The 56,969-nt window shown below is 60.2% G+C and carries 52 protein-coding genes (1 of these 52 running past the window's edge); 10 read left to right on the top strand and 42 right to left on the bottom strand.

The genetic code is table 11. The features are described 5' to 3' along the window. Together flhF and flhA are read right to left on the bottom strand one after the other, a co-directional pair. Positions 1-166, bottom strand: partial view of a flagellar biosynthesis GTPase FlhF gene (gene flhF / locus ACOZK9_RS23885; protein ID WP_058413176.1) — the 5' end (the start) only. Its footprint begins 1,151 nt before the window's first position; only the first 166 of its 1,317 coding nucleotides appear in the window; its start codon is at positions 164-166; the stop codon falls past the left edge of the window. Between the two features lie 11 nt (positions 167-177). Further along, the gene (flhA, locus tag ACOZK9_RS23880; protein WP_058413177.1) at positions 178-2,292 is read right to left on the bottom strand and encodes a flagellar biosynthesis protein FlhA; all 2,115 of its coding nucleotides are present in this window, start codon (positions 2,290-2,292) and stop codon (positions 178-180) included. 924 nt (positions 2,293-3,216) lie between these two features. Here flhA and ACOZK9_RS23875 point away from each other — a divergent pair. Beyond that, positions 3,217-3,480, top strand: a complete 264-nt coding sequence (locus ACOZK9_RS23875; RefSeq protein WP_152748122.1) for a DUF6124 family protein — start codon at positions 3,217-3,219, stop codon at positions 3,478-3,480. A 581-nt stretch (positions 3,481-4,061) separates the two neighbouring features. On the opposite strand, the gene ACOZK9_RS23870 is transcribed toward ACOZK9_RS23875, so the two are convergent. The 36 genes from ACOZK9_RS23870 to ACOZK9_RS23695 form a co-directional block, all read right to left on the bottom strand. Continuing rightward, positions 4,062-4,262 (bottom strand): cold-shock protein, encoded by a 201-nt coding sequence (locus ACOZK9_RS23870; protein WP_058413179.1) that lies wholly within the window; start codon positions 4,260-4,262, stop codon positions 4,062-4,064. A gap of 130 nt (positions 4,263-4,392) precedes the next feature. Then, positions 4,393-5,529 (bottom strand): flagellar biosynthesis protein FlhB, encoded by a 1,137-nt coding sequence (gene flhB, locus ACOZK9_RS23865; RefSeq protein WP_058413180.1) that lies wholly within the window; start codon positions 5,527-5,529, stop codon positions 4,393-4,395. 3 nt (positions 5,530-5,532) lie between these two features. Next, positions 5,533-6,318 carry a flagellar biosynthetic protein FliR gene (gene fliR / locus ACOZK9_RS23860; protein ID WP_421556693.1) on the bottom strand — a complete coding sequence of 262 codons (786 nt, stop codon included), beginning with the start codon at positions 6,316-6,318 and terminating at the stop codon, positions 5,533-5,535. 4 nt (positions 6,319-6,322) lie between these two features. After that, a complete protein-coding gene (locus ACOZK9_RS23855) occupies positions 6,323-6,592 on the bottom strand; it encodes a flagellar biosynthetic protein FliQ (protein ID WP_058413182.1) in 270 nt (89 codons plus the stop codon). A gap of 4 nt (positions 6,593-6,596) precedes the next feature. Then, complete coding sequence (gene fliP, locus ACOZK9_RS23850; protein ID WP_058413183.1) at positions 6,597-7,340, bottom strand: flagellar type III secretion system pore protein FliP; 744 nt, start codon at positions 7,338-7,340, stop codon at positions 6,597-6,599. After that, a complete protein-coding gene (gene fliO / locus ACOZK9_RS23845) occupies positions 7,340-7,780 on the bottom strand; it encodes a flagellar biosynthetic protein FliO (protein WP_099239234.1) in 441 nt (146 codons plus the stop codon). Before fliO ends, fliP begins: the two co-directional genes overlap by 1 nt. Position 7,781: 1 nt before the next feature. Further along, positions 7,782-8,249, bottom strand: a complete 468-nt coding sequence (gene fliN / locus ACOZK9_RS23840; protein ID WP_058413185.1) for a flagellar motor switch protein FliN — start codon at positions 8,247-8,249, stop codon at positions 7,782-7,784. Between the two features lie 56 nt (positions 8,250-8,305). Further along, positions 8,306-9,274, bottom strand: coding sequence for a flagellar motor switch protein FliM (fliM, locus tag ACOZK9_RS23835; protein WP_058413186.1), 969 nt, complete (start codon positions 9,272-9,274; stop codon positions 8,306-8,308). A 9-nt stretch (positions 9,275-9,283) separates the two neighbouring features. After that, positions 9,284-9,784, bottom strand: coding sequence for a flagellar basal body-associated protein FliL (gene fliL, locus ACOZK9_RS23830; RefSeq protein WP_152748062.1), 501 nt, complete (start codon positions 9,782-9,784; stop codon positions 9,284-9,286). Positions 9,785-9,997: 213 nt separating this feature from the next. Further along, the gene (locus ACOZK9_RS23825) at positions 9,998-11,344 is read right to left on the bottom strand and encodes a flagellar hook-length control protein FliK (protein ID WP_421556692.1); all 1,347 of its coding nucleotides are present in this window, start codon (positions 11,342-11,344) and stop codon (positions 9,998-10,000) included. Positions 11,345-11,446: 102 nt separating this feature from the next. After that, positions 11,447-11,794 carry an Hpt domain-containing protein gene (locus tag ACOZK9_RS23820; protein ID WP_058413189.1) on the bottom strand — a complete coding sequence of 116 codons (348 nt, stop codon included), beginning with the start codon at positions 11,792-11,794 and terminating at the stop codon, positions 11,447-11,449. 30 nt (positions 11,795-11,824) lie between these two features. After that, positions 11,825-13,543 (bottom strand): ATP-binding SpoIIE family protein phosphatase, encoded by a 1,719-nt coding sequence (locus tag ACOZK9_RS23815; RefSeq protein WP_421556691.1) that lies wholly within the window; start codon positions 13,541-13,543, stop codon positions 11,825-11,827. After that, positions 13,540-13,845 carry an STAS domain-containing protein gene (locus ACOZK9_RS23810; RefSeq protein WP_058413191.1) on the bottom strand — a complete coding sequence of 102 codons (306 nt, stop codon included), beginning with the start codon at positions 13,843-13,845 and terminating at the stop codon, positions 13,540-13,542. The genes ACOZK9_RS23815 and ACOZK9_RS23810 overlap by 4 nt, the downstream gene beginning before the upstream one ends. 560 nt (positions 13,846-14,405) lie before the next feature. Beyond that, positions 14,406-14,855, bottom strand: a complete 450-nt coding sequence (gene fliJ / locus ACOZK9_RS23805) for a flagellar export protein FliJ (RefSeq protein ID WP_058413192.1) — start codon at positions 14,853-14,855, stop codon at positions 14,406-14,408. A 3-nt stretch (positions 14,856-14,858) separates the two neighbouring features. Then, complete coding sequence (gene fliI / locus ACOZK9_RS23800) at positions 14,859-16,217, bottom strand: flagellar protein export ATPase FliI (protein ID WP_058413193.1); 1,359 nt, start codon at positions 16,215-16,217, stop codon at positions 14,859-14,861. Next, positions 16,207-16,977 carry a flagellar assembly protein FliH gene (gene fliH, locus ACOZK9_RS23795; protein ID WP_152746823.1) on the bottom strand — a complete coding sequence of 257 codons (771 nt, stop codon included), beginning with the start codon at positions 16,975-16,977 and terminating at the stop codon, positions 16,207-16,209. The genes fliI and fliH overlap by 11 nt, the downstream gene beginning before the upstream one ends. 10 nt (positions 16,978-16,987) lie before the next feature. Beyond that, positions 16,988-18,007, bottom strand: a complete 1,020-nt coding sequence (fliG, locus tag ACOZK9_RS23790) for a flagellar motor switch protein FliG (protein ID WP_048720872.1) — start codon at positions 18,005-18,007, stop codon at positions 16,988-16,990. Beyond that, a complete protein-coding gene (fliF, locus tag ACOZK9_RS23785; RefSeq protein WP_058413195.1) occupies positions 18,000-19,775 on the bottom strand; it encodes a flagellar basal-body MS-ring/collar protein FliF in 1,776 nt (591 codons plus the stop codon). The genes fliG and fliF overlap by 8 nt, the downstream gene beginning before the upstream one ends. Before the next feature lie 16 nt (positions 19,776-19,791). Continuing rightward, complete coding sequence (gene fliE, locus ACOZK9_RS23780; RefSeq protein ID WP_058413196.1) at positions 19,792-20,121, bottom strand: flagellar hook-basal body complex protein FliE; 330 nt, start codon at positions 20,119-20,121, stop codon at positions 19,792-19,794. Between the two features lie 131 nt (positions 20,122-20,252). After that, the gene (locus ACOZK9_RS23775; RefSeq protein WP_122250252.1) at positions 20,253-21,632 is read right to left on the bottom strand and encodes a sigma-54-dependent transcriptional regulator; all 1,380 of its coding nucleotides are present in this window, start codon (positions 21,630-21,632) and stop codon (positions 20,253-20,255) included. Positions 21,633-21,639: 7 nt separating this feature from the next. After that, a complete protein-coding gene (locus tag ACOZK9_RS23770; protein ID WP_421556697.1) occupies positions 21,640-22,851 on the bottom strand; it encodes a sensor histidine kinase in 1,212 nt (403 codons plus the stop codon). Positions 22,852-22,960: 109 nt separating this feature from the next. After that, a complete protein-coding gene (locus tag ACOZK9_RS23765; protein ID WP_058413198.1) occupies positions 22,961-24,436 on the bottom strand; it encodes a sigma-54 dependent transcriptional regulator in 1,476 nt (491 codons plus the stop codon). 168 nt (positions 24,437-24,604) lie between these two features. Continuing rightward, the gene (gene fliT / locus ACOZK9_RS23760; protein ID WP_058413199.1) at positions 24,605-24,901 is read right to left on the bottom strand and encodes a flagellar protein FliT; all 297 of its coding nucleotides are present in this window, start codon (positions 24,899-24,901) and stop codon (positions 24,605-24,607) included. A 29-nt stretch (positions 24,902-24,930) separates the two neighbouring features. Beyond that, positions 24,931-25,335: a flagellar export chaperone FliS gene (gene fliS, locus ACOZK9_RS23755; RefSeq protein ID WP_058413200.1), complete on the bottom strand. Its 405-nt coding sequence runs from the start codon at positions 25,333-25,335 to the stop codon at positions 24,931-24,933. A 136-nt stretch (positions 25,336-25,471) separates the two neighbouring features. After that, on the bottom strand, positions 25,472-26,872 hold the full coding sequence (fliD, locus tag ACOZK9_RS23750) for a flagellar filament capping protein FliD (protein WP_152749455.1): 1,401 nt from the start codon (positions 26,870-26,872) through the stop codon (positions 25,472-25,474). 80 nt (positions 26,873-26,952) lie between these two features. Further along, positions 26,953-27,303 (bottom strand): flagellar protein FlaG, encoded by a 351-nt coding sequence (locus ACOZK9_RS23745; RefSeq protein ID WP_058413202.1) that lies wholly within the window; start codon positions 27,301-27,303, stop codon positions 26,953-26,955. 76 nt (positions 27,304-27,379) lie between these two features. Further along, positions 27,380-28,804, bottom strand: a complete 1,425-nt coding sequence (locus ACOZK9_RS23740; RefSeq protein WP_058413203.1) for a flagellin N-terminal helical domain-containing protein — start codon at positions 28,802-28,804, stop codon at positions 27,380-27,382. A 266-nt stretch (positions 28,805-29,070) separates the two neighbouring features. Next, the gene (locus ACOZK9_RS23735) at positions 29,071-30,000 is read right to left on the bottom strand and encodes a ketoacyl-ACP synthase III (protein ID WP_058413204.1); all 930 of its coding nucleotides are present in this window, start codon (positions 29,998-30,000) and stop codon (positions 29,071-29,073) included. A 301-nt stretch (positions 30,001-30,301) separates the two neighbouring features. Further along, positions 30,302-31,879, bottom strand: a complete 1,578-nt coding sequence (locus ACOZK9_RS23730; RefSeq protein WP_058413205.1) for a flagellar hook-associated protein 3 — start codon at positions 31,877-31,879, stop codon at positions 30,302-30,304. A gap of 14 nt (positions 31,880-31,893) precedes the next feature. Further along, positions 31,894-33,939: a flagellar hook-associated protein FlgK gene (flgK, locus tag ACOZK9_RS23725; RefSeq protein ID WP_421556690.1), complete on the bottom strand. Its 2,046-nt coding sequence runs from the start codon at positions 33,937-33,939 to the stop codon at positions 31,894-31,896. 10 nt (positions 33,940-33,949) lie between these two features. Next, complete coding sequence (gene flgJ, locus ACOZK9_RS23720) at positions 33,950-35,215, bottom strand: flagellar assembly peptidoglycan hydrolase FlgJ (RefSeq protein WP_058413207.1); 1,266 nt, start codon at positions 35,213-35,215, stop codon at positions 33,950-33,952. Between the two features lie 4 nt (positions 35,216-35,219). After that, the gene (locus tag ACOZK9_RS23715; protein ID WP_058413221.1) at positions 35,220-36,308 is read right to left on the bottom strand and encodes a flagellar basal body P-ring protein FlgI; all 1,089 of its coding nucleotides are present in this window, start codon (positions 36,306-36,308) and stop codon (positions 35,220-35,222) included. Positions 36,309-36,335: 27 nt separating this feature from the next. After that, positions 36,336-37,031 carry a flagellar basal body L-ring protein FlgH gene (flgH, locus tag ACOZK9_RS23710; RefSeq protein WP_058413208.1) on the bottom strand — a complete coding sequence of 232 codons (696 nt, stop codon included), beginning with the start codon at positions 37,029-37,031 and terminating at the stop codon, positions 36,336-36,338. 53 nt (positions 37,032-37,084) lie between these two features. After that, complete coding sequence (gene flgG, locus ACOZK9_RS23705) at positions 37,085-37,870, bottom strand: flagellar basal-body rod protein FlgG (protein ID WP_058413209.1); 786 nt, start codon at positions 37,868-37,870, stop codon at positions 37,085-37,087. An 80-nt stretch (positions 37,871-37,950) separates the two neighbouring features. Beyond that, complete coding sequence (locus ACOZK9_RS23700) at positions 37,951-38,691, bottom strand: flagellar basal body rod protein FlgF (RefSeq protein WP_172979739.1); 741 nt, start codon at positions 38,689-38,691, stop codon at positions 37,951-37,953. A gap of 324 nt (positions 38,692-39,015) precedes the next feature. Beyond that, complete coding sequence (locus ACOZK9_RS23695; protein WP_152747030.1) at positions 39,016-40,581, bottom strand: sigma-54-dependent transcriptional regulator; 1,566 nt, start codon at positions 40,579-40,581, stop codon at positions 39,016-39,018. Positions 40,582-40,840: 259 nt separating this feature from the next. Here ACOZK9_RS23695 and phhA point away from each other — a divergent pair, with 259 nt between their 5' ends. The 3 genes from phhA to ACOZK9_RS23680 all read left to right on the top strand — a co-directional run bounded on the left by phhA (position 40,841) and on the right by ACOZK9_RS23680 (position 43,290). Further along, positions 40,841-41,632 (top strand): phenylalanine 4-monooxygenase, encoded by a 792-nt coding sequence (gene phhA, locus ACOZK9_RS23690; RefSeq protein ID WP_122250246.1) that lies wholly within the window; start codon positions 40,841-40,843, stop codon positions 41,630-41,632. A 108-nt stretch (positions 41,633-41,740) separates the two neighbouring features. Continuing rightward, the gene (locus tag ACOZK9_RS23685; protein WP_122250245.1) at positions 41,741-42,097 is read left to right on the top strand and encodes a 4a-hydroxytetrahydrobiopterin dehydratase; all 357 of its coding nucleotides are present in this window, start codon (positions 41,741-41,743) and stop codon (positions 42,095-42,097) included. Then, a complete protein-coding gene (locus ACOZK9_RS23680) occupies positions 42,097-43,290 on the top strand; it encodes an amino acid aminotransferase (protein ID WP_421556689.1) in 1,194 nt (397 codons plus the stop codon). The genes ACOZK9_RS23685 and ACOZK9_RS23680 overlap by 1 nt, the downstream gene beginning before the upstream one ends. Positions 43,291-43,388: 98 nt before the next feature. Here ACOZK9_RS23680 and ACOZK9_RS23675 read toward each other — a convergent pair whose 3' ends face one another. After that, entirely contained in the window at positions 43,389-44,198 is an 810-nt protein-coding gene (locus ACOZK9_RS23675) for a UDP-2,3-diacylglucosamine diphosphatase (protein ID WP_058413215.1), read from the bottom strand. A gap of 151 nt (positions 44,199-44,349) precedes the next feature. On the opposite strand from ACOZK9_RS23675, the gene ACOZK9_RS23670 reads away from it, so the two are divergent. Beyond that, positions 44,350-45,129, top strand: coding sequence for a helix-turn-helix transcriptional regulator (locus ACOZK9_RS23670; RefSeq protein ID WP_058413216.1), 780 nt, complete (start codon positions 44,350-44,352; stop codon positions 45,127-45,129). An 82-nt stretch (positions 45,130-45,211) separates the two neighbouring features. Further along, positions 45,212-46,096 carry a DMT family transporter gene (locus ACOZK9_RS23665; protein WP_058413217.1) on the top strand — a complete coding sequence of 295 codons (885 nt, stop codon included), beginning with the start codon at positions 45,212-45,214 and terminating at the stop codon, positions 46,094-46,096. 3 nt (positions 46,097-46,099) lie between these two features. Here ACOZK9_RS23665 and ACOZK9_RS23660 read toward each other — a convergent pair whose 3' ends face one another. Next, the gene (locus tag ACOZK9_RS23660; protein ID WP_058413218.1) at positions 46,100-46,387 is read right to left on the bottom strand and encodes an Rdx family protein; all 288 of its coding nucleotides are present in this window, start codon (positions 46,385-46,387) and stop codon (positions 46,100-46,102) included. An 85-nt stretch (positions 46,388-46,472) separates the two neighbouring features. On the opposite strand from ACOZK9_RS23660, the gene ACOZK9_RS23655 reads away from it, so the two are divergent. After that, positions 46,473-48,662 carry a patatin-like phospholipase family protein gene (locus ACOZK9_RS23655; protein WP_058413219.1) on the top strand — a complete coding sequence of 730 codons (2,190 nt, stop codon included), beginning with the start codon at positions 46,473-46,475 and terminating at the stop codon, positions 48,660-48,662. A gap of 135 nt (positions 48,663-48,797) precedes the next feature. Here the strand turns inward: ACOZK9_RS23655 and ACOZK9_RS23650 are convergent, their stop codons facing one another. Together ACOZK9_RS23650 and recQ are read right to left on the bottom strand one after the other, a co-directional pair. Continuing rightward, on the bottom strand, positions 48,798-49,232 hold the full coding sequence (locus tag ACOZK9_RS23650) for a MarR family transcriptional regulator (protein WP_058415066.1): 435 nt from the start codon (positions 49,230-49,232) through the stop codon (positions 48,798-48,800). 121 nt (positions 49,233-49,353) lie between these two features. Further along, the gene (recQ, locus tag ACOZK9_RS23645; RefSeq protein ID WP_058415067.1) at positions 49,354-51,480 is read right to left on the bottom strand and encodes a DNA helicase RecQ; all 2,127 of its coding nucleotides are present in this window, start codon (positions 51,478-51,480) and stop codon (positions 49,354-49,356) included. Positions 51,481-51,808: 328 nt separating this feature from the next. On the opposite strand from recQ, the gene ACOZK9_RS23640 reads away from it, so the two are divergent. From ACOZK9_RS23640 to ACOZK9_RS23630, 3 genes are all read left to right on the top strand, one after another. After that, a complete protein-coding gene (locus tag ACOZK9_RS23640; RefSeq protein ID WP_058415068.1) occupies positions 51,809-52,396 on the top strand; it encodes a UPF0149 family protein in 588 nt (195 codons plus the stop codon). A gap of 20 nt (positions 52,397-52,416) precedes the next feature. After that, positions 52,417-52,803, top strand: a complete 387-nt coding sequence (locus ACOZK9_RS23635) for a YbaN family protein (protein ID WP_099240444.1) — start codon at positions 52,417-52,419, stop codon at positions 52,801-52,803. A gap of 265 nt (positions 52,804-53,068) precedes the next feature. Then, positions 53,069-56,539 (top strand): hybrid sensor histidine kinase/response regulator, encoded by a 3,471-nt coding sequence (locus tag ACOZK9_RS23630; protein WP_421556688.1) that lies wholly within the window; start codon positions 53,069-53,071, stop codon positions 56,537-56,539. The last annotated feature ends 430 nt before the right edge of the window (positions 56,540-56,969 follow it).

Genomic DNA, 56,969 nt, shown 5'->3' with positions numbered 1-56,969 from the left:
GCACGCGCGGCGCCAGCGCCTGAGGTGTGTAATCCAGGGCAGCCGTCAGCTCGACACCGCCGGCAATACGGCGGTTACCAATAATCGCGGCATCGGCGCCCAGCTCATCACGAACCAGTTTCATGGCCTGACGCATATCGGCGGCGAAAAAACGCTTAACTTGCATAACCCACTACCTCAGCCATTGGGCCCTACTGTCGCGACGATAGTCACTTGCTTATTGTCAGGAATTTCCTGATAAGCCAAAACGTGCAAATTCGGTACTGCCAAACGTCCAAACCGCGACAACATCGCCCGAACCGGGCCGGCCACCAGCAGTATCACCGGTTGGCCCTGCATTTCCTGGCGCTGTGCGGCTTCGATCAACGAACGCTGCAGCTTTTCAGCCATGCTTGGCTCCAGCAGGACGCCCTCTTCCTGGCCTTGTCCTGCCTTCTGAATACTATTGAGCAATATCTGTTCCAACCTTGGCTCCAAGGTGATAACAGGCAGCTCAGACTCAACCCCCACAATGCTTTGCACGATTGCGCGGGACAAACCGACGCGCACCGAGGCTACCAGCGCGGCGGTATCTTGACTCTTGGCAGCATTGTTGGCGATAGCCTCGGCAATGCTGCGAATGTCGCGTACTGGCACCTGTTCGGCAAGCAAGGCCTGCAGCACCTTAAGCAACTGCGACAGCGACAGCACGCCCGGCACCAGTTCTTCGGCGAGTTTTGGCGACGCTTTGGCCAGCAAGCCCATTAATTGCTGGACTTCCTCGTGGCCGATCAGCTCGTGCGAGTGCTTGTACAGAATCTGGTTGAGGTGGGTAGCGACCACGGTGCTGGCGTCCACCACCGTGTAACCGAGCGACTGCGCCTGGCTGCGCTGGCTGATTTCGATCCACACCGCTTCCAAACCAAAAGCCGGATCTTTGGCGGTTATCCCGTTGAGCGTGCCGAACACTTGGCCGGGGTTGATCGCCAACTCGCGGTCGGGGTAAATCTCGGCTTCAGCGAGGATCACGCCCATCAGGGTCAGGCGGTAGGCACTCGGGGCCAGGTCGAGGTTGTCGCGAATATGCACCGTGGGCATCAAGAAGCCCAAATCCTGCGACAGCTTCTTGCGCACACCCTTGATCCGCGCGAGCAACTGGCCACCCTGGTTGCGGTCCACCATTGGAATCAGGCGGTAGCCGACTTCCAGGCCGATCATGTCGATCGGGGTCACGTCATCCCAGCCAAGCTCCTTGGTTTCCTGGGCGCGGGCCGGCGATGGCAGCAAGTCCTGCTGGCGGGCAACTTCTTGCTGGGCCTGAACCTTGACCTGGTTTTGCTTGCGCCAGAACAGGTAAGCACCGCCGGCCGCCATGGCCGCCATGCTCAGGAACGAGATATGCGGCATGCCCGGTACGATGCCCATGACCGCCATGATGCCCGCTGCCACGGCCAGCGCCTTGGGCGATGCGAACATCTGCCGGCTGATCTGTTTGCCCATGTCTTCGGAGCCCGAAGCACGCGTCACCATGATCGCCGCAGCTGTGGATAACAACAGTGATGGCAATTGCGCCACTAAACCGTCACCGATGGTCAGCAGGGCATACACCTTGCCTGCATCGCCGAAAGTCATGCCGTGCTGGAAGATACCGACCGCCATACCGCCGATCAGGTTGATAAACAGAATCAGCAAGCCTGCGATGGCGTCGCCGCGCACAAACTTGCTGGCACCGTCCATGGAACCGTAAAACTCGGCCTCCTGAGCCACTTCCAGGCGGCGGGCCTTGGCTTGGTTCTGGTCGATCAGGCCGGCGTTGAGGTCGGCGTCGATGGCCATCTGTTTGCCGGGCATCGCGTCGAGGGTGAACCGCGCGCTCACCTCGGAAATCCGCCCGGCGCCCTTGGTGACCACCACAAAGTTGATGATCATCAGGATCGCGAACACCACGATACCGACCACGTAGTTACCGCCGATCACCACCTCACCGAAGGCCTGGATCACCTTACCGGCGGCGGCGTGGCCGTCTTGCCCGTGGAGCATCACCACCCGCGTGGAGGCCACGTTCAGCGCCAGACGCAGCAAGGTCGCGATCAGCAGAATGGTCGGGAATACCGCGAAATCCAGCGGCCGCAACGCGTACACACAGACCAGCAGCACAACGACCGACAGGGCAATGTTGAAAGTAAAAAACACATCGAGCAGGAACGGCGGCATCGGCAACATCATCATTGCCAGCATCACCAGCAACAACAACGGCACACCCAAATTGCCCCGCGACAGGTCAGTCAGGGTGCCACGGGCCGTGTTGAGCATTTGAGAGCGATCTACCACCGGTATTCCTCGTGTTCCTTGAAGCAAAGTTTTGACGCCAGTTGGCGTCCTGAAGGCGGTATTGCAAGAAGCCTTCCAACTTTTACTTTGGGGCGTTGATCACCTCATAAGCGACCGAGTCTACCGGGTGTAAATCGAGTCAAAAATGTGGGAGGGGGCTTGCTCCCGATGGCGGTGGTTCAGTTGGAACATTGCTGAATGACACACCGCTATCGGGAGCAAGCCCCCTCCCACATTTGGAGCTGTGCGCGGGTTACCCCAGGGTATGCCGGGGCGGGCACCGCCTGGACTGAAAAGCTGACGCCGAGCGTTCCCACGCGCAGCAAAGGAAGGCCGCCTGCGCCGTGTATGTGGGAGGGGGCTTGCTCCCTCCCACATTTGGAGCTGTGCGCGGGTTACCCCAGGGTATGCCGGGGCGGGCAACGCCTGGACTGAAAACCCGACGCCGAGCGTTCCCACGCGCAGCAAAGGAATGCCGCCTGCGTCGTGTATGTGGGAGGGGGCTTGCTCCCGATGGCGGTGTGTCAGTCGGTTATTCCGGGCCTGACACACTGCTATCGGGAGCAAGCCCCCTCCCACATTTGGATGTGTGTGCAGCCGCTGCTATCGAGGAAATTTCCGACAGGGTTTTAAGGTTGTCCCTAGGAAACCCGCGCTCTAGTCTGCGCACACCGCTGAACAATCAGCGGGCGGGCTTCGCGGCCCATTGAATTCAGACGCAAAGCGCTATTGTCCGCTTTCAGTTGATGATTTTTTATCGTCTACTGTGCGGCGCTATGGTGGCTGTGCGCGGGATACCTTCGGGTATGCCGGTTTCCTGATTCCGGTCCGCGAACCTGCGTACAGCTGCCACCCCATCGCGTCGCGGCGATAAGTGGCAACTCCATTTAAATCAGGAGTTTCACAATGATTAAACCCACCCCAAATCCCCCGCCCAGCGTGCTCTTCACCCTCATCGACGGCATCAGCACCGAAGACCTGCTGGTCAACCTCACCGAAACCCTGGCTTCCGCCCACGCGCTGACCTGCGACTTTGCATTTGATATGGAAGCGACGCAGCGAGAAGTCGCGCTGGGCATTGCGCAGTTGATTGAGGTAGCGCGGTTGCTGGCTGAGCGGCTGCTGGATGATGTTCAGCCATCATTCGCAACAGAGTCGGGCGCCGCCTAGACTCAAAACCCGACGCCGAGCGTTCCCACGCGCAGCAAAGGAATGCCGCCTGCGCCGCGTATGTGGGAGGGGGCTTGCTCCCGATAGCAGTGTGTCAGTCGGTTATTCCGGGCCTGACACACCGCTATCGGGAGCAAGCCCCCTCCCACATTTGGTGCTGTGTGCTGGATGCCCCAGGGTATGCCGGGTCGGGCACCGCCCGGACTAAAAAGCTGACGCTGATCGTTCCCACGCGCAACAAAGGAATGCCGTTTGCGTCGTGTATGTGGGAGGGGGCTTGCTCCCTCCCACATTTGGTGCTGTGTGCTGGATGCCCCAGGGTATGCCGGGTCGGGCACCGCCTTGATTGAAAAGCTGACGCCGAGCGTTCCCACGCGCAGCAAAGGTATGCCGCCTGCGCGTGTATGTGGGAGGGGGCTTGCTCCCGATGGCGGTGTGTCAGTCGGGTATTCCGGGCCTGACACACCGCTATCGGGAGCAAGCCCCCTCCCACATTTGGAGCTGTGTGCGGGATACCCCAGGGTATGCCGGAGCGGGTACCGCCTGGACTGAAAAGCTGACGCCGAGCGTTCCGGCGGGGGTTAGATGACGGTGATGTTGGACGCGAAAACGCCCTTGGGCCGATGAATCCGGGCAAATCGCACGCGCAGGCCATCTTTCAGCCGAACCCCGGCCGAGCCTTCAAGATCCACACAGACGGCATCCTCACCGCAATCCAGAGCAATCAAGCCTTGCCCGGTTTTTTCGCTGTAAAACTTGATCGTGCCCGTCACCGCTTCCATCACTACGTCCTCTGCATCTCTTAACAACGCGGGTGCAGTGTCTGGCGCAATGGAACCGCGATTTGCCTTCGCTGGCTACTGTGATAGTTGACAGGTAACGCGCACTTTCAGATGAATGGCACGCTGGCAATCAGGAGTCGCGACGCAGATCCGGCGGAATCGGCAGGTCTTTGAGCGGATCAGGCCGCTTGCCCTTACCCGCCCGGTACTGGCGAATTTGATAGACGTAGGCCAACACCTGCGCCACCGCCAAATACAGCCCTGCAGGAATCTCCTGGTCCAGGTCCGTGGAGTAGAAAATCGAGCGCGCCAACTCCGGCGACTCCAGCAACAGAATGTCGTTGGCCACCGCGATTTCGCGAATTTTCAGTGCGGTAAAGTCGCTGCCCTTGGCCAGCAACATCGGTGCGCCGCCCTTCTCCGGGTCGTACTTGAGGGCTACGGCGTAGTGGGTCGGGTTGGTGATGACCACGTCCGCGTCGGGCACTGAAGCCATCATTTTGCGCTGGGACATTTCGCGCTGCAGTTGGCGAATGCGCTGTTTGACCTCAGGCCGACCTTCCTGGTCTTTGTGCTCGTCGCGCACTTCCTGCTTGGTCATCAGCAGTTTTTTGTGGCTCTCCCACAACTGGATCGGCGCATCCACCGCCGCGATCAGGATCAGCCCGGCAGACATCCACAAGGTGCTCCAGCCCACCACTTGCACGCTGTGGATGATCGCCGACTCCAGCGGTTCATGGGCAATGCGCAATAAATCGTCAATATCCGAAGACAGCACCGCCAGCGCGACGAACAGAATCAGGATGAACTTGGCCAAGGCCTTGAGCAGCTCGACCAATGCCTTGGTCGAAAACATTCGCTTAAGCCCGGCCGCCGGGTTCATGCGGCTGAACTTGGGCGCCATGCTGCTGGCAGCAAACAGCCAGCCGCCCAAGGCGACAGGGCCGATCAAGGCGGCCAGCAGCAAGGTGATGAGGATCGGCTGCACCGACAGAATCGCGATTTTGCCTGAATGCATCAGGTAGCGGCCCATGGCGTCGGGGTTCAGCAGCACCTCGCGCGGCAGGGCAAAGTTGAGCTTCATCAGCTCCATCAAGTCCAGCGCCAGGCCGCCGCCGTAGATCAGCACGGCGCCGGCACCGGCCATCATGGTCGCAACGGTATTGAGTTCTTTAGAGCGCGCAATTTCGCCCTTTTCCCTGGAGTCCTTTTTACGTTTCTCCGTGGGGTCTTCTGTTTTGTCTTGGCCACTCTCGCTCTCGGCCATGGCTCAACGCGCCCGTGCCAAGTCACGTAAAAACTGCAAGGCGTCGGTCGCCAGCGGTTGATACTGATTGAGAATGTCGGCCATGCCGATCCAGAAAATCCCCATGCCCAACACCAGGGTCAGGGGGAAACCAATCGAGAAAATGTTCAGTTGCGGCGCCGCGCGGGTCATCACGCCAAACGCGATGTTAACCACCAGCAGCGCGGTGATTGCCGGCAGCACCAGCAACAACGACGCACCCAGCACCCAACTCATGCGCCCGACCAGCTCCCAAAAATGATTGACCACCAAGCCCGACCCCACCGGCAAGGTGGTGAAGCTTTCGGTCAACACCTCGAACACCACCAAGTGGCCGTTCATGGCCAAAAACAGCAACGTCACCAGCATGGTCAGGAACTGCCCGATCACCGCCACCGACACGCCGTTGGTGGGGTCGACCATCGAGGCGAAGCCCATGCCCATCTGGATCGAAATGATTTGCCCGGCAATCACAAACGCCTGAAAGAACAGCGTGAGCGAGAAGCCCAGCAGCGAACCGATCAGGATTTGCTCGGCGATCAACAGCAACGCGCTGAGGTCCAGCGCATTCACCGGCGGCATCGGCGGCAGCCCGGGCACGATCACCACGGTGATGGCGACGGCGAAATACAGGCGAATGCGCCGTGGCACCAAGGTGGTACCAAACACCGGCATGGTCATCAGCACGGCCATGATGCGAAACATCGGCAGGATGAAAGAAGCCACCCAGGTACTGATCTGGGTGTCGGTCAGTGCCAGCACAGATTGCATGCGGTCAGCCGATCAACAGCGGAATACTGCCGTACAACTGCAGGATGTATTCCATGAAGGTTTGCACCAGCCATGGGCCGGCGACGATCAGGGTGATCAGCATTACCAGCAAACGCGGGAGGAAACTCAAGGTTTGTTCGTTGATCTGTGTTGCGGCCTGAAACATCGCCACCAGCAGGCCAATCAACAGGCTCGGCACCACCAGCACGGCAACCATCATGGTGGTCAGCCACAGCGCTTCACGGAACAGGTCGACAGCGACTTCTGGGGTCATGGCTCTACACTCCGCCGAAACTACTGGCCAACGTGCCGATAATCAGCGCCCAGCCGTCCACCAGCACAAACAGCATGATCTTGAACGGCAGCGAAATAATCAGCGGCGAGAGCATCATCATACCCATCGCCATCAGCACGCTCGCCACCACCAGGTCGATGATCAGGAACGGGATAAAGATCATGAAGCCGATCTGAAACGCCGTCTTCAATTCAGAGGTCACAAACGCTGGCACCAGAATGGTCAACGGCGCCTGGTCCGGGGTGGCAATGTCGGTGCGCTTGGACAAGCGCACAAACAACTCAAGGTCGCTGGAACGGGTTTGCGACAGCATGAAGTCCTTGATCGGGCCTTGGGCCTTGTCAATCGCGTCTTGCGCGGTGAGTTTTTCCGCGAGGTAAGGCTGCAGCGCTTGCTGGTTCACCTTGTCGAACACCGGCGCCATGATGAACATCGTCAAAAACAGCGCCATGCCGGTGAGGATCTGGTTCGACGGTGTCTGTTGCAGGCCCAGGGCCTGACGCAGAATCGAGAACACGATGATGATCCGCGTAAAGCTGGTCATCAGCATCACGAACGCCGGGATGAAACTCAGCGCGGTCATGATCAGCAAAATCTGCAAGCTGACCGAATATTCCTGCGCGCCGGCGGCGTTGGTGCCCAGCGTAATCGCCGGGATCGATAACGGGTCGGCGGCAAACGCCAGCGGCGCGGCCAGCAACAGCATGAGCGTCAATAAAACGCGCATTACTTCTTATCCTTCTGATCCTTGCCCAGCAACTCCATCAGGCGCTGAGCGAATTCTGGCGTGGCGGCTTCGGCCTTGGCCACTTCAACCGGCGACTTGAGCACGTGCAACGGGGTGATGCGACCGGGCGTGATGCCGAGCAGAATCTGCTCCTCGCCCACCTGTACCAGCACCAGACGATCACGCGGGCCGAGGGCACGCGAACCGATCATCTCGATCACCTGGCCGTTGCCCGGGCCAATGTTCTGTACGCGGCGCATCAACCAGGCCAGCACGAAGATCAAGCCGACCACCAGCAACAGCCCCAACACCAGTTGGGTCAGTTGCCCGCCGATGCCGCTGGTCACCACGGGCGCTGCAACTGCAGCTTGCGCGATCGGCTCAGCCGCGAGGGCGCTCAATGGCAGCGCCAGAAACAGTCCCGCCATCGAATACTTCATGTCAGCGCAACTTCTTGATGCGTTCGCTCGGGCTGATCACGTCCGTCAGGCGGATGCCGAACTTTTCGTTGACCACCACCACCTCGCCATGCGCGATCAGCGTGCCATTAACCAGCACGTCCAGCGGCTCACCGGCCAGCCGATCAAGCTCGATCACCGAACCCTGGTTGAGCTGCAACAGGTTGCGGATGTTGATTTCGGTGCTGCCCACTTCCATCGAGATGGACACCGGGATGTCGAGGATCACATCCAGGTTCGGGCCGTCGAGGGTCACCGGGTCGTTGTTCTTCGGCACACTGCCGAATTCTTCCATTTGCAGGCGGTTGCCGGCAGGCGCACTGGCGGCGTCGGCAGCCAGCAGCGCGTCAATATCGTCTTGGCCAACATCGCCGGTTTCTTCCAGGGCCGCAGCCCATTCGTCAGCCAGGGCCTGGTCTTCGGCGGAAGTGTTCTCGTGTTCGGTAGCCATTACATGTCCTCGGCGAAGCAAACATTCATAAATAGGGGTGCAGCAACAGGGGCGGCTCAGCGACGGTTAATCGGCTCCACCACTTGCAGCGCCAGGTTGCCCTTGTGGGAACCGAGCTTGACCTTGAACGACGGCACGCCGCTGGCGCGCATGATCATTTCTTGCGGTAACTCGACGGGAATAATATCCCCCGGCTGCATGTGCAAAATGTCGCGCAAACGCAGCTGGCGACGCGCCACGGTGGCGCTCAGCGGTACGGCGACGTCGAGCAAATCTTCGCGCAGGGCCTTGACCCAACGTTCGTCCTGGTCGTCCAGGTCGGACTGGAAACCGGCGTCGAGCATCTCGCGCACAGGCTCGATCATCGAGTACGGCATGGTCACGTGCAGGTCGCCGCCGCCGCCATCGAGTTCGATGTGAAAGGTCGAAACCACAATCGCTTCGCTGGGGCCGACGATGTTGGCCATGGCCGGGTTAACTTCCGAGTTGATGTACTCGAAATTGACTTCCATGACCGCCTGCCAGGCTTCCTTCAAGTCGACGAAGGCTTGTTCCAGCACCATGCGCACCACGCGCAATTCGGTCGGGGTGAATTCGCGGCCTTCGATCTTGGCGTGACGACCGTCACCACCAAAGAAGTTGTCCACCAGTTTGAACACCAGTTTGGCGTCCAGAATGAACAACGCGGTACCACGCAGCGGCTTGATCTTGACCAGGTTGAGGCTGGTGGGCACGTACAGCGAGTGCACATATTCGCCGAACTTCATCACCTGCACGCCGCCCACCGCCACGTCCGCCGAACGGCGCAACATGTTGAACATGCTGATACGGGTGTAGCGGGCGAAACGCTCGTTGATCATTTCCAGGGTCGGCATGCGTCCACGGACGATGCGATCCTGGCTGGTGAGGTCGTAACTTTTGACGCTGCCGGGCTCGGCAGCCAGTTCGGTCTGTACCAGACCATCGTCGACGCCATGCAACAGCGCGTCGATTTCATCCTGGGACAGCAGGTCTTGCACGGCCATGTCGTGATCCTACTGCAATACGAAGTTAGTGAAGAGCGCCTGCTCGACCACGACTTTGCCAAGCTCTTTCTGAGCCACTTCCTGCACGCTGGCAGTGACCTTCTGGCGCAGCATTTCCTGGCCTACAGGGGAGGCAAGGCTGTCGAAGCTCTGCCCGGAGAACAGCATCACGAGGTTATTGCGGATCACCGGCATGTGCACCTTGAGGGCATCCAGGTCCGCCTGGTTACGCGCCAGCAAGGTGATGCTCACCTGCAAATAGCGTGTACGACCATTTTGATTGAAGTTGGCGACAAAGGCCGGAAGCATCGGCTCGAAGATTGCCGGTTGCTTGACGTTACCGGTGGTTTCGGCAACAGGCGCTGGTTTGCTGGCATTGTTGTGCATGATGTACCAGGTACCGCCCACCGACGCGCCGATGGCCAGGAGCAGGCCCAGCACAATCAACAGGATAAGCTTGAGCTTGCCCTTGCCTGCGGGGGGTGTTGCTGCGTCGTCGCTCTTCGCCATGCCAATAATCCGTCACTATTCTGGGATTCATAGATCTACGGAAAGGCAAGAGCAAGTGTTATGCCAGAGTTGTCGGGCAGAGCGGGCAGCACACACCAAATGTGCGAGGGGGCTTGCTGCCGATGGCGGTGCATCAGTCAATTAATAAGTCGACTGACCCACTGCTATCGGCAGCAAACCCCCTCTCACATTCAAAGCCTTGCAAAGCTGGAATCAGGCGTAGTAGTCGACGGCACTGGAGCCGATCAGCGTAGACGTCACCGGCGCAACGGCTGCCGCCACTTCAGCCACATCGCCTGCATCGCCGCCGTCACCCCGCCCGCCACTGCCAGTGACGCCGCGGGCCTGGTTCTGCTGTTGTTGCTCCTGGCCCTGCCAACCACGCGACTGGTCGGACACGTTAACGTCGACCTGCCCCATGCCCTGCTGGGCAAACATCTCGCGCAGGCGGCCCGACTGGCTTTCCAGCGCTTCACGTACCACCGCGTGGCCGCTCATGAAGGTGACCTGCGCTTGCTGGTCTGCCGTCATGTTGACCTTGATGTCCAGGCGGCCCAGCTCTGCCGGCTGCAACTGGATCTCTGCCGACTTGAGGTTGGCACTGGACAAGTACATCACGCGGTTGACCACTTCTTCAGACCAGCCGCTCTGGTGCATGGCCAATGGCGCGTTGGCCACGGGCGGCAGGGCATTCGCGGTTTTCGGCGTGGCGGCCTGTGTCAGCGCGGCCAGGCGGTTGGCGAAATCATCGATGCGCGTGTCGCTGCTGGCGTCTTTGAGGTCCTTGAGGCCACCTTCGATCAAACCACTGAAGGCTTTATCGCCGCCCTGGTCAGTGCTGTCTTTGGCTTGCTGGTCGACCAGCATATTCGCCAGGCCGGTGGCAAAATTCTGCGCGGCGGTCGGCTGATCCAGCGTCGTCGGCGGCGCGGTTTTCTGCGCAGTTTGGCTGCTGGCCGAGACGTGGCCGCCCTGCTCCATCGCCAGGCGCACGGCAGGCATCGCATCCAGCGGGTCGGCTGCCGGGTCGAACGTCGGCACCTTGGCTTGATCGGTCGCCGCAACCGACGCAGTGGCGGCCGGTTGGGCCTTGTCGTCAGCAGTGGCCGCGGCCGGTGCTGGCGGTGGCGCGGCAACAGGCACGGCCACCGGTGTGACCGTGGCGATTAAAGCCGGGTCCACCACCGGGTCAACCGCAGGTTGTTGCGCCAGGGACGGATCGGCAGGTGCGTCCTCGTCACTGCTGGCGCTGTCGTCGGGGTCGGCCGGCGGCTTGGCAGGCAAGGGATTGCCGCTATCGGCAACCGCTGGCGTGCTGGCGGCAGGTGTGTTGCTGCCCGCCGCCGGCTTGGCGCTCGCGTCGGAGGGTTTATCGCGCGTCGGTTTGGCGGCGCTGTCGTCGGCCTTTACCGTGGGCTTCGAGCCTTGGTTGGCAAACACTTGGGCGAAGCCTGAGGCCTTGTCGCGCGGGTCTGCCGTCGCTACCGCGGGGGTGGCTGCGGGCGCTTGAGGCTTGGCCGCGGGGGCAGCCTGAAGAAGCGAATTCGGGGCGACTGGCATAGGTAAAGGTCTCCACTGCATGGGGATCGGGGATGCAGTCACTGGAGCTATAGCAAGAGTTGGGCCAGGTGACTGGCGTTGTGCGCGCGGAGCTGCTTAGCGTCAAAGCTGAAAGCGCTGCCGCTCGTGCTCGTACAGCGGCCGGACGAGCGCAAATTCCTGGTCGATTTCGTCCACCAGTTCACCCAGGTCGACGCGGGCAGGTTCCGCAGAGCCGTCTTCCAGCCGTCGGCAAAGCTCCGCCAGGCGCACCGCACCGAGGTTGCCGCTACTGCCTTTAAAGCTGTGCGCAATCCGCCCCAACGCCTTGGCATCATCGCGCGCCCGGCGCAACGCCTCGACACGTTTTGCGGAGTCGTCAAGGAAGGTATCGAGCAACTTCGGATACTCGCTCTCCATCACTTCCTGCAAACCTGACAACACATCAGGGTCCAGATGAATCTCAGCCACTTGCTCGCTCCTTGATCAAGAATCAGCGGATTATGCCAGAGCCCCCCAGCAAAACTCCACGCACACACAACGCCCACCGTGCGACCAGCGTACATCGCTGCTCAATTGACGCACCAGGCTCAAGCCTCGACCAGACAAACGGTCGACATCCAGCGGCCGTGCCAGCACGTGTTCCACGTCAAAGCCGGCGCCGCTGTCTTCGATGCTCAGCGTCATTTTGCCGCCCATGTCGGTCGGCACCACGTGCACGTGCACACGAATATAACCGCTGCTCAAGTGCGCGAGCCGCTCATTGCGCTGGCGGTAATAGTCGGCAAACCCATGGGCATCACGCTTGAGCTGCGAATCCAAGCCCAGCACGCCGTGCTCCAGCGCGTTGGAATACAGCTCGGCCATCACACTGTAAAGCGCCCCGCTCTGCTCACGCAGGCCGTGGATTTCGAGCAACAGTTGCAGCAAATACGGCAACGGGTTGTACGTTTGAAGCGTGTGCGCGCGAAATTCAAAACTCACCGACCAGTCCAGCGGGCACGACTGGCCACTGTCGGCATACACAGGCTCGGCCGCACGCAACGGCGGGTCGGGCTGCAAAGTGATCTCGACCATGCTGACGTCATCACGCGCTTCACCGCGAAACGCGGCCAGGGCCAGTTCGATGTCTTCGAACAGGTGCCCGGGATCGCGGTTGGCGGCAAATACCTGCTGCAAACGCTCGGCGCCAAACAACTGGTCATTCGCGTCGGCGGTGTCCAGCACACCATCAGAGAGCAAAAATACCCGGTCGCCGAGGGCCATCGGCCAGACTTCAGTGCTGTCATTAAACGCGTCCGCCGACAGCACGCCCAGCGGCAGATGCCGCGACATCAACGGCGTGCGTTTGCCCGTCGCGACGTCGTGCACATAGCCTTCGGGCATGCCGCCGTTCCACACTTCCAGCGCCCTGCGCTGGGTACTCAGGCACAACAGCGTGGCGCAGCAGAACATGTCCACCGGCAGGATGCGCTTGAGCTTGGCGTTCATCTCCCGAAGAATCTGCGCCAGGCCGTAGCCCTTGGCCGTCATGCCGTAGAACACTTCGGCCAGCGGCATGGCACCCACCGCCGCCGGCAGGCCATGCCCGGTGAAATCGCCGAGCAGTACGTGCATGTCACCCGACGGTGTGTACGCCGCCAAAAGCAGGTCGCCGTTGAACAGCGCGTAAGGCGATTGCAGGTAACGAATATTCGGCGCCGCGTTGATGCAACCCGAATGCGCGACCTTGTCGAACACGGCCTTGGCCACCCGCTGCTCATGCAACAGATAATCGTGGTGTTTGGCGATCAGGTCACGCTGCTGCAATACCGTCGCTTGCAGACGGCGCAGGCGGTCCATGGCGTTGATCTTCGCCGCCAAAATCAGCGGGTTATACGGTTTGGGCAAAAAATCATCGCCACCGGCATCCAGGCACTGCGCCAGGGCCGCGCTCTCGCGCAGCGAGGTCAGAAAGATGATCGGCACCAGCGTCTCACCCGCCAGGTGTTTGATTCGACGCGCAGCTTCAAAGCCGTCCATCACCGGCATCAGCGCGTCCATCAACACCAATTGCGGACGCTCGCGGGCAAACAGCTCTACAGCTTGCGCGCCGTGGGTGGCGGTGAGCACCTGATGGCCCTGACGCCGGATGATCGTCGACAGCAACAGCAAATCAGCGGCGCTGTCTTCGGCGATCAGGATCGTCAGTGGTTCAAAAACGGGGGCCAGGGTGCTCAACTGATGTCGAACAATTTATCGAAATTGGAGATGCCGAGGATCTTGCGCACGTCGGGGTTGCTGTTGACCACCATGACTTCGGCTTTGTCGCCGCCGGCGTAATCACGTAACAGCAGGAGCATGCCCAATGCCGAGCTGTCCATGTAGGTGGTTTCTTTCAAGTCGACCACATACAGCTCGGGCGCCTTGTAGAAACGCTCGTAGGCATCACGAAACGTATGGTGGCTGCCAAAATCGAACCTCCCCTTGACCACTATCGTCAACTTCTTCCCATCCGGGGATACTTCTGACTCAACTGACATACGACTGCTTCCTTGTCATTGGCAACGTGCAACAAGGTTTAGCAGGTGATGCGTAAGTGAGCAACATTCAGCATCAAATGTGGGAGGCTTAACTGCGTCTTTGATGTAGCGCTGTGGCCATCGTGGTTTAACGGGGCGCTTCTCAGATCAAAAGCAAGAGCACGGCGGCCTGAAAGCCGACCTGAGTGGTTGAAGCAGATCAAGGGCGGGCTTTGCATACACAGCAGATCTGCTTTTTTTGCTTTCTGTGGGAGGGGGCTTGCTCCCGATAGCAGTTTTACAGTTGATACATGAATTGACTGACCCACCGCCATCGGGAGCAAGCCCCCTCCCACAGTTTGACCACATTCTGCTTGGGGGATTGGGCCGGCTTCGGGTCCTTTCAAAAGTGACCCGCTGTAAGAGCGGAACCGATACAAGCCATAAACTCAATAACGGATATGCACTCAACACCAAAAGCCAAGAACCTGAATAAAATCCAATAAAAACAATAAGTCATTTGTAGTTTGATAGGAGCTGGTTTGCTCCTAAAAAAAGCAAAAGAAGATCCGCGGTGCTGGCTAAAACTGTTCTTGGCGAGGCAGTCGTTGCGATAGCTCATCCAGCAACTTTTGCTCGCGTTTGTCTTCAATCGCCCGCGCTTCGTCGATATAGCGCTGCACCAGTTTGCGCAAACCCTCGACCCGGGCGAACGCCTGCTGCCAGCCCTCACGCGCTTTATCAAGGTTGTTCTGGTGCCAGGCCAGGCTCTGGCGCTGTTGGCCGACGGCGGTTTCCAGCTGGTTGAGAAAGCCCTGGTAACCCATCAGCCATTGGCCCGACACGCCCTTGCTGCCACGGTCGATCCACTGCTGCTGGTACTCACCGCGAAAGCGCTCCAGGTCGCCGAGCTTGCTTTCCGCCAACCGTACCTGGCCCTGAAAGTAACCCAGCCGCTGAACCGCAGCTTTCTCGGCCTTTTCGGCCATGTCCACCACCGGAGCCAAGCGCGACGCACGCGTACTGGCCATACCTTAACCGCCTGGCGCCGGGGCGAAGATCGAGCCCAAGTGCGCTTCGCTTTCGCCCATGCTGATTTTGTCGTTGAGCCCTTGGCGCAGATAGGTCACCAATTGCGGCTGCAAGGCAATCGCCAGGTCAGTCTCACGGTCGCCACCCGCCACGTAGGCGCCAACACTGATCAGGTCGCGGCTCTGCTGATAACGCGACCACAACTGCTTGAATTGCTGCGCCCGGGCCATGTGTTCCGGCGTGACCACCGCGGGCATCACCCGGCTGATCGACGCTTCGATGTCGATGGCCGGGTAGTGCCCCTCCTCCGCCAGGCGCCGCGACAGCACGATGTGCCCGTCGAGTACACCGCGCGCCGAGTCGGCAATCGGGTCTTGCTGGTCGTCGCCTTCGGACAGCACCGTATAAAACGCGGTGATCGAACCACCGCCCGCCTCGGCGTTACCGGCGCGCTCGACCAGCTTGGGCAGCTTGGCAAACACCGACGGCGGATAGCCTTTGGTGGCGGGTGGCTCGCCGATAGCCAGGGCGATTTCCCGCTGGGCCTGGGCGAAACGTGTGAGCGAATCCATCAGCAACAGAACATTCTTGCCCTTGTCGCGAAAATATTCGGCGATACGCGTGCAGTACATGGCGGCGCGCAACCGCATCAGCGGCGCATCGTCGGCTGGCGAGGCCACCACTACCGAGCGTTTGAGGCCTTCTTCGCCGAGGCTGTGCTCAATGAACTCCTTGACCTCGCGGCCCCGTTCACCAATCAGCCCGACCACGATGATGTCGGCTTCGGTAAAGCGCGTCATCATGCCAAGCAATACCGATTTACCCACGCCGGTACCGGCGAACAGGCCCAGACGCTGGCCGCGGCCGACCGTCAATAATCCGTTGATGCTGCGAATACCCACGTCCAGCGGCTGGCTGATGGGGTTACGTTTAAGCGGGTTGATGGTCGGGCCGTCCATCGGCACCCAATCTTCGGCTTTCATGCTGCCCTTGCCGTCCAACGCGCGCCCGGCACCGTCCAACACGCGGCCCAGCATGCTCATGCCCATGGGCAGGCGGCCAGTGTCGGCCAACGGCACCACGCGCGCGCCGGGGGCAATGCCCGCCAGGCTGCCGACCGGCATCAGGAAAATCTTGCTGCCGGAAAAGCCCATCACTTCAGCTTCGACCTGCATCGGGTGGTAGCTGTCGTCGTTGATTACCATGCAACGGCTGCCCATCGCGGCGCGCAGCCCTTCGGCTTCGAGGGTCAGGCCAACCATGCGCAACAGGCGCCCTTCGAGGATCGGCTGGCCGGGCAACACGGTGGCCTCGGCGTAGCTGCTCAGGCGCTTGGCGAAGCTGGTGCGGTCAAGGCGCATCGGTGGCGTCCAGGTCAACGCTCAGGTCGGGTTCGGTCGGGTTAAGGGCCTGCTCGTGCTGTTGGTCGAGCAGCTTGGCCATGATCTGGGTGATGCGCGTTTCAACGGTCGCATCGATGCGGCTGTGTTCGGTCTCGACGCGGCAACCGCCGGGCTGCAGCGACGCGTCTTCGACAATCCGCCAGGTTTCTTCATGGCGCTCACGCAGGGCTTTGACCTGTTCGAAGTCCTGCGGGTTGATGTACAACCGCACATTGCCGACGCCCAGCGGCAATAGCTTGAGGGCTTCGCGCATCACGCTTTCGATTTGGCTGGAATCAAGCACCAGTTCGCGCTGGATGACCTGGCGCGTAATATGCTCGACCAGGCCGACCATGGCTTTTTCGATGGTCGAATCCTGCTCGGCAATCGGCTCGAACAAACTGCCCATCAGGCGCTCCAGGCTGGCCAGCTTGACGCTCAACGCAACCTCGGCTTCCTGGCGGACCTTGAGCGTGGTGCTGCGAAAACCGTCTTTTTCACCCGCCGTAAAGCCTTCGTTGTAGGCCTCCTGGCGGATGCTTTCCAACTCTTCCAGGGTCAGTGGCTGGACTTCGTCCAGCGGCACTTCTTCCATTTCCGCAGGCGGCACTTCAACCGGTTCAGGCTCGGGTTCGGGTTCGGGTTGGTGCGGATCAAAACTGGGCAACGACCAAACGTCGAACCCGCCGACATCCCGCGCACGAATCAGGTCGCTGGGTGCCTCATCTTTGCTCGACATGTGCAGCGCCTTAAATCATTTCTTCGCCGCCCTTCCCGCCGAGAACGATTTCTCCGGCTTCGGCCATACGGCGGGCAATCGTGAGGATTTCCTTCTGGGCGGTTTCCACATCGCTGACGCGCACCGGGCCTTTGGCCTCCAGGTCGTCGCGCAACAGTTCGGAAGCACGCTTGGACATGTTCTTGAAGATCTTCTCTTTGACGCCTTCGTCGGAGCCCTTGAGTGCGAGTACCAGCACATCGGAGGAGACCTCGCGCAGCAACGCCTGAATGCCACGGTCGTCGACATCGGAGAGGTTGTTGAACACGAACATGAGGTCTTCGATCTGGCCGGACAGCGTGTCGTCGATCTCGCGGATCGAGTCCATCAGTTGGCCTTCGACCGAGCTGTCGAGGAAGTTCATGATGTCGGCCGCGCGCTTGATACCACCCAAGGTAGTACGCGAGGCATTCGAATTGCCCGAGAACTGCTTCTCGAGAATCGTATTGAGTTCTTTCAGCGCCGCTGGCTGCACAGTGTTCAGCGACGACACGCGCAGAATGATGTCGAGGCGCACTTTATGGTCGAAATGGCCAAGCACTTCGCCCGCCTGGTCAGGGTCGAGGTAGGCCACCACGATGGCCTGGATCTGCGGGTGCTCGTAGCGGATCACGTCCGCCACGGCGCGCGGCTCCATCCATTTAAGGCTGTCGAGGCCGCTGGTGTTGCCACCCAGCAGGATACGGTCGATCAGGCCATTGGCTTTGTCTTCGCCCAACGCAGACGTCAGCATTTTGCGGATATAGCTGTCGGAGCCGACACCCAGGCTGGTCTGGTCGCCGACGATCTCGACGAACTCGCTCATCACCTGTTCGACTTGCTCGCGGTGCACATTGCGCATTTGCGCCATGGCCACGCCCACTCGCTGAACCTCTTTGGGGCCCATGTGGCGCAGCACTTGTGCGGCGTCGGTTTCACCCAGGGACAGCAGCAATACTGCGGCTTTATCGACCTTGGTGAGTTTGGCAACAGCGGCTCGACTATCACTCATCTGCGTTAATCCACTCTTTCACGACCTGAGCCACACGGCCCGGGTCTTCTGCCACCAGACTTTTGATTGCGTTCAACTGAGCGTCGTAACCTTCGCTCGGGCTAGGCAACAAAATGCTTTGCGGGCCACCGAGGCTGACACGGTCGTTGGCCAATTCGCCATCCAGGCCGCCCATGCCACCCAACTCCACGTCGCTGCCTGCCAGTGCAAGCTGCTTTTTGCCGTTGCCGGTGATGTTGTTCAGCACCGGGCGCAGCACGCCGAACACCAGCACCAAAATAAACAATACACCCAAAACTTGCTTGACGATGTCCCAGAACCACGGCTGCGTGTAGAACGCCGCTTCGGCGATCACTTCACCACGCTCGGCGGAGAACGGCATGTTGATCACACTGACGCTGTCGCCACGGCTGGCGTCAAAACCGACCGCGTCCTGCACCAGACGCGTGAAGCGCGCCAATTCATCGGCGGTCCACGGCGCACGGGTGACAGCCCCGTCAGCAGCGTTGACCTTGACCTGGTCATCGACCACCACCGACACCGACAGGCGATTGATACGGCCCTGTTGTTGCTTGGTGTGGCTGATGGAACGGTCGAGTTCGAAGTTCTTGGTCGACTGGTTACGCTTGTCTGCCGGGTACGGCGCAAGCATCGGCTGGCCGGTGGCCGGGTCCATAATCTGCTGGCCGTTGGCGTCGAGCAATGGCTGGCCAGCGGCAATAGCACCTGCGGTCGCGGCGGCGCCACCGGTGGTTTGCGGGGCGGTGGCCGGCGCTGGCGGCTGGTTGCTCAACGCACCCGGTACGCCTTGCGGGCCACTGCTGGCAGTGCGTTGTTCGCTGGTCGACTGTTCGCTGCGCAGGGCTGGCTGGTCCGGGTTGAACTGCTCGGACGTTGACTCGACGGCGCTGAAATCCACGTCGGCAGACACTTCAGCTTTGTAGCGGTCGTTGCCCAATACCGGCTGCAGAATGTTGTGCACGCGTTGGGTGAGCATGCTTTCCATGCGGCGGCTGTAGTCGAACTGCTTGCCGGCTTGGGTCAGTGCCGAATTTTCGGCCATGTCCGAGAGCAGGTTGCCCTTCTGGTCGACCACGGTGATTTGCGACTTGCTCAACTCGGGGACGCTGGTCGCCACCAGGTTGATGATAGCCAACACCTGACCAGGCTCCAACGAGCGGCCGGAGAACAATTCGACCAACACCGAGGCACTTGGCTTGCGTTCATCACGCACGAACACCGAGCTTTTCGGAATCGCCAAGTGCACGCGGGCGCCCTTGACGTTGTTCAGGCTCGAAATAGTGCGCGCCAGTTCGCCTTCCAGGCCACGACGATAGCGCGTGGCTTCCATGAACTGGCTGGTACCGAGCCCCTGGTCCTTGTCGAGAATTTCAAAACCGATATTGCTGTCGGACGGTGTCACGCCAGCGGCGGCGAGTTTCATCCGCGCACGCGCCACGTCATCGGCCTTGACCAGCAACGCACCGGAGTTAGGCTCCACGGTGTAGGCGATGTCGGCGGCGGCGAGGGTTTCCATGATCTGCTTGGAATCCATGCCCGCCAGGCTGCCATACAGTGGGCGGTAATCAGGTTGCTGCGACCACAGCACCACGGCAAAACCAATCGCCACGCTGGCAGCCAGGCCGACCATAAGGCCGACCTGACGCAACATGGTCATTTCGGAAAGGTTTTCCAGGAACGACAGCCCAAACAGCGGCGGCTTGCCGTCTGCTTTGGCGGGAGGGTTATCCACGACTGCTTCTGCCATGACTTAAATCTCGTCCTTAAACCGGCATCTGCATGATGTCTTGATACGCCTGAACCAGCTTGTTACGCACTTGGGTCAGGGCTTGAAAAGAAACGCTGGCCTTTTGCGACGCGACCATCACGTCGGTGAGGTCCACGCCGCTTTTACCAATTTCAAAGGCGGTCGACAGCTGATTCGAGGCTTGCTGGGTATCACTGACCTTATTGACGGCCTGACCGAGCATGTCGGCAAAACTGCTTTGGCCCAACGCTGGCGCTGGGGCGACGGATTTCGGTTGAGCCATGGCATCCATTTGCATGGAGCGCATATCCAACATTAACCGATTGAACTCAATACCTTGGCTCATGACCTTTTCTCTCCGACGACCTGCAATTTTTTGACACTACGCAGCGATTACTAAGGGAGGTAGCAACAAGGGTGCCAGCTCTGTAGCAACTCGTAAGAAAAGGCGACAAACCTTATCGGCGTTGTTACTGGTCAGGTTGCGAAAAGGTACGCTTCCACGTCCATTCCAGCGTCGCGCATCTGCGCCAGCTTGTAGCGCAGGGTGCGCGGGCTGATGCCCAGGCGCTCGGCGGCTTCTTTGCGGCGGCCGCGCTCGGCACGCAGGGTGTCGATGATCATCTGGAATTCGCGGCGGCGCAGATCGTCGCCCAAGGCACCGCCGGACTCGGCTTCAGTGGCCACCACCGGCGCCGGCGCCAGGCTCGGCAACGGCGCAGCGCCATTGCCCATGGCCAGGCAGAAGTCTTGAGGCTGAATCAGCCCACCCTGTTGCAGTATGAGCGCACGCTGGATGGCGTTATCCAGCTCGCGCACATTGCCAGGCCACGGGTAGCTGATCAGGCACGCCTGAGCCTCGGCCGACAGCCGCGCCTGGGCGTGCTTCATTTTTTTGACGTGGTTGTTCAGCAGGCGCTCGGCCAGCGGAATAATGTCTGCCGGGCGCTCGCGCAACGGCCGCCACGCCAGCGGAAACACCGAGAGCCGGTAGAACAAGTCCTCTCGAAAGCGCCCCGCCGCCACTTCGCCCGCCAAGTCGCGGTTGGTGGTGGCGACCACGCGAATGTCCAGCTGGATCGGCTTGCGCGCACCCACGCGCTCGACTTCGCGCTCCTGCAACACCCGCAGCAACTTGGCTTGCAGGCCCAGCGGCATTTCAGAGATTTCGTCGAGCAGGATAGTCCCGCCGTCCGCCTGTTCGAACTTGCCCGCCTGGGCCGCGATGGCGCCGGTGAACGAGCCCTTTTCATGGCCGAACAAGGTGGCTTCCAGCATGTTGTCGGGGATCGCCGCGCAGTTGATCGCGATAAACGGTTGTTTGGCGCGGTTCGATTGCTGATGGATATACCGCGCCAGCACTTCTTTACCGGTGCCCGACTCGCCGGAAATCAGCACAGTGGAATCGCTGCGCGCCACGCGGGCCGCCAGTTCGAGCAATTGTGCGCTGGCCTTTTCGAAGGCAATCGGGCCTTCGCCATCGGCCGCCGAAACCACGCCGAGGGCGTGCCGGGCAACCAGTTCAATCAAGGCTTTGGGTTCGAACGGTTTAACCAGGTAATCCGCTGCCCCCTGGCGCATGGCGTCCACCGCCCGCTCCACGGCGCCATGCGCGGTCATCAGCAACACCGGCAGTTGCGGCTGACGCGCACGCAGCAGGCCGAGTAACTGGTGGCCGTCCATGCCGGGCATGTTCACGTCGCTGACGACCAGGCTGAAAGGCTCTTGCTCAACCGCTTCCAGGGCCTCCTCGGCAGAACCGACCGCGCGGTAGTCATGGCCCGCCAACAGCAGCGTGTCAGCCAATGCTTCACGCAGGGCGCGATCGTCTTCCACCAACAAAACCTTGATAGCCATGTATCTTTTACTCCGCGCTCGCCGCGCCAGAAAACAGCGGCAAGGTCATCAATGCACAGGTGCCACGCCCCAACCGGGAATGCAGTTGCAATTCTCCCTGATGCGCACGCGCCACCGCCTTGACCACGGTCAGGCCGAGGCCAGTACCGTTGGTTTTGGTGGTGAAAAACGGTTCGCCCAAGCGCCGCAGCACCGCAGGCTCGATGCCGCTGCCGCTGTCGCTGATGCACAGGCGCAGGGTCTGCTCGCGGCGGTAGACATGCACCTTGAGCCGCGCGCCCGGCCCGCTGGCCTGGGTGGCGTTTTCAATCAGGTTGAGCAACGCGCCGACCAGCGTGTCGCGGTTGCACAACAGCTCGCCGAGGTGGCTGTCGCACTGCCAGCGCACGCTCACATCCTGGATATGCGTGGCCGCCGCCGCTTGCAGCGCCTGCATCAGCTCAGCCGGGGTGATGCGGTCGGTCAGCGGCAATTCGCCGCGGGCAAACACCAGCATGTCGCGCACCTGGTGCTCCAACTCATGCAGGCGTTCCTTGAGCCGACCGGCAAAGCGCTGGTGCGTCGCCGCCGGCAACTGCTCGTCAGTCAAATGACTGGCGTAGATCAATGCCGCCGACAACGGCGTACGAATCTGATGCGCCAAAGAAGCGACCATCCGGCCTAACGACGATAAGCGCTCATGCCGCGCCAATTGGTCTTGCAGGTGGCGGGTTTCCGTCAGGTCGTTGAGCAGCACCAGTTGGCCGGGCTCGGCGTCAAGGGAACGGGTGGCGATCGACAGACGGCGGCCGTCCTTAAGGGAGATCTCGTGCCCGTCGTCCTCTCGCGGCGCAAAGCAACGCGTGATCACGTGGCGCCACAGCTCGCCTTCAAGCGGTTCGCCGAGCAAGTCGCGCGCGGCCGGGTTGGCTTCGCGAACCCGGCCCATTTCATCAATAACAATGACGCCACCGGGCAACAGGTCGAGCAGGTTTTGCAGACGGTTGGCCAGGCGCTCTTTCTCGGCCAGCTCTTGCATGCGCTGGGCACTGACCACCGCCAGCTCGCCTTTAAGCTCGGAAACCCGGGCTTCAAGCAAGCTGTAGGAGTCAGTCAGTTGGCTGGAGATGTGATTGAACTGCGAGAACGCCTGCTCAAGGCCATGCGGGCTGAGCTGCTCTACAGTCGGAACAGGCCCCAAAATATCAGGGGCCGAAGATAGATGGGCGGCGTGGGGCATCATGCTTCTCGCTTGGCTGACCGTCAGTTAAACGGAACGTTACGAGGGCTGTAGCAATACCCGTGCCTAAAAAAAACGGCTTATATTTCAGTCGGTTGAAAAACAGGCGTCAATCATCCGCCTGTTCATCACCTTCGCGACGGCTCATACCGTACTTGCGCATCTTCTCAACCAGCGTGGTTCGACGGATGCGCAAGCGCTCTGCGGCACGCGCCACGATACCGTTGGCATCGTCCAGCGCCTGCTGAATCAGGCCTTGTTCCAGGCTACCGAGGTAGTCTTTCAAGTCCAGGCCTTCGGGGGGCAGCATGGCGGTTGAACCAAAGTCCGGCGTATTGCCGTTAATCGCCACACGCTCTTCCAGGTCACTGCGCAGGCTGTCGACCAATTGCTCGTCTTCGTCGTCGACGTAGCGGAATTTCTTCGGCAACTCGACCACGCCGATCACCCCGTACGGGTGCATGATCGCCATGCGCTCTACAAGGTTGGCCAGTTCACGCACGTTGCCCGGCCAGCCGTGGCGGCACAGGGACATGATTGCCGCCGAATTGAAACGAATCGAGCCGCGCTTTTCGTGTTCCATGCGCGAAATCAGTTCGTTCATCAGCAACGGGATGTCTTCGACGCGCTCACGCAGCGGGGCCATCTCGATCGGGAATACGTTGAGGCGGTAGTACAAGTCTTCGCGAAAGCTGCCCACCTCGATCATGCTTTCGAGGTTCTTGTGCGTGGCAGCGATGATGCGCACGTCAACGCTCTGGGTCTTGTTGCTGCCCACGCGCTCAAACGTGCGTTCCTGCAAGACGCGCAGCAATTTGACCTGCATCGGCAGCGGCATGTCGCCGATTTCGTCGAGGAACAGCGTGCCGCCGTTGGCCAGCTCAAAACGCCCGGCACGGCTGGTGATCGCGCCGGTGAAGGCGCCCTTCTCGTGGCCGAACAGTTCGCTTTCGAGCAGCTCTGCCGGGATCGCCCCGCAGTTGACCGGCACAAACGGCCCGTCGCGACGCTTGGAGTGATAATGCAGGTTGCGCGCGACCACTTCCTTGCCGGTGCCGGATTCGCCGAGGATCAGCACGCTGGCGTCGGTATCGGCCACTTGCTGCATCATCTGGCGCACGTGCTGGATCGCACGGCTGGTGCCGACGAGGCTGCGGAACAAATTGGGTTCGCGGTGACGGCCACGCTCACGGGCCTGATCGTACATCTCGCGATAGACCTGGGCGCGGTGCAGGGAGTCGAGCAATTTGCTGTAGCTGGGCGGCATTTCCAGGGTGGAAAGCACGCGACGGCGCTGGTCTTCCGGCAGGTCGACAGAAGAAATATCGCCCATTAGCAACACGGGAAGGAACTCATCCCAGGTTGACAGTGTCTTTAACAAGCCCAAAACGGCGCCAGGAGCGTTTACAGTCCCGATCAGTACACAAATGACTTCACGGCTCGATGACAACGAGCTGACAGCCTGCTGCCAGTCCTGGCTGCCGCAGGGCAAATTTTCTTCGCCAAGAAAATTCAAAATCACCGCTAAATCACGGCGGCGGACGCTATCGTCATCGATCAGCAGAATTTTGGTTTCACGCCACATGCAATAGCAACTTCCCTAGTAAAACTTCCTGCCCGGTGTCAGGGCAATCGAGACGGCTGTAGGACTTCTTAATCTATAGACGCCTGAAATCTGAAAACAACACTAGTTAAGTCAAAAACTCTGGCACAGTCAAATATATGACGCGCCGATCGGTTTAACCGTGCCCGTTCAACCGAACAGATGGTAAACCTTTGACGCACTTTTCGCTTGGTTGATCTGCGACATCTCTTCGAAAATCGCCTGGCGCTCGCCCGTCGTCACTTCCAGCAGTTGCTGATACACCGCCAGCAAACTTTCCAGCTTCTCGCGCAGCGCACCCTCGTCTACCGGCGCTTCGCTGAGCACGTCTTCGATCACGTTGCGGCAACCCAGGTCCAGTTCGCCGATAGCGTCCCAGTTGCGTTGCGCGAGCGCGCCGATCAGCGCTTCACGGGTTTCATCAATGCGTTGCAGTGCGTGGCTCATGACGGGTTCCTCAAGGCCTGCGGCCTTTATTATTGTGCGGCGCCTTGGGGGGAAGCGATAGCATCCCAACCTTGTTTTACGGTAATCATCAAACGCGCGACTTCGTCGATCATGTCGGCATCGTTGTGCAGGTTAGCTTCCATTAAGCGGTTGGTCATGTACACGTAGAGGTTTTCCAACTGGTGCACATACGCCTTATCGTCGCTTTTTTCGGCGTTGAGACCGTCGCGCAGGCCGATCACGATGTCGGTGGCCTTGCCCAGCATCAGGCCTTTCTGAGCGATGTCACCACGCGCCAGTGCACCTTTGGCCTGAGCCATACGGTCCAGCCCACCTTCCATCAGCATCTGCACCAGCCGATGCGGGCTGGCCTCAGAGATCTGGGCGTGGGAATTGACCTTTTGGTACTGGCGAAGGGCTCTCATGGCGTTCATATTTCTACCTCGTGACCGGCGACAACGTAAAAGATTCTAGTAACCTTTATGTCGACGGTATCGCACAAAACTTTAATGGTTTGAACCTCAAAAAAAAGCCCAGGCCAATGGCCCGGGCTTTTTTACACGCGCTCAATCAGCTGTTTTTGTCATTGTTCAAGGCATTGAGGGTGCCAAGAATGTTACTGCTCTGTTGACGCAAGCTTGCCACCAGGGAGTCCATGGAAGCGTACTTGCTGGTCAAACTGGTCTGCAATGCCGCGCTGCGTTCGTCCAGCGCAGACTGCTGCTTGCTCAGGTCTGTGAGGCTTTCAGACAGCGACGCCGAACGGGTGGCAAAAATGCCGGTACTCGGCTTGGCATAGTCGTCCGTTGCCGCCGTCATGCGCGCCAACAAACCGGTCTTGCCAGTGAAAATACTGGTGATGTCCGCGGCATTGGTCAGCGCCGCAGCGCCCCACTTCTTATCGTCAATGGTCAGCAAGCCTGTGCTCTGGTCAGTGCTGATACCAAACTGCGCCAGCGACTTCAGGGTACCGCTACCGGACAACGCATTAAACTCATTGCGCAGGGCCGACTGCAACGTGCGCAGGGTCGGATCACCGGTCAGCGTCGCGGCTACGGAGTTACCCGAGGCATCCTTGGTCACAGCGGTTTCGGTGTTCATCGCTTTGAGCAGGGCGTTGTAGGTATCGACAAAGCCCTTGACCCCAGACTTCAAGGCGGTGGTACTGGTGCTGACTGAAATAGTCACGGCCGTACGCTTCGGGTTTTCAGTTTGATCATTGGTGGTAACTGTCGGCGATACCGTCAACAACTTGATGCTGATGCCACTCACCGCATCGGCGATGTTGTTGGTCTTCGACTCAGCAGCAATCCCGTCAATCGTGTACTTGGCGTTCTGCGGCGGGCTGACCACCGTATAGCCTGTATCAATCCCGGAGTTGCCCGACATTGTGATGTCCGAACCCACACCACCGTTTGTCGAGGTAAGGATCAGCCGTGAACCGCTGGAGTCGGTCAGGATGTTGGCACTGAGCCCGGCAGTGGAGAACTGCGAGTTGATCGAGTCACGCACCTGCTGAAGCGTCGCGTTAGGCGGTACGCTCAGGTCGTAATTCTTGCCCGACTGGCTCATTGTCAGCGTGGTTGCTGTCGTCGTTTTATTCACAACCGTGGTCTGGCCAGCCGCAAAACTGACAGTCGACAGTTTGGAGGGCGTGGCCAACTGGTTGACCACCAGCGAGAACGAGCCGTTGGACGCACCGGCACCGGCCGTCATGGTCGCCACGGCCTCATTGGACGAGGTGCCGGTCAAGCCACTGAAGCTATTGTCGGTACCCATCGTGGTAAGGGCACCGCGAAACGCGTCCAATGCCGCCTGAATTTTGCCGATCGACGACAGCGTGGTGGTCGCTTTTTGCGACTGGCTGTTGATTTGCAGCTGCTTGGGCGCTTTATCAGCATTCACCAGGGATGTCACAATCGACTGGGTATCGATACCCGAACCGACACCGCTAACCGTTGTACCCGCCATCATCTTTCTCCTTATCAGGCGCTGCCGTTATCTTGACGAACACCCGTTCAAGACAAACCAGCAACACGTTTCATGCCAGCTCAGGCCTGTTCGTCAAACAACATATGACTGGCGCTCGCCAGGTTCTGTGCCAACTTCAGGGCCGTCTCTGAGGGAATCTGGCGAATAACTTCACCGCTGTCAGTGGCAATCACTTTGACGACCACCTGATGGGTGGAGTCATCAATCGAAAAATCCAGCTGACGCTGGTTCGCTTGTACGAATTCTCGCATGTCGGTGACCGCTTTTTCCAGATCCGCCCGTGCAGGCTCTCCCTGGGAAGGCGTGGTCGCCTCGACTTTGCTTTTGTCTTTATCAGCAACCACCGGGGCAGCTGCGCTTTGAGGTGCAACCGGCGGATAAGACTGGTTCAGCTTTACACTCATGTCCATGTCCAATCTCCTCAACAACCGAAAAGACGAAAAGGGCACGTAAACGCGCCCTTCCGTCCGTTACTCAGCGCCGTTATTACTGAAGCAGCTTCAGTACAGCGGATGGCAGTTGGTTGGCTTGCGACAGGATCGCAGTAGAAGCCGACTGCAGGGTTTGTTGCTTGGTCAGCTCCGCTGTTTCAGCAGCGAAGTCAGTGTCCATGATGGTCGAACGTGCAGCGGTGGAGTTCTTCTGAATGTTGGTCAGGTTGTCTACAGTAGTTGCCAGACGGTTCTGCACAGCACCCAGGCCCGAACGGCTGCTGTCGATGCCGCTGATAGCGCCGTCGATTACCGCGATAGCGGCCTGTGCGTTGAAAGCACTGGTCACGTCGGTCGAAGCAACAGTGGTCTTGGTCGAGGCAATGGTAGTCACACCAGTGCCAGCGAACAGGCCAGTTACGCCGGCGCCGTTCAACGAGTAGCCTTTGGAAGAGTCCAGGTCGACTGCACCAGTAGCGATCAGGCCGTCGGCCACAGCAACAGCAGCACCGTAAACGCCCTTGCCATCTTTGGTTGCAACAGTGATCGAGCCAGCATCGGTCGAAGCGCTGAAACCAATGTTCTCACCTGTATCGGACTTAACCGACAGAGTGCCTTTGGATTCGTCGAAGTTAACGCTGATGCCGAGCTTGGCAGCGTTGGACTTCAACTGGTCAGCCAGGTTGGCAGTGTTGGTTACGCCGGTGAACGTGGTGGCCTGGCCACCAATGGTCATGGTGAACGAAGCCGGGGTAGTTGCCGCGGCAGCGCCGACGGTGAACTGAGCTTCAGTGCTGGCGGTAGCCGACAGGCCGCCTACAGCGCCGGTCAATTGGCTGGCGATGGTTTTGGCCGAAGCACCTGCTGCTACAGTGATGCTGGCAGACTGGCCGTTGCCGGTCACGCCGATCACGCCGCCTGCAACACCGGTGGTGCTAGGTGCAACGCCGACGCTTTTGATCTGCTGCGAACCAATGTTGTTGGCTGCAACGTTGTCCAGGCTCAGGTTGATGGTTTCGTTGGCGTTGGCGCCGACCTGAATGGACTTGGTACCGTACGAACCGTCGAGCAGCTTTTGGCCGCCGAAGGTGGTGGTCTGGGAGATACGGGTCAGTTCCGAAGTCAGCGCCTGGTATTCGTCATTGTTCGAAGTACGGTCGGCGTCGCTCAGGGAACCGGTGGCCGAAGACAGGGCCAGGGTACGCATTTTTTGCAGAATGTCGGTCGAAGCCTGCATTGCGCCTTCAGCGGTTTGCGCAATGGAGGTACCATTGTTGGCGTTCTTGATCGCTTGGCCCAGGCCGTTGACTTGGCTGGTGATACGGTCGCCTTGTTGCAGAGCCGACGCGCCGTCTTTGGCACTGTTGATCTGCACGCCAGTGGACAGGCGCTGCATGGAGGTTTGCAGGGAGCTGGCAGCTTTGTTCAGGCCAACCTGGGTAGTGATGGAAGCAATGTTGGTGTTTACTGTTAAAGCCATGACGAAATCCTCGTGGGTTGTGTACTGCGGCTTCCGGCCCTGGCAACCGCCGGGTGTGGCCTGAGAACCTACGTAATAGTTATCGTCGTGAAAGCAGGTTGCTTGAGGGTTTTTTTGATTTTTTTTACTAGCAACAGGCCATCCCTTGTAATTCAAGGCCTTGCACCACCTCAAAACCGCGCAGCGCTTGGTTTTTCTGGCGCCAAATAAAAAACGCCCATGGCCTTTAGGCCATGGGCGTTTTTTTGTAGCGCGTCTTTAAGGCGTCACGGGCGATGCAGGATCGCCGAGCCCCAGGACAAACCCACCCCGAAACCACTGATCGCTACGCGCTTCCACGTAGAGTCGAGCATGTGCTTTTCCAGCAGCAGCGGAATGCTCGATGACACGGTATTACCGGTTTCGACCATGTCCTTGATGAACTTGTCTACGGGCGCGTCTTCGAACCGGCGGGCCACCGCGTCGACAATCGCGGCACTGCCTTGGTGAATGCAGAATGCGTCGATGTCGTCCGCCTTAAGCTGCGATTCGTTGAGCAGCTCGTGCAAATGCGCCGGCACCTTGAGCAAGGCGAAGTTGAACACTTGGCGGCCGTTCATGAAAAACACACCGTCACTGACCTTCAGGTGCGGCGCGCCGGAACCGTCAGTGCCGAACTTCGACTTGCCGAGCAACCACGGCGCGTCTTCGCCCATCCAGGTGGCCGTGGCGGCATCGCCAAAAAGCATGGTGGTATTGCGATCTTCCGGGTCGACGATCTTCGAATACGGGTCGGCGGTGATCAGCAGGCCGTTTTTCAGGCCGGTGGCTTCCATGAAGCCCTTCATCGCGTAAATACCGTAGACGTAGCCCGAGCAGCCCAGGGAAATATCGAACGCCGCTACGTGAGTCGGCAGGCCGAGCTTGTCCTGGACGATGGCTGCGGTATGCGGCAACCCTTCTTCGTCGCCATTTTGGGTGACCACGATCAACGCGTCGATTGACTCGCGCTTAAGCTGCGGGTTATTGGCGAACAAGGCATTCACCGCCTCCACGCAGAGATCGGAGGTTTCCTGCGTGGCATCCTTGCGCGGCAGGAACGCCGAACCGATCTTGCCAATGATGAAATCTTCATCCTTGGCGAATTTGGCACCCTGGGCGTAGTTATCGATCCCGTCTGCCGGCACGTAACTGGCGATGCTTTTTATGCCAATCATTGTGGCTTCCCAATACTAAATAGCTGGAGAACACCCCGCGATGCATATCGGGGGGTGCTGACAATAAAGGGGATAACCCCGCAAAAACCCGTCGAAAACCGCCTTTCTAGCCTGACGGCAGGCCGCCACAAAGACCTTGGCGACGACCTATCCTTTTCACACGATACAGTGAAGATGCGCGGTATGACTCACAGGTCACTCAATTTTGTACGCTTTGTGCGAAACCGATGCTTACACATACGCCAAAAACGAAAACGGCCCACCCCAGTTCGAGGTGAGCCGCTGGCTCGGCGCCGATCAATTACATCTTGTTGAACAGGCTCAACTGAGAGATTTTCACGAACGCCAGTTGCGAGGCTTGCAGCATGGTTTGCTGCAACGTGAGGTTGATCGCCGCCTGCGCCGTATCGACGTTGCCCAGGTCACTCATGGTGGTGGTGTTGGCCAAACCGATGCTGGTGTTCTCACTGGACTGTATATCCAGCGCATTTTGCCGCGCACCGACGGAGCCACGCACGTTGTCGACTTGGGAGCGCGAGTTCGCCAAGTTACCGACCGACGCATCCAAGACATCCTTGAGCTTGATGGTCGCCGTCGGATTACCGTCAGACGGCTGCTCCAGGGCGTGGCGCAGCTGACTCAGGGTATCCAATGCATTTTGGGTTTTCTGCGTGCTCGCACCGACGGCAAACTGGTCGCCGGTCTGCGGCGTGCCGTTGACATTAAAGGTCACCCCGGCCGCCGTGACGGTTGTACCGCCACCGGTGTCGCCACTGGCAATCGCCTTGCTGTTGGCGCTGTAAGGCTGGCTGAACACCTGATACGCCGTTGCGCTGGTAAATTTGATCAGCGCCCCGCTGTTGTTCGGGAAGGTACTGGCGTAATCGGCCTGGTTCGTCACGCTGGCGCCGGTCAGTTGCGCCGTCGAGGTGTTGCTCGGCGTACGCGAAATGCTGAAGGTGTCGGGCTTGCTTTGCAGGCTGAATGCACGGTCCTTGACCAGCGCATCAGAGTCGGCACCCGGCGCGGTTTCCCCAAGGTTCAGCGTAATATCAAACTTGACCCCGCGCAGGCTCACACTGGAGCTGCCTTCTTTGGTCGAATCGAACGTACCGTTACCCGACACCTCGGAGGTGACATCGACGTTGTTCTTGTCCAGCACCGTGTATTGCGTGCTGCTGGTGAAGGTCAGCTTGTAAGGCTGGCCATCGGCAAATTTGTTGGTGTAATCAGGGCCGGACGTCACTAACCCGGCAGACATCGACACCTTGCCGTCATTCACCGTCGGCGGTATCACTACTGCCTGGGTGCGGCTCGAATTCACCGCGCCTTCAAGAATGCTCTTGCCGGTATCACCGGCACTCACCCTCAGCGTGTCGGAAACCTGCAGGCTCAGCGGGGTTTCATCGCCCTGATAACTGTAGGTGCCGTCGTTGTTGCGGCTGTAGGGCGGGGTTTGGGTATTCGACCCGGCGAACAGATAATTGCCGGCGGAGTCTTTGCTGTTGAGCAAACCAAACACCTGGTTCTCAATGGCCCCCACTTCGCTGGCAATCGAGGTGCGGTCCGCATCGCTGATCGAGCCACCGGCGCGCAGCGCCAACTCACTGGCGCGCTGCAGTGCATCGTTGATCGAGCTCAGCACGCTTTCTTCGTTGGTCAGGGAGTTTTTCAAGCTGGTGATGTTGCCGTTGAACTGGCCCAGCATGTCTTTCTGCTGTTGCAGCATCAGCAAACGTGCCGCCGCGACCGGATCATCCGAAGCGGTTTGCACGCGTATGCCGGACGAAGCCTGATCCTGGGCCTGCACCACGCTGGAATAGTTCTCTTGATACTTGGCGGTACTGGTTTCGAAATACTGCTGTGTAGAAATGCGCATCGCACCAGACTCCCTTAAAGACTATTGATCAGCGTGCTGAAGGTTTCTTGCGCGGCTTTGATGATCTGAGACGACGCAGTGTAGTACTGCTGGAACCTGATCATGTTACTCGCCTCTTCGTCGAGGTTGACCTGCGACACCGAGTTGCGCGCGGTTTTGTTGGCCGTCAACACCGCGTTGGTCGCCGTGGTATCGGTAATCGCCGCCGCGGCTTTGGCACCCACGGTCGACACCAGGCGGCTGTTCGCCGACACCAGGCTCACCCCGCCACCGCTGCCGTCTGCCAGACCGACCGTGGCCTTGGTCTGCAAATTCAGCAGTTGCTGAGCGTTGCGGTTGTCGGACACGCCTGACGCATTGAACGAGAAACTGGTGCTGTCGTCTGCCGCCGGCGAGCCACCGACGGCGGTATCAAAACTGAAGCTCTTGGCCGGGCTGACCAATGCGCCGCTGGCATCACGCATCGGCACGCTGATAGTGATGTTGTTGCTTTGGCCGCGCACGATGCTGCCAGTGCCAATCGAGGCGCCCTGCGCATCGCTGATCGTGTAGGTCTGCGTGCCATCCGCCGCCGGCTTGCCAAACACCATTTTTACCGGCATCGAATTCTCGATCCCGGCGCGCAATTGGGCCGTATCGGTACCGCCATGGATGTCGATCGGCAGGGTCAGCGTCGGCGGCGTAAACGTGCCGGTGCCCTGGTTGCTCTTGCCGCTTTCACCGAGCAACGGCCCGGCAAACCCGAGTTTGTTGGCATCGGTAAGGTCGGTGCCGATGCTGCTGGCGCCATTCGCGGTCGGGCTGACCTTGAAGCTGTCGCCCGCAGCGATTGGCCCGTTGCCGTCCAGGGTCAGGGAAAAACCGTCCATCACCGGCGGCGGCGTAGTGCTGGTGTCGAACGCGCCCATGGCCTTGCCGTCGGAGCGCTGCACGGTGTATTGGCTGGCGCTGGTGAAGGTGACCTTGTAGTCGTAGGTCGACAGCTTGCTGGTGTCTTTGATCGTGACGTTCAAGTTGCCTGCGCCGGTGCTGTTGCTCGCCGAGCCCTGGCTACGCTGCGCGATGGCCGCCGCACTGTTGATGTCTTTGAACAGCGAGGAACCGAAGTCGCCGTTCAAGTCCAGGCCCTGGCCCAACTGACTGTTGACCGTGTCGGCGGTGGCAATCGCAATACGGCCCAGGTCATTGATGGCCGGCATCAACGCGTCGCTGCGATAACGCAACAGGCCGCCGATGCTGCCGCCGGTGAGTACGTTGCCGAGGTCTACGGCGGTGCCGCCGCCCACATTCAACTGAATGGTGTTCAGGCTGCCGTCGCTTTTACTCGGCACTGCGGAAATCGTGTTGGACTGATCACCGAGCACCAGCGACTGGCCGGTGCCGGTGCTGACGCTGAACACACCGTTTTTTTCACTGGCGGTCACGCCCACCAGCTCATTCAGTGAGCGCACCGCTTCGGTACGTGCATCCAGCAGGCTGGCCGGCGACGTGTTGCTCGCACCCTGCGCCTGAGTGATTTGCTTGTTGAGCGAGGCGATAGAAGACGTCAGTTGGTTGACCTGATCACTCATGGTCTTCAACTGGCCGTTGATCGTGTCTTTTTGCTGGTTCAACTGCGTGGAGATTGAGTTGAAGCGGTTGCTCAACGTCTGCGCGCTGGTCAGCAATACTTGCCGGGCAGACACGTCACTGGGGGTGGCCGCTGCCGTCTGTACCGCAGCAAAAAACGCGCTGAGCACCGAGGACATGCCGGTGGTCTTGTCTGACAGGGTTTTGTCGACGGCGCTGACCTGATCCGAGTAAGCCTTGGCGTCGCTGTTGAGCGAGGTGCTGTTCTGGTAGGCCGCGTCGAGAAAATCGTTATAAACGCGGCGCACATCCGCCAAGGTGGTGCCGCTGCCGATGTATACGCCATCAAAGGGGTTCGAAGCGCCCGCATTCTGGGTGGTCTGCTGACGCGAGTAGCCCGAGGTGTTGACGTTCGCGATGTTGTTACTCACGACCGACAACGACCCTTGAGCGGCATTCAGCCCCGACATCCCTATATTGAGCAAACTCATGGTTCAGACCTTATAAATGAGTGGTTGCGCCCGCGGCAGCGTAATTCTGGTAACTGTCCATCGTTTTGGCGATCTGCGAAATCTTGTTGGCGTAGTTCGGGTCAGTGGCATATCCGGCTTTTTGCAATTCACGCACAAACTGTTCCGGGTTATCGGCAGATTTCACAACTTCTTTATAGCGATCATTGCTTTGCAGCAAGGTCACGAGGTCGTGGAAGCTGTCCTGGTAAGAGTCATAGGAGCGGAACTGCGCCGTTTCCTTGACCATCGAACCATCGCGAAACTCGCTGGTAATCGCACGGGCCTGACCGCCCTGCCAACTCTGGCCGGCCTTGATGCCGAACAGGTTGTGGCTGCTGCTGCCGTCTTGGGCACGCATCACCGATTTACCCCAACCGGTTTCCAACGCCGCCTGCGCCACCAGGTACTTCGGATCGACGCCAATGCGCGCGGCGGCCGCTTTGGCCATCGGCAGCATGGTGGCGACAAATTCGTCCTGCGAGCTGAAGGCTTTTTTCGCCGGTGCCAACGGTGGCTGGGCCACGGCGCGGCTGTAAACCTGCATCTGCCCGGTCGGCGCGACGGCAAAACCGCGCGCGGCGCTGTTGACCACATTGTCTTCGGCGACACTGTTACGCAGCGGCGCAGCTTTGGGCGCGGTGGTCTGGTCGGTGCTTGGCACGATGCCCGCCAACAGACGATCCGTCAGCTTGCTCGGCAACGAGATACGGCGCTGGTTCATCAATGCCACGTCGTTGGCGTGCGAACTGCTGCCCTCGGGCACCGCCACGCGGTACGCCCACAGCGGACGTTCACCATTGGAGCGGCCCAGCGGGCCTTCTGCCTGAGTGCCCGCGGCAATCGCGGTGGGCACATCAACTTTTTTCACCGGCTCAGCCGCCGCCGGGCCTTGCAAGGTGGCCGCCTGAGCGTCCACCGGCTTGTTCTTTTGCATCTGACGCATCAGCACGTCGGCCAGGCCGATACCGCCGCCCTCGCGGGACATCGACACCGCCAGTTGCTGGTCGTACATTTCCTGGTACTGCTTGGCGGCCGGGGTGTTCATCGGGTTGTCTTTGCCCAGGGCTTCAGTGGCCGAACGCATGGACTTGAGCATCTCGCTCAAGAACAGCGACTCGAACTCCTGCGCCACCTTGCGCATGTTGCCTTCGCTGTTCTTGTCGCCGACCTTGAGCTGGTTCAACCGGTTCAAGTCGGAATAAGACCCCGAATCCGCCGTGCTGGTCAGGCCGCTGTTGCGCATGTCCATAGCCATGGCCTTAGATCACTATCAGGTCGGCTTGCAAAGCGCCGGCCTGCTTCAACGCTTCGAGGATCGCCATCAAGTCGCCCGGCGCTGCGCCCACCTGGTTCACCGCGCGGACGATCTCGTCCAGCGTGGTGCCGGGGCCGAACTTGAACATCGGCTTGGCTTCTTGCTGAGCGTTGACCCGCGAGCGCGGTACCACCGCCGTCTGGCCGTTGGACAACGCGCCCGGCTGGCTGACGATCGGGTCTTCGGTAATGGTTACGGTCAAGCTGCCGTGGGTCACCGCAGCCGGCGAAACCTTGACGTTCTGACCGATCACGATGGTGCCGGTACGCGAGTTAATGATGACTTTGGCCACCGCCTGGCCTGGATCGACTTCAAGGTTTTCCAGGATCGACAGGTAGTCGACGCGCTGGCTTGGGTCGAGCGGCGCGGTCACACGGATCGAGCCACCGTCGATGGCCTGTGCCACGCCTGGGCCAAGCATGTCGTTGATTTTATCGACCACGCGCTTGGCGGTGGTGAAGTCCGAACGGTTGAGGTTCAAGGTCAGGCTATTGCCCTGGTTGAAACCGCTGGGCACGGTGCGCTCCACCGAGGCACCGCCTGGAATCCGCCCGGCCGACGGCACGTTAACGGTGATCTTCGAACCGTCGCGGCCTTCGGCATCAAAGCCGCCGACCACCAGGTTGCCTTGGGCGATGGCGTAGACGTTGCCGTCGATACCTTTGAGCGGCGTCATCAGCAAGGTGCCGCCACGCAGGCTTTTCGAATTACCCATCGACGACACGGTGATGTCGACCACTTGGCCGGGCTTGGCGAACGGCGGCAAGTCGGCACTGATCGACACGGCCGCGACGTTTTTCAACTGCACGTTACCCGAGCCGGCCGGCACCTTGATGCCGAACTGCGAGAGCATGTTGTTGAAGGTCTGCAGGGTGAACGGGGTCTGGGTGGTTTGGTCACCCGTACCGTTAAGCCCGACCACCAGGCCGTAGCCGATCAACTGGTTGGAACGCACGCCGGAAATACTCGCGATGTCTTTCAGGCGCTCGGCCTGGGCCACAGCGCTTAAGGAGAGCAGGAGTGCCGCCGCCATCAGCTGTTTGAGTTTCAAAGTGGCCACCTAGAAAGGGAACAGCGGGCTAAGGAAGAAACGGTCGAACCAGCCCGGCTGACTGGCATCAGCAAACGAACCCGTACCCGAGTAGGTAATGCGCGCATCGGCGATACGCGTCGACGACACGGTGTTGTCGGTGGCAATGTCATCGGCACGCACCATACCCGCGATGCGCACCAACTCGTCACCGGTGTTGAGCGTCATCCATTTTTCGCCACGAATGGCGATGATGCCGTTGGGCAATACGTCGGCAACCGTCACCGTGATCGAGCCGGTCAGGCTGTTGCCCTGCCCTGCCGCGCTCTTGCCGTTGGTGGCACGGTCGCCGCTGTAGCCGGCATTCAGGCTGAGATCACCGCTGCCCAACGGGTTGTTGGTGTTAGGTACGCCACCGAACAATGAGGTCAGGCCAATGCTGGTTTTGCTGGTCTTGCCCACCTGCGAGTTGGCGTTCTTGCTCGCCTGGGTTTTCTCGTTAAGGGTGATGGTGATGATGTCACCGACCCGGAACGCCTTGCGGTCGCTGTACAGGTTCTGTTCGAAACCGGCCTGGTAGATCGAGCCATTGTTGGCGGCCGCAGGCAGCGGCGTGCGCGGCAACACCGGCGCGTAGTACGGGTCATTGGGTTTTGGCGTCGGGGCTACACAGCCCGCGAGCGCGGCGATCCCACTCAATGCCAGAACAGAAACATAGCGATTCATGACCCTAACCTCACGGTGTCGCAGGCGCCTTCAAAGGCGCCCCATAGACTTGATTACAGATTCTGCGTTACGAACGAAAGCATCTGGTCGGCGGTGGAAATCACCTTGGAGTTCATCTCGTAGGCGCGCTGGGTGGTGATCATGTTGACCATCTCCTCAACCGTGCTGACGTTGGAGGTTTCCAGGGTGCTTTGCAGCGTGGTGCCAAAACCGTTCAGGCCAGGGGTGCCGACTTGCGGCGCGCCGCTGGAGGCGGTTTCCAGGAACAGGTTGTTACCGATGGCTTGCAGACCGGCCGGGTTGATGAAGTCGGCGGTTTGCAGGTTGCCGATCACTTGCGACGCCGGGTTACCGGCCACCGTGATCGACACGGTGCCGTCGTTGCCGACGGTAAAGGTCTGGGCATTGTTGGGCACAACAATCGCCGGTTCCAGGGCAAAACCATTGGCGGTGACCATCTGACCGTTGGCGTCCAGGTGGAAGGTGCCGTCACGCGTGTAGGTGGTGGTGCCATCGGGCTGCAAAATCTGGAAGAAGCCTTTGCCGTTGATGGCCATGTCCAGCGGCTGACCGGTTTGTTGCAGGTTACCGGCGGTGAAGTTTTTCTGGGTGCCGACGATCTGCACACCGGTACCCAATTGCAGGCCCGACGGCAGCTCGCTGTCTTGGCTCGACTGGGCGCCTGGTTGGCGTTTGATCTGATAGAGCAAGTCCTGGAACTCGGCGCGATCACGTTTGAAGCCCGTGGTCGACACGTTGGCCAAGTTGTTGGAAATGGTCGTCAGGTTGGTGTCCTGGGCGGACAAACCTGTTTTGGCAACCCATAGAGCCGGAAGCATGCTGTTCTCCTTCGTGCGCCTGTTTGTTGGCGCTGCGCTGCACTAATTATTTAAAAGCCAGGTACTCAATGACTCGGCTATCAGCTCATCGCCAGAACGCGAGTCATGGCCTGGTCGTCTTCTTTAGCGCTGTTCATCATTTTGATGTGCAGCTCAAACTGCTTGGAAAGCGACAGCACTGCGGTCATTTCTTCAACGGCATTGACGTTGCTCGCCTGCAGGAAGCCCGAGGTCAGCCTCACGTTGGCATCGACTACGGCCGGCTGGCCATCCTTGGTATGGATGGTGCCGTCCAGGCCCTTGGTCATGTTCTTGAGGTCCGGCTGGACCAGCTTGATGCGGTCCACTTCAGCCATCACCCGTGGGCCTTCGCCCATGGCGCGGATGCTGATGGTGCCGTCGGCACCGACTTCGATTTTCTGCTGCGGCGGCACGGCAATCGGGCCACCGTTGCCCATGATCGGCATGCCGTTACCGGCACGCAGCACGCCCAGCGCGTCAACATTCATGCTGGCGCTGCGCACATAGGCTTCGCTGCCATCCGGGGTTTGCACGGCCATCCAGCCGTCACCGCTGACGGCCACGTCGAGGTCGCGACCGGTTTCGATCATCGCGCCAGGGGTGAAGTCGGTCGCCGGCCGTTCGGTCAGGGCAAACGCCCGCGCCGGAAAGCTGTCACCAAACACCGGCATCGAACGTGCCTGCTCCAGGTCACGCTGAAAGCCGTTAGTGGAAATGTTCGCCAGATTGTTGGCATGGGCCTTCTGCGCCAGTGCGTTCTGGCTGGCGCCGGTCATTGCCACATAAAGGTATTTGTCCACGCTCTATCCTCTTCTGACGGACGCTTGCCGCCCACCGCTGTACTGATGAGGCTTAAGCAATTAGCGAACCAACTTTTTAAAATCGGCGGAAATTCAAGCGGGCCGGGGCTTTGCGGGGAGTCTTGAAGATTTCACAGGGTGAGCAGAGTCGAAAAAACGGCGAACTACTGCCGCGTGCGGCAAGCAGTGACTGCCGAGCTGGCGACACAGGCCAATTGTGGGAGCGGGCTTGCTCGCGATAGCGTCAACGCGGTGTACCTGAAGGTCCGAGGTGTCTGCATCGCGAGCAAGCCCGCTTCCACAGTTGATCCAAGCAGTCAGTCGTTAGCCGCGATCAGCCTTGAGAATGCCGTAATCACGCAGCTTGTTGGCGATGGTGGTATGCGACACGCCCAGGCGCTTGCCGAGTTGCCGGCTGCTGGAATGCTCGGCATACAAGCTTTCCAGCACCGCCCGCTCAAACCGCCCGACAATTTCTTCCAGCCCGCCCTCCAGCGAAAAATCGCCAAGCGGCTGACGCACCCCGTAATCCGGCAACCGAATATGTTCAGCCTTGACCGTGCCGCCTTCACACAACGACACCGCCTGAAACAGCACATTCTCCAACTGCCGCACATTCCCCGGCCAATGGTAATGACTCAGCCGATCCATCGCCGCCGGCGCCAGCTTGGGCAGCGGGCAGCCGATCTGCCGGCTGGCCTGGTCAATAAAGTGTTCCACCAACGGCGCCAACCCATCCAGGCACTCGCGCAACGGCGGTATGTGCAACGACAGCACATTCAGCCGGTGATAAAGATCCTGGCGAAACTCACCGCGAGCGCACAGTTCGGACAAATCCACCTGGGTTGCGCACATCACCCGCACGTCCAGGTACACCTCTTCATCACTGCCCACGCGACGAAAGCAGCCATCCTGCAGAAAGCGCAGCAACTTCACCTGCAACCGCGCGCTCATTTCGCCAACCCCATCGAGAAACAACGTGCCGCCCGCCGTCAGTTCAAGCAGCCCCAACTTGCCTTCCGCGCGCGCCCCCTCAAAGGCGCCGGGGCCGTAGCCAAACAATTCGGTCTCGGCCATCGACTCGGGCAAGCCTGCGCAGTTAAGCGCCATCAGCGGCGATTGCCCACGCGGGCTGGCGAGGTGGCAGGCGCGCGCAAGCAACTCTTTGCCGGTGCCGGTTTCGCCTTCTATTAATAGAGGCGCATCTAACGGCGCCATGCGCCGTGCTTCACGCACCACGGCGGCCATGACTTTGGAGCTTTGGAAAATACTGTCGAACCCGCGCAGCTCTTGCTTGCGCACATTGTAGATACGCTCGCCCACACGGTCGGCACGGTGCAGGGTCAACACGGCGCCAGCCATGGCTTCGCTGTCGTCGTGCTCGGAGGATTGCAGCGGCGCAATGTCCGCCAGAAATACGTCACCCTTGACCTTGACCCGCAAACCGTTGATCCGCGATTTACTCGCGCGCACCAACTCGGGCAAATCAAAGTCCTCGGCATAACGTGACAATGGAATACCCGGCACCTCGTCCACCCGCACCCCGAGCAACTGCGCCGCTGCACGGTTGGCGGCGACGATGGAGCCGCCCATGTCAATCGACAGCACCGGAAACTCCAGGGCGCCGAGCAGCGCGTTTAGCTCCATGTGCCGACGTTCGCTGGGCATCAGCCCTACCCGCTTCACGCCGAATACGCCGGCGATCGCCTCAAATTGCGGGCGCAATGCCTGGAACTGCATGTTCACCAGGTTCGGGCAAAACAGGTAAATAGCGTTGCCATGTTCGCCGCCGACTTCGCCTTTGGCGACGTTGACGCCGTATTCCACCAACAGGTTGAGAATGTCCCGCAGGATGCCAATACGGTTCTGGCAGTGCACTTTGATACGCATGAGAACACCCGAAAGATGGCGAGGCGCCGCGTGTTTTTTTGCAGCGGAGCGCAGATAGTCGTCAAGATTATGTGACAGCGCGTGACCTTTTCACAGCCCAAACCACACAACCTTCGCCGCATCGTAACGAATACTTTACAAAAAAAGCCGAATACGCCTGCATGCCCAGGCTGCAGGCCGATGGAATCCGCTACGTGGCGCGTTATCAATAGGCCCATCGCAGGACATAACAAGAACGAATGCCTAGCAGGAGAGCCGTATGAAGCAGACGCAGTACGTGGCGCGTGAGCCCGATGCGCAAGGTTTTATCCACTATTCGCCGGAAGAGCATGCGGTGTGGAACACCCTGATCACCCGTCAACTGAAGGTGATCGAGGGTCGCGCCTGCCAGGAATATCTGGACGGCATCGACAAACTCGGCCTGCCCCTTGAGCGCATTCCGCAATTGGGCGAGATCAACAACGTGCTGGCCGAGACCACCGGCTGGCAAGTCGCCCGCGTGCCGGCGCTGATCCCCTTTCAAACCTTCTTCGAATTGCTCGCCAACAAGCAGTTTCCGGTGGCGACCTTTATTCGTACCCGTGAAGAACTCGACTACCTGCAAGAGCCGGATATTTTTCACGAGATCTTCGGCCACTGCCCGCTGCTGACCAACCCCTGGTTTGCCGAATTCACCCACACCTACGGCAAGCTCGGCCTCGCCGCCAGTAAAGAGCAACGCGTGTACCTGGCGCGCCTGTACTGGATGACCATCGAATTCGGCTTGGTGGACACGCCGCACGGTCGACGCATCTACGGTGGCGGTATTCTGTCGTCGCCCAAAGAGACGGTGTACAGCCTGTCGTCCGAGCCGAAGCATCAAACCTTCGACCCGCTTGAGGCGATGCGCACACCGTATCGAATCGACATCCTGCAACCGCTGTATTTTGTCTTGCCAGAGCTTAAGCGCCTGTTCGAGGTGGCGCAGGAAGACATTATGGGCATGGTCGAACGCGGCATGCAGCTCGGTCTGCACGCGCCGCTGTTCCCGCCGAAACCCAAAGCTGCGTAAGCGCTCACCGCCTCCTAACGTTTGAGGCCGGGTGAGTCTGTTCCCAGGCCGCGCGTTGCTTTAGGGTGACGCCACTGACGACCGTTTTTCAAACTCAGGACATTCCACATGACTACCTTGAACCAAGCCCACTGCGAAGCCTGCCGCGCCGACGCCCCGCAAGTCAGCGACGAAGAGTTGCCGGTACTGATCAAGCAGATCCCCGACTGGAATATCGAAGTCCGCGACGGCGTGATGCAGCTGGAAAAGGTGTTCCTGTTCAAGAACTTCAAATTCGCCCTGGCCTTTACCAACGCCGTGGGTGAAATCGCCGAAGCCGAAGGCCATCACCCAGGCCTGCTCACCGAGTGGGGCAAAGTCACCGTGACCTGGTGGAGCCACTCCATCAAAGGCCTGCACCGCAACGACTTCATCATGGCCGCGCGCACCGACGAAGTGGCCAAAAACGCCGAGGGCCGCAAGTAATGCATTTCGATGCCATTGACCGCGTGCCCGGCGACCCGATCCTTGGGCTGATGGACCTGTACGCGCAAGACGCCAACCCGAACAAGTTCGACCTCGGCGTGGGCGTGTATAAGGACGACCAGGGCCTGACCCCGATTCCGCACGCGGTAAAGCTGGCGGAACAGCGCCTGGTCGACACGCAAACCACCAAGACCTACATCGGCGGGCACGGCCAGGCGGCCTTCGGCACGTTGATCAGTGAGTTGGTGCTGGGCGCCGACTCCGCGTTGATCGGCGAACGCCGCGCCGGCGCGACCCAAACACCGGGCGGCACTGGCGCGCTGCGTTTGAGTGCCGACTTTATCGCCCACAGCCTGCCAGGCCGTGGCGTGTGGCTGAGCGACCCGACGTGGCCGATTCATCAAACCATCTTTGCCAAGGCCGGGATCAAGGTCAGCCATTACCCGTACGTGGGCGCTGACAATCGCCTGGACGTGGCAGCGATGCTCGCGACACTTTCCACTGTGCCCGAGGGCGACGTAGTGCTGCTGCACGCCTGCTGCCACAACCCGACCGGTTTCGACCTGTCGCAGGATGACTGGCGCCAGGTGCTGCAGATCGTGCGCGAGCGTCACCTGCTGCCGCTGATCGACTTCGCCTACCAGGGCTTTGGCGACGGGCTGGAGCAGGACGCCTGGGCGGTGCGGCTGTTTGCGGCCGAGCTGCCGGAAGTGCTGATCACCAGTTCTTGCTCAAAGAACTTCGGGCTGTACCGCGACCGCGTCGGCGCGCTGATCGTGTGTGCGGCGGACGCGGAAAAGCTCATGGATGTGCGCAGCCAACTGGCGAATATCGCGCGTAATTTGTGGTCGACGCCGCCGGATCATGGCGCGGCAGTGGTTGCGACTATCCTCGGTGATGCCGAGCTGAAGAAGGTCTGGAGCGGCGAAGTCGAAGCCATGCGGTTGCGCATTGCACACTTGCGTTCAGGCTTGGTGGAAGCGCTGGTGCCGCACGGATTGGCTGAGCGGTTTGCGCATATTGGAGAACAGCGCGGGATGTTTTCCTATACCGGTTTGAGTGCCGGGCAAGTGGAGCAACTGCGCGATAAGCACAGTGTGTATATGGTCAGTTCGGGGCGGGCCAATGTGGCCGGCGTTGATGCAGCGCGGCTAACCTTGCTCGCGCAAGCCATCGCCGACGTGTCTAACTGAAACTGTGGGAGCGGGCTTGCTCGCGATGCAGGCACCGCGGTACATCAGCACTACCCGGTTGATGCCATCTCGAGCAAGCCCGCTCCCACTCAGGGCCTTTAGCCCGCAACCATCTGCGCTTTAAGCTGTGCCTGTTTAGCCTGAGCATCCGCCAACCGATACAACTCGATATGCCCGTCCCAGTGCTCGATCAGCGCCGTGCACGACTCCACCCAATCCCCGCAGTTGAGGTAATCCACCTCGCCCACCTTGCGGATCTCGGCGTGGTGAATATGCCCGCACACCACACCGTGCAGCTCACGCTTGGTCACTTCGTGGGCAATCGCTTCTTCGAAATCGCTGATAAAACTCACCGCCGTTTTGACCTTGTGCTTGAGGTAAGCCGACAGCGACCAGTAGCCATAACCGTAGCGCGCACGCCAGTGGTTGAGCCAGCGGTTCAGCGTCAGCGTGAACTCGTAAGCCGAGTCGCCGAGGAAGGCCAGCCAACGGTGGTAACGCGTGATCACATCAAACTGGTCGCCGTGGATGACCAGCAAGTGGCGGCCATCGGCAGTCACATGCACGGCCTCGTCAACCAGTTGGATATTGCCCAAAATGAGCTTGGAATAGCGCCGCAGGAATTCATCGTGGTTGCCGGTGACGTAGATCACCTCGGTGCCGCGCTTGGCCATGGTCAGCAAGCGACGAATCACGTTGGTGTGGGCCTGCGGCCAATACATGCCGCCGCGCATTTTCCAGCCGTCAATGATGTCGCCGACCAGGTAGACCTTATCGGCGTGGTAGCCCTTGAGAAACTGCGACAAGTGCTCGGCCTGGCAATCCCGGGTGCCCAAGTGCACGTCGGAAATCCACAAGGTACGAACCCGTTGTTTACGGCTGGGTTTGGCCAACTCGGCACTGGTCATGGGCATCCCTCGACGCTGTTTTCGCGAGCTTGCGCCTTGGCGGTGAATAGCCCATGACAACTGTGCGTCAGTCTGATGACAACGCCCGCGCGCCGCGAAGCGTTGTAGACTGGCGACCTGGCTGCCCAAGACACTGCATCAGGAGACCGCGATGAGGCCGATGCTCACGCTGCGCCACTACACCGAAGCCCCCCTCGCCCACAGCCATGACCATGCGCAATTGGTGTTCGGCCTGTCCGGTCATCTGGACATGCAAGTGGATGGCCGTGGCAGTCGGGTGCAACACAGCAGCGTGATGGTCCTGCCGGTTTCCACTCACCATGCCTGCGACAGCCGTGATGGCAGCCACTGCCTGGTGCTGGATGTGCCGCCCGAGCAATGGTTGATACAGTCGTTGGGCGAACATGCCGATGCCAGCCGCCGCTTGCTCGACCAACCGGCGCACCTGACACTCGACGCCCGGCAAAGCCAGTTGGTGCAATGGCTGGCGAGCGGCCCGGTGGATGACCCGCTGATTGTGCAGCAAGGTGCGGTGCTGTTGCTGGCCAGTCTTAATCCTGCGCTGGCGCCAACGGTGCCAGGCCGAAGGTTGCCGTATGCGGCGTTCAATGCGTACATCGAACGCCACGCGGCACACCCGCTGCAGGTGGCCGACCTTGCGCGGATTGCCGACCTGTCCGTGGCGCGCCTGCATGCGCGTTTTATCGCCGAATGTGCGCAAACGCCGATGGACTACCTGCGCAGCCGTCGCCTGCATACCGCGGTAAAACTGCTCAAGGAAACACCCTTGCCCATCGGTGAAATCGCCGCCCGCGTCGGCTACAGCTCGCAAAGTGCATTTGCCGCGGCGATGTTGCGTGAGTTCGGCGCATCGCCCGGCGCATTGCGGCGCTGCTCGCAGGCATCGCTCGAAAAGATAGTTTCGCGATAAAAATCGCTAGCCACGCGACAGACGCCCGCCTGCACAAGCCTCTAGACTGCGATGCTGTTACTCCCGTTGGTTAAGGATCGCAATGACTCCCCGCTCAGCCCTCGGCGCCCTGCATATCGGTGCATTGATGTTTGGCCTCACCGGCGTATTCGGCAAGCTGGCCGCCGCCTCGCCCGCCATTATCGTGTTTGGCCGCGCCGCGTTTGCGGTGATTGCCTTGGCGGTATTTGCGCGCTTTGCCAGCAACACCGCCTGGAAAAGACTTGAGAGGCGCGACTGGGGCCGCCTGCTGATCAGCGGCGTATTGCTCGCAGCGCATTGGGTGACCTTCTTTATGGCCGTCAAGGTCGGCGGTGTGGCCGTCGCTACGCTTGGGTTTACCGCCTTCCCGGCCTTTACCGTGATTCTCGAAGGGCTGATCTTCCGCGAGCGCATTCGGGCCAATGAAGTGCTGCTGGTGGCGCTGGTCAGCGTCGGACTGGTGCTGGTGACGCCAGACTTCAACCTCGCCAGCGAGGCCACCGGCGGCTTGCTTTGGGGCATCGCCTCGGGCCTGCTGTTTTCGCTGTTGTCGCTGAACAACCGCGCCAGCTCCGGGCGAATCCCGGCAGTACAGGCAGCGTTGTGCCAGAACGTGGTGGTTGCCGCGTTGCTATTGCCCGTGGCCGCGCCGGGGCTCGCGGATGTGCGCGCCATTGACTGGCTGTGGATAGGCCTGCTCGGGGTGTTCTGTACCGGCCTGGCGCACAGCCTGTTTGTGGCCGCGCTGGCGGTGATCAAGGCGCGCACCGCGTCGGTGGTGTTTGCGATGGAGCCGATCTACGGCATCACCATGGCCTGGCTGTTGTTTGCCGAAACCCCGACCTTGCGCATGCTGCTGGGCGGCGCGCTGATTATCGTCGCCATCGTGCTTTCTGGCCTGATGGGCAGCGCCAGTCAGGCCAAAAAGCCAACGGCAACCGCCTGACGTTCAGGCTGTGCGGTCGTTGTGGCCCAAATCGCGCTGCGGGTCGATCTGGTCACGCACGCGCTGCTTGAGCGCCTTGGCTTCCGGGAAACCGCCATCGGCCTTGCGCTCCCAAATTTGCACGCCATCGCAGGTGATGCGAAACGCGCCGCCGGTGGCCGGTTCCAGCGCCACACGGCCGAGGTCATCGGCAAACGTACTCAACAATTCCTGAGCCAGCCACGCGGCGCGCAGCAGCCACTGGCACTGGGTGCAATAGGTGATGACGATCTCGGGTTTGCTCGGCGACATAATTTGAGAGGTTCCTTGCGTAACGGGCTAGGAGGATCGAGCGGCTATAATAGCCACCTTATATCGCCCAGCCTCGAGATTCATGATGCGCCGCCTGCTGTCCTGCCTGTTTCTTTGCCTGCTCCCCCTCCTTGCCACTGCGCTCGAAAACCCACGCCCCAAAATTGGCCTGGTGCTGTCCGGCGGCGCCGCCCGTGGCCTGGCGCACATTGGTGTGCTCAAGGCCCTGGAAGAACAAGGCATCCAAATCGATGCGATTGCCGGTACCAGCATGGGCGCGGTGATTGGCGGGCTGTATGCCTCGGGCTACAAAATTGATGAGCTGGAAAAGCTCGCGCTGAATATTGATTGGCAACGGGCGTTGTCCGACGCCCCGCCGCGTGAAGATGTACCGTTTCGACGCAAGCAGGATGACCGGGATTTCCTGGTCAAGCAGAAGCTCAGTTTCCGCGATGACGGCAGCCTCGGTTTGCCACTCGGGGTTATCCAGGGCCAAAACCTGGCGTTGCTACTCGAAAGCATGTTCGCCCACAGCAGCAACACGCGTAACTTCGACAAGCTGCCGATCCCTTTCCGCGCCGTGGCCACCGACATCACCAGCGGTGAAAAAGTCGTGTTCAGTAAAGGCCACCTGCCGCAAGTGATCCGCGCCAGCATGTCGATCCCTGCCGTGTTTGCACCGGTGGAGATAGACGGCCGGCTGCTGGTGGACGGTGGCATGACCGACAACATCCCGCTGGATGTGGCGCGCGAGATGGGCGTCGACATCGCCATCGTGGTCGACATCGGCACCCCGCTGCGTTCGCGCAAACAACTGGCCACCGTGGTCGACGTGCTGAACCAGTCCATCACCCTGATGACCCGGCGCAATTCCGAAGAACAACTCAAGGCCTTGCACCCCAAGGACGTGTTGATTCAGCCACCCCTGGCGGCCTTCGGCGTGACGGACTTCGGCCGCGCCAAAGACATGATCGACGCGGGCTACCGCGCCACCCGTGCACTCGACCTTCGCTTGGCGCACTTGCGCCCCGCCGAACCGGTCGACGCGGAACTGGTGGCCGCACGCGCACCCAGCGAACGCACCCCGACGATCACCGCGATTACCGTAGAGAACGACTCGAAAGTCAGCGACGACGTGATTCGCTACTACATCCGCCAGCCCCTCGGCGAGCCCCTGAACCTGGGGCGCCTGCAAACCGACATGGGCACGCTGTACGGCCTGGACTACTTCGAACAGGTGCAATACCGCGTGGTTAAAAAAGGCCAGGACAATACCTTGGTGATCAGCGCGCGCGGCAAACGCAGCGGCACCGATTACCTGCGCCTGGGCCTGAGCCTGTCGGATGACATGCGCGGCGACAGCGCCTTCAACATCGGCGCCAGTTACCGCATGAACGGCATCAACCGCCTCGGCGCCGAGTGGCTGACGCGGGTGCAGATCGGTGATCGCCAAGAGCTGTACAGCGAGTTCTACCAGCCGATGGACACCGGCTCACGCTACTTCGTCGCGCCCTATATCAGTGCCCAGGCGCAGAACGTTGAACTGACTCTGGACAACGACCCCATCTCTGAATACCGCCTGGAACGCTATGGTTTTGGCTTGAATGTGGGCCGGCAGATCGGCAACAGCGGCGAGATTCGCTTCGGCGTCGGCGAAGCCTGGGGCAAGGCAGACGTGCGCATCGGCGACCGCGACCTGCCGAGCGTGAGCTTCAACGAAGGCTTCTATGAACTGAAATACTCGTTCGACTCGCTGGATAACGTGTACTTCCCGCATACCGGCGAAGACATCGGCCTGGCCTACCGCGAGTTTGAGCCAGGCTTGGGCTCGGACCAACGCTACCGGCAGTGGGAGTTCAAGCTGGACAAGGCCATGAGCCACGGCCCGGACACGCTCATATTGGGCGGTCGCTACGGGCGTACCCTGGATAAATCCGACGTGGTGGTTTCCAGCTTCCTGCTCGGCGGTGCGCGGCAGTTGTCGGGCTTTCGCCAGGACGCGATTTCCGGGCAGAACATCGCCCTGATGCGCGCGGTGTACTATCGCCGCCTGACGCCGCGCTCATACCTGCCGCTGGATTTCCCGCTGTACCTTGGGGCATCGCTGGAACGCGGCCGGGCCTGGAACAACGACAATCAGTTCGACAGTGGCTACATCAACGCCGCGAGTATTTTTCTGGGGTTTGATACGCCGCTGGGGCCGCTGAATTTCAGCTATGGGTTTAATGATGACAATCAGCAGGCGGTGTATTTGAACCTGGGGCAAACGTTCTAGAAGGCAGGCACAAAACTAAATGTGGGAGCGGGCTTGCTCGCGATGGCGGTGTATCAGTTGAAAATACTTATCTGACACACCGCCATCGCGAGCAAGCCCGCTCCCACAAAAAGCGCTTTTGATCCAACCGCGAAATCAGGACTTTTCCAGATTCCCCAAAATTCGCCCATGCACACGCATGCACACACTCAGGTCCTCCTCGTCCACCCCCACAAACAGCTCGTGGCGCAACGTGGTGGCAATCGTTTCAATCTGCTCGATCAAAGGCTTGGCAGTATCGCAAAGCAAAATACGCTTGGCGCGGCGGTCTTCCAGTACCGCTTGGCGCTGCACCAGCCCTTGGCCCTCAAGGCTGTCGAGCAAGCGCGCCAGTGTCGGCCCTTCCACCCCAACACTTTGCGCCAACTCACGCTGAGTAGGCGCCTCCTCAAAACGGGCCAAGTGCAACAGCACCAACCATCGCGCCTGGGACAAACCCAACCCTGCCAAGCGGCGGTCGAGCTCGGCGCGCCAACCTCGGGACATATGCGCTAACTGCATGCCAAAACGGTGTTGATCGGTTAACGGCATAAAAAACTCGTTGTTTAGTCTGAAAAATAAGGATGGCTAATTATTAACCAGCAGAGCACGAGTCATGCCAGTAGGCAAGCGTTGCCAGGAAGTGCTTCGTCACAATGTGGTGACGGATACCCTAAATTTCGAATTCTGACTGCAGCGCAGCCCGCACACAGTACAAAACACCCTCGGGAACACGCCCGGTAAACAACGGCGCAATCTCCGTAACAGGTGGCAATTCGCCTTCTCCGTCGAGGAACGCATCCTGGATTTCACCGAGCAAATCTTCGGGTAAATCGAGCGCCTGCTCCAACGACAACTGCTGCTTGCCAATGGATTCGGCCAACAAGGTGTAGACGTTTTTTTCCGAGCATTGCAGCTGGCTGGCGATCTGAATCGGGGTCATGCCTGCGCGCGCCAGGCTAATCAGTTCGTGGCGAATATCGGCGACTTCCTTCGGCGCTTCAACCTGGCCACCGAGCACTTCAAGGAAGGCCTGACCGTAACGTTCCAGCTTGCGCGCCCCCACACCGCTGACCCTGCCCATTTCGGCCATGCTGGTCGGCTGCTCGCGCAGCATTTCGAGCAAGGTCGAGTCGGGGAAAATAACGTAAGGCGGCACACTGTGCTCCTGCGCAAGTTTGCGCCGCAGGGTGCGCAAGGCTTCCCACTGTTCGCGTTCTTCGCCGCGCACCAACTGACTGGCCTGGCTGGTGCTGCTCTTGGCAGTGGTCTGCGGCTTGAGATCGCGGCGCAGTTGCAGGCTCACTTCGCCCTTGAGCAATGGCCGGCAACTGTCGTTCAGGCGCAGGCCGCCATACCCTTCCAGGTCGATATCGACCAGGCTGCGCGCCACCATCTGCCGAAACAACGAACGCCACTCGCCTTCGGCGCGGGCTTTGCCGACGCCGTAGACCGAGAGTTTTTCGTGGCCAAAGCTGCGTACTTTTTCGTTGTCCTTGCCCAGCAACACATCCACCAGATGGCCCACGCCATAACGCTGGCCCGTGCGATAAATCGCCGACAGCGCCTGGCGCGCCGGCTCGGTGGCGTCCCAGGTCTGCACGCCGTCGACGCAGTTATCGCAGTGGCCGCACGGGTTGGGCATGTCTTCATCAAAATACGCCAGCAGCGTTTGACGGCGGCAGCGGGTCTCTTCACACAGCGACAGCATCGCGTCGAGCTTGTGTTGCTCCAGGCGCTTGTGGCGCTCGTCGCCTTCGGAGTTCTGCAGCATCTGCTTGAGCATCACCACGTCTTGCAGGCCGTAGACCATCCAGGCATCTGCGGGCAGGCCATCACGACCGGCACGCCCGGTTTCCTGGTAGTAGGCCTCAAGGGATTTGGGCAAATCCATGTGGGCCACGAAACGCACGTTGGATTTATCGATGCCCATGCCAAACGCGATGGTCGCCACCATGATCAGGCCTTCCTCATTGAGGAAGCGCTTTTGGTGGTGCGCGCGGGTTTCATTAGGCAAACCTGCGTGGTACGGCAGCGCCGGGTAGCCTTGCTCACAAAGGAACGCGGCCACTTCATCGACCTTCTTGCGCGACAGGCAATAGACAATGCCTGCATCGCTGCGCCGCTCGGAAAGGAACGCCAGCAACTGCTTGCGCGGCTGTTCCTTGGGCACGATGCGGTAGAAAATATTCGGCCGGTCGAAGCTTGAGAGGAAGCGCTCGGCGTTCTGCAAATGCAGGCGATCAACGATTTCTTCGCGGGTGCGTTTGTCGGCAGTGGCGGTCAGCGCGATGCGCGGAACGTCGGGAAACAACTCCGCCAATTGGCCCAACTGCAAATATTCGCGACGAAAATCGTGGCCCCATTGCGACACGCAGTGGGCTTCGTCGATGGCGAACAGGGCGATTTCCAGGCTCTGCAAAAAAGCCAGCATACGCGGCTGCACCAGGCGCTCGGGGGCCAGGTAGAGCATTTTCACCTCACCGCGCTTGATCCGCGCGGCCAGGTCGCGCTGCTGTTCGGCGCTGAGGGTGGAGTTCAAGGCCGCTGCCGCCACACCGAGTTCTTCAAGGGTGGCCACCTGGTCGTCCATCAATGCGATCAGCGGCGACACCACCACGGCCAACCCGTTACGCAACAGCGCCGGCACCTGGAAGCACAACGACTTGCCGCCACCGGTAGGCATCAATACCAGGGCGTCACCGCCATTGGCCACGCGCTCAATGATCGCACCCTGGCGGCCACGAAAACTGTCGTAGCCGAAGATGTCCTTGAGGACGCGTTGAGCCTGCTCGAGCATGTAAAACTCCAAAAAAGTGCCGAAACCTTCTATACAGGCTGGCCGAAAAAACCCGCGCTCACGGTAAATAATCCGTAAGCGAAGTTTTCCAGGGTGGGTGCCCAGCCTGCAAGGGCATCACAAAACGCGGCAGTATACCCGAGCGTTACCCGGCAAAGGGCTCCGCTTGCGAATAGCCGCAAATGCTTAATCGCCCCCAAACGCGGCGAAATCGGTTCTGTGAACCGCACTAAATCAACCTCATCGCGAGCCAAGCCGCTCGCAGACTGGCCTGAGCGCGCAAGAAAGCCTAGAATTCAGCATCGTTTATTCCCAAGGTAGCCCTTCAATGTCCTTCGCTGAGCAACTAACCCGCCTGCAAGCCTTCCTCGACGCCGATGAGCTGCATGACGAGGCGCTGGACTACGTGGCCGCCCACGGCTACCTGACCGCCCTTTCAATCTCTTCCGACAGCGTGCCGGACCGTGAGTGGATCGACGCGTTGTTCGCTGAAGAACCGCATTACGCCGACGACGCCCAGCGCGAAGAAATCGAATCCACGCTGCTGGCGCTGAAGGCGCATATCGGTCGCCAACTGGCCGCCGATGAAGAATTTGAGCTGCCGTGCGACCTCGACCTCGGCGAAGAGCCGGATGACTCCGACCTGCGCGGCTGGTGCATCGGCTTCATGGAAGGCGTGTTCCTGCGCGAAGCGGCCTGGTTCGAAACCGCCGAAGAAGAAGTCAGCGAAATGCTGTTGCCGATCATGGTCGGTTCGGGCCTGTTTGATGACCAGCCGGAATTCTCCGACATCGCCGCAGACGCCAACCTGATGGACGACATGATCGTACAGATCCCCGAAGCCCTGACTGCGCTGTACCTGCTGTGCAACGCGCCTGACGAAAAACCGGCGATCCTCAAACCTCGTCACCACTGAGTCATTTGCCCGTGCACCCCATGGGCAATCGCTCGCCGCTCCTGCGTTACGCGCTGCTGGCCATCGGCTGGCTAAGCGTCGCGCTGGGGGTGATCGGTATTTTCTTGCCGGTATTGCCGACCACGCCCTTTCTGTTGCTCGCTGCCGCCTGTTTCGCTCGAAGCTCCCCGCGTTTTTACCACTGGCTGGTGCAGCATCCGCGGCTGGGGCCTTGGATACGCGACTATCTGGAGGGCAATGGCATTCCGCTCAAAGGCAAGGTGTATGCGATTGGCTTGATGTGGCTGAGCATTGGTTTTTCCTGCTATCTGGTGCCGTTGCCGTGGGCGCGCGGGTTTATGCTGACCAGTGCGGTGCTGGTGACGGTGTATATCCTGCGGCAGAAGACCTTGGCGCCGCGCGTCTAAGATCAAAATCAACAACAGGCGCCCCAATCGCCCAAGCCGAATGGGACCGACTGAGGGAGCGGGCTTGCTCGCGATGGCATCAACTCGGTATGCCTGATGGTCCGAGGCGCCTGCATCGCGAGCAAGCCCGCTCCCACACATTTCAGCCGTTACCCAAACAACGGCCAGCCACGCGACCTTGGTCGACACTGACTAACCCCAGGCATCATGCGAGACTGTGCAACCGGGCCTGGAATGCCTGGGCGTTCTTATGCTCGGAGTTACCATGACGCTGTCCAGCGGGCTGATCGCCGCCGTTGCCCTGGCCTATATGGCCATTATGTTCACCATCGCCTTTTACGGTGACCGTCGCCATGCGCCGTTGCCGCCGAGGGTGCGTGCCTGGGTGTATAGCCTGTCGCTGGCGGTTTACTGCACCAGTTGGACCTTCTTCGGCGCGGTAGGCCAGGCCGCCGAGCAACTGTGGGCATTTTTACCGATTTACCTCGGACCGGCACTGCTGCTGGTGCTGGCGCCGTGGGTGCTGCAAAAGATGATCCTGATCAGCAAGCAGGAAAACATCACTTCGATTGCCGACTTTATCGCCGCGCGCTACGGCAAATCGCAATCGCTTGCGGTGGTGGTGGCGTTGATCTGCCTGGTCGGCGTGTTGCCCTACATCGCCCTGCAGCTCAAAGGCATCGTGCTGGGCGTGAACTTGCTGATCGGCTCCGGCCCCGACACCACTGGCACCCGCGCCCAGGACACTGCGTTGATCGTGTCGCTGGTGCTTGCGCTGTTCACGATTGTGTTTGGTACGCGCAACCTCGACGCCACGGAACACCACCGTGGCATGGTGCTGGCGATTGCATTTGAATCGCTGGTCAAGCTGTTCGCTTTTCTGGCCGTCGGCGCGTTTGTGACGTATGGCCTGTATGACGGCTTCGGCGACTTGTTCAGCCAGGCGATGCTCGCGCCGCGCCTGGAGGAATACTGGAAAGAGACGATCAACTGGCCATCGATGGTGGTGCAGACCGGTGTGGCGATGATGGCAATCATCTGCCTGCCCCGGCAGTTTCATGTCACGGTGGTCGAAAACATCGACCCGCAGGATTTGCGCTTGGCCAAGTGGGTATTCCCGGCTTACTTGATCCTCGCCGCGCTGTTTGTGGTGCCCATCGCCCTTGGCGGCAAGATGCTCTTGCCCGGCTCGGTATTGCCGGACTCTTACGTGATCAGCCTGCCGATGGCCGAAGCGCACCCGGCCCTCGCCGTGCTGGCGTTTATCGGCGGCGCATCGGCGGCCACCGGCATGGTTATCGTCGCCAGCATTGCGCTGTCGACCATGGTGTCCAACGACATGTTGCTGCCGTGGCTGCTGCGCCGTTCCAGTGCCGAGCGGCCGTTCGAAGTGTTCCGCCACTGGATGCTGTCGGTCCGCCGCGTGAGCATTGTGATCATCCTGCTGCTCGCTTACGTGATTTACCGGCTGCTCGGCTCGACCGCCAGCCTTGCGACTATCGGCCAGATCGCCTTCGCAGCGGTCACTCAACTCGCGCCGGCGATGCTTGGCGCGCTGTACTGGAAGCAGGCCAACCGGCGTGGCGTGTTTGCCGGTTTGGCGGCGGGCACATTCCTCTGGTTTTACACCTTGGTCCTACCGGTTACGGCGAAAAGCCTGGGCTGGTCGCTCAGCCTGTTCCCCGGCCTGACGTGGCTGCATTCGCACCCGTTTGGCGCGTCCGTCACATCACTAACGCTGGGCACGGTGTTCTCGCTGGCGGGTAACTTCACGCTGTTCGTGTGGGTCTCGTTACTCTCGCGTACACGCGTTTCCGAGCATTGGCAGGCCGGACGCTTCATCGGCCAGGAGATCAGCCAACGCGCCAGCGCTCGCTCGATGTTGTCGGTGCAGATCAGCGACTTGCTCAGCCTGGCGGCGCGCTTTGTGGGTGATGAACGTGCTCAGCAGAGTTTTATCCGCTTCGCCTATCGCCAAGGCAAAGGCTTCAATCCTAACCAAAATGCCGATAACGATTGGATCGCTCACACCGAACGTTTATTGGCCGGTGTGCTGGGCGCCTCGTCGACACGCGCAGTGGTCAAAGCGGCGATTGAAGGCCGCGAAATGCAGCTGGAGGACGTAGTCCGCATCGCCGATGAAGCCTCCGAAGTGCTGCAGTTCAACCGCGCGCTGCTGCAAGGCGCTATCGAAAACATCACCCAGGGCATCAGCGTGGTCGACCAGTCGCTCAAACTGGTGGCCTGGAACCGGCGCTACCTGGAGCTGTTCAATTACCCCGAAGGATTGATCAGCGTGGGCCGGCCGATTGCCGACATCATTCGCTACAACGCCGAGCGCGGCCTGTGCGGGCCGGGCGAAGCCGAAGTACACGTGGCGCGACGCCTGCACTGGATGCGCCAGGGCCGCGCGCACACCTCTGAGCGTTTGTTCCCGAATGGGCGCGTGATCGAGCTGATCGGCAACCCCATGCCCGGCGGCGGGTTCGTCATGAGCTTCACCGACATCACTGCGTTCCGCGAAGCCGAGCAAGCGCTCACCGAAGCCAATGAAGGCCTGGAGCAACGCGTCACCGCGCGCACGCATGAGCTGTCGCAACTGAATGTGGCGCTCACCGACGCTAAAGGCGTGGCCGAAACCGCCAGCCAGTCGAAGACGCGCTTTCTTGCCGCCGTCAGCCATGACCTGATGCAACCGTTGAACGCGGCGCGGCTGTTCTCCGCCGCCCTCTCCCACCAGAACGATGGTTTGTCTGCCGAGGCCCGGCAGTTGGTGCAGCACTTGGACAGCTCGCTGCGCTCAGCCGAAGACCTGATCAGCGACTTGCTGGATATTTCGCGCCTGGAAAACGGCAAGATCAACCCACAGCGCCAGCCGTTTGTGCTCAACGAGCTGTTCGACACCCTTGGCGCCGAGTTCAAGGCGCTGGCCCGCGAACAAGGCCTGCGCTTTCGCTTGCGCGGCAGTCGCCTGCGGGTTAACAGCGATATCAAATTGCTGCGACGTATTCTGCAGAATTTTCTGACCAATGCATTCCGCTATGCCGACGGCCCGGTGCTACTCGGCGTACGCAGGCGCAAGGGCGAGCTGTGCCTGGAAGTGTGGGACCGCGGCCCGGGTATTCCGCAGGATAAACAGCAAGTGATCTTCGAAGAGTTCAAGCGCCTGGACAGCCACCAGACCCGCGCCGAAAAAGGTTTAGGCCTGGGTTTGGCGATCGCCGATGGCCTGTGCCGAGTGCTGGACCACCGCCTGAGCGTGCGCTCGTGGCCGGGCAAAGGCAGCGTGTTCAGCGTGCGCGTGCCACTCGCGCGCAACCAGGCCAGCCCCGCGCTTAAAACGCCGCAAGACACCGGCCAACCGCTGAGCGGCGCACAGGTGCTGTGCGTGGATAACGAAGAAAGCATCCTGATCGGCATGCGCAGCCTGTTGACGCGCTGGGGTTGCGAGGTGTGGACGGCCACCGACCAGGCGCAATGCGCCGCGTTGCTGGCCGATGGCGTACGCCCGCAACTGGCGCTGGTGGATTACCATTTGGACCATGGCGAAACCGGCACCGAGCTGATGGGCTGGCTACGGGCGCAATTGGCCGAGCCGATTCCCGGCGTAGTGATCAGCGCCGACGGGCGCCCGGAAATGGTCGCAGAAGTGCACGCGGCAGGCCTGGACTACTTGGCCAAACCAGTGAAGCCCGCCGCATTGCGCGCACTATTGAGTCGGCATCTACCGCTCTAGACAACCTTATATGAGCACCCGGCTTATGTGGGTGCCGGCTAATGTGGGAGCCGGGCTTATGTGGGAGCGGGCTTGCTCGCGATGGCCTCAACTCGGTGTACCTGATGGTCCGAGGCGCCTGCATCGCGAGCAAGCCCGCTCCCACAGTTGGCCGAGTTCGCCTGCAGGATCAGGCCGACTGTGCAGCGCGCGGATCAATAACCTGCGCAGTTCACTCTGGACGCCGAGCTTGTGTGGGAGCCGGGCTTATGTGGGGGCTTGCTCGCGATGGCCTCAACTCGGTATACCTGATGGTCCGAGGCGCCTGCATCGCGAGCAAGCCCGCTCCCACAGTTGGCCGAGTTCGCCTGCAGGATCAGGGCGACTGTGCAGCGCGCGGATCAATAACCTGCGCAGTTCACTCTGGGCACCGAGCTTGTGTGGGAGGCGG

This window comes from Pseudomonas kitaguniensis (assembly GCF_049199985.1).
In the GTDB taxonomy this organism is placed as follows: Bacteria; Pseudomonadota; Gammaproteobacteria; order Pseudomonadales; family Pseudomonadaceae; genus Aquipseudomonas; species Aquipseudomonas kitaguniensis.
The sequence above is the reverse complement of the archived record's forward strand: the minus strand, read 5'-3'. Positions and strand labels throughout refer to the sequence as shown.

Excerpts from the sequence above, each read along its gene's own strand:
- ACOZK9_RS23765 (WP_058413198.1), bottom strand. The coding sequence starts at position 24,436 with ATGTGGCGTGAAACCAAAATTCTGCTGATCGATGACGATAGCGTCCGC.
- ACOZK9_RS23680 (WP_421556689.1), top strand. The coding sequence starts at position 42,097 with ATGCATTTCGATGCCATTGACCGCGTGCCCGGCGACCCGATCCTTGGG.
- fliP (WP_058413183.1), bottom strand. The coding sequence starts at position 7,340 with ATGCGCGTTTTATTGACGCTCATGCTGTTGCTGGCCGCGCCGCTGGCG.
- fliH (WP_152746823.1), bottom strand. The coding sequence starts at position 16,977 with ATGTCGAGCAAAGATGAGGCACCCAGCGACCTGATTCGTGCGCGGGAT.
- ACOZK9_RS23810 (WP_058413191.1), bottom strand. The coding sequence starts at position 13,845 with ATGTCAGTTGAGTCAGAAGTATCCCCGGATGGGAAGAAGTTGACGATA.
- ACOZK9_RS23740 (WP_058413203.1), bottom strand. The coding sequence starts at position 28,804 with ATGGCTTTAACAGTAAACACCAACATTGCTTCCATCACTACCCAGGTT.
- ACOZK9_RS23770 (WP_421556697.1), bottom strand. The coding sequence starts at position 22,851 with ATGCCCCACGCCGCCCATCTATCTTCGGCCCCTGATATTTTGGGGCCT.
- fliM (WP_058413186.1), bottom strand. The coding sequence starts at position 9,274 with ATGGCCGTGCAAGACCTGCTGTCCCAGGATGAAATCGACGCGCTGTTG.
- ACOZK9_RS23685 (WP_122250245.1), top strand. The coding sequence starts at position 41,741 with ATGACTACCTTGAACCAAGCCCACTGCGAAGCCTGCCGCGCCGACGCC.
- fliN (WP_058413185.1), bottom strand. The coding sequence starts at position 8,249 with ATGGCTACCGAACACGAGAACACTTCCGCCGAAGACCAGGCCCTGGCT.
- flgG (WP_058413209.1), bottom strand. The coding sequence starts at position 37,870 with ATGCTTCCGGCTCTATGGGTTGCCAAAACAGGTTTGTCCGCCCAGGAC.
- fliE (WP_058413196.1), bottom strand. The coding sequence starts at position 20,121 with ATGAGCCAAGGTATTGAGTTCAATCGGTTAATGTTGGATATGCGCTCC.
- ACOZK9_RS23855 (WP_058413182.1), bottom strand. The coding sequence starts at position 6,592 with ATGACCCCAGAAGTCGCTGTCGACCTGTTCCGTGAAGCGCTGTGGCTG.
- fliL (WP_152748062.1), bottom strand. The coding sequence starts at position 9,784 with ATGGCGAAGAGCGACGACGCAGCAACACCCCCCGCAGGCAAGGGCAAG.
- ACOZK9_RS23650 (WP_058415066.1), bottom strand. The coding sequence starts at position 49,232 with ATGCCGTTAACCGATCAACACCGTTTTGGCATGCAGTTAGCGCATATG.
- ACOZK9_RS23655 (WP_058413219.1), top strand. The coding sequence starts at position 46,473 with ATGCGCCGCCTGCTGTCCTGCCTGTTTCTTTGCCTGCTCCCCCTCCTT.
- ACOZK9_RS23875 (WP_152748122.1), top strand. The coding sequence starts at position 3,217 with ATGATTAAACCCACCCCAAATCCCCCGCCCAGCGTGCTCTTCACCCTC.
- ACOZK9_RS23665 (WP_058413217.1), top strand. The coding sequence starts at position 45,212 with ATGACTCCCCGCTCAGCCCTCGGCGCCCTGCATATCGGTGCATTGATG.
- flgJ (WP_058413207.1), bottom strand. The coding sequence starts at position 35,215 with ATGGCTATGGACATGCGCAACAGCGGCCTGACCAGCACGGCGGATTCG.
- ACOZK9_RS23630 (WP_421556688.1), top strand. The coding sequence starts at position 53,069 with ATGACGCTGTCCAGCGGGCTGATCGCCGCCGTTGCCCTGGCCTATATG.
- ACOZK9_RS23745 (WP_058413202.1), bottom strand. The coding sequence starts at position 27,303 with ATGGACATGAGTGTAAAGCTGAACCAGTCTTATCCGCCGGTTGCACCT.
- recQ (WP_058415067.1), bottom strand. The coding sequence starts at position 51,480 with ATGCTCGAGCAGGCTCAACGCGTCCTCAAGGACATCTTCGGCTACGAC.
- ACOZK9_RS23660 (WP_058413218.1), bottom strand. The coding sequence starts at position 46,387 with ATGTCGCCGAGCAAACCCGAGATCGTCATCACCTATTGCACCCAGTGC.
- ACOZK9_RS23730 (WP_058413205.1), bottom strand. The coding sequence starts at position 31,879 with ATGCGCATTTCTACACAGCAGTATTTCGAAACCAGTACCGCCAAGTAT.
- fliD (WP_152749455.1), bottom strand. The coding sequence starts at position 26,872 with ATGGCGGGTACAACGGTTAGCGGTGTCGGTTCGGGTATCGATACCCAG.
- ACOZK9_RS23670 (WP_058413216.1), top strand. The coding sequence starts at position 44,350 with ATGAGGCCGATGCTCACGCTGCGCCACTACACCGAAGCCCCCCTCGCC.
- fliS (WP_058413200.1), bottom strand. The coding sequence starts at position 25,335 with ATGAACGCCATGAGAGCCCTTCGCCAGTACCAAAAGGTCAATTCCCAC.
- ACOZK9_RS23695 (WP_152747030.1), bottom strand. The coding sequence starts at position 40,581 with ATGCGTATCAAAGTGCACTGCCAGAACCGTATTGGCATCCTGCGGGAC.
- ACOZK9_RS23735 (WP_058413204.1), bottom strand. The coding sequence starts at position 30,000 with ATGATTGGCATAAAAAGCATCGCCAGTTACGTGCCGGCAGACGGGATC.
- ACOZK9_RS23635 (WP_099240444.1), top strand. The coding sequence starts at position 52,417 with ATGGGCAATCGCTCGCCGCTCCTGCGTTACGCGCTGCTGGCCATCGGC.
- ACOZK9_RS23640 (WP_058415068.1), top strand. The coding sequence starts at position 51,809 with ATGTCCTTCGCTGAGCAACTAACCCGCCTGCAAGCCTTCCTCGACGCC.
- fliI (WP_058413193.1), bottom strand. The coding sequence starts at position 16,217 with ATGCGCCTTGACCGCACCAGCTTCGCCAAGCGCCTGAGCAGCTACGCC.
- fliG (WP_048720872.1), bottom strand. The coding sequence starts at position 18,007 with ATGAGTGATAGTCGAGCCGCTGTTGCCAAACTCACCAAGGTCGATAAA.
- fliF (WP_058413195.1), bottom strand. The coding sequence starts at position 19,775 with ATGGCAGAAGCAGTCGTGGATAACCCTCCCGCCAAAGCAGACGGCAAG.
- ACOZK9_RS23775 (WP_122250252.1), bottom strand. The coding sequence starts at position 21,632 with ATGGCTATCAAGGTTTTGTTGGTGGAAGACGATCGCGCCCTGCGTGAA.
- ACOZK9_RS23870 (WP_058413179.1), bottom strand. The coding sequence starts at position 4,262 with ATGGAAGCGGTGACGGGCACGATCAAGTTTTACAGCGAAAAAACCGGG.
- ACOZK9_RS23825 (WP_421556692.1), bottom strand. The coding sequence starts at position 11,344 with ATGCCAGTCGCCCCGAATTCGCTTCTTCAGGCTGCCCCCGCGGCCAAG.
- flgH (WP_058413208.1), bottom strand. The coding sequence starts at position 37,031 with ATGAATCGCTATGTTTCTGTTCTGGCATTGAGTGGGATCGCCGCGCTC.
- fliR (WP_421556693.1), bottom strand. The coding sequence starts at position 6,318 with ATGCAATCTGTGCTGGCACTGACCGACACCCAGATCAGTACCTGGGTG.
- ACOZK9_RS23675 (WP_058413215.1), bottom strand. The coding sequence starts at position 44,198 with ATGACCAGTGCCGAGTTGGCCAAACCCAGCCGTAAACAACGGGTTCGT.
- flhA (WP_058413177.1), bottom strand. The coding sequence starts at position 2,292 with ATGCTCAACACGGCCCGTGGCACCCTGACTGACCTGTCGCGGGGCAAT.
- flhB (WP_058413180.1), bottom strand. The coding sequence starts at position 5,529 with ATGGCCGAGAGCGAGAGTGGCCAAGACAAAACAGAAGACCCCACGGAG.
- phhA (WP_122250246.1), top strand. The coding sequence starts at position 40,841 with ATGAAGCAGACGCAGTACGTGGCGCGTGAGCCCGATGCGCAAGGTTTT.
- fliJ (WP_058413192.1), bottom strand. The coding sequence starts at position 14,855 with ATGGCCAGTACGCGTGCGTCGCGCTTGGCTCCGGTGGTGGACATGGCC.
- fliT (WP_058413199.1), bottom strand. The coding sequence starts at position 24,901 with ATGAGCCACGCACTGCAACGCATTGATGAAACCCGTGAAGCGCTGATC.
- ACOZK9_RS23715 (WP_058413221.1), bottom strand. The coding sequence starts at position 36,308 with ATGGCGGCGGCACTCCTGCTCTCCTTAAGCGCTGTGGCCCAGGCCGAG.
- fliO (WP_099239234.1), bottom strand. The coding sequence starts at position 7,780 with ATGAAGTATTCGATGGCGGGACTGTTTCTGGCGCTGCCATTGAGCGCC.
- flgK (WP_421556690.1), bottom strand. The coding sequence starts at position 33,939 with ATGAGTTTGCTCAATATAGGGATGTCGGGGCTGAATGCCGCTCAAGGG.